The organism is Pseudomonas sp. BNK-7 (assembly GCF_048072025.1).
In the GTDB taxonomy this organism is placed as follows: Bacteria; Pseudomonadota; Gammaproteobacteria; order Pseudomonadales; family Pseudomonadaceae; genus Aquipseudomonas; species Aquipseudomonas danubii.
In genome coordinates this window covers 4724540-4781893 of the sequence record NZ_CP182252.1, presented here as the reverse complement: position 1 = coordinate 4781893, position 57354 = coordinate 4724540, and the positions used below count along the sequence as shown (strand labels likewise).

General features: G+C 63.5%; 47 protein-coding genes (1 of these 47 running past the window's edge). 31 read left to right on the top strand and 16 right to left on the bottom strand.

Annotation, left to right across the window (positions count from 1 at the left end; genetic code table 11):
* Positions 1 to 213: 213 nt before the first annotated feature.
* On the top strand, positions 214 to 1515 hold the full coding sequence (locus tag ACMGF8_RS21660) for an amidase (RefSeq protein ID WP_207165953.1): 1302 nt from the start codon (positions 214 to 216) through the stop codon (positions 1513 to 1515).
* 146 nt (positions 1516 to 1661) lie between these two features.
* Here ACMGF8_RS21660 and ACMGF8_RS21655 read toward each other — a convergent pair whose 3' ends face one another.
* Positions 1662 to 2075, bottom strand: coding sequence for a hypothetical protein (locus ACMGF8_RS21655; protein ID WP_115580158.1), 414 nt, complete (start codon positions 2073 to 2075; stop codon positions 1662 to 1664).
* A 242-nt stretch (positions 2076 to 2317) separates the two neighbouring features.
* Here ACMGF8_RS21655 and ACMGF8_RS21650 point away from each other — a divergent pair, with 242 nt between their 5' ends.
* Positions 2318 to 2587, top strand: a complete 270-nt coding sequence (locus tag ACMGF8_RS21650; protein ID WP_207165952.1) for a hypothetical protein — start codon at positions 2318 to 2320, stop codon at positions 2585 to 2587.
* Positions 2588 to 3770: 1183 nt separating this feature from the next.
* Here the strand turns inward: ACMGF8_RS21650 and ACMGF8_RS21645 are convergent.
* Complete coding sequence (locus ACMGF8_RS21645) at positions 3771 to 4034, bottom strand: short-chain dehydrogenase (RefSeq protein ID WP_115580156.1); 264 nt, start codon at positions 4032 to 4034, stop codon at positions 3771 to 3773.
* A gap of 460 nt (positions 4035 to 4494) precedes the next feature.
* Here ACMGF8_RS21645 and ACMGF8_RS21640 point away from each other — a divergent pair, with 460 nt between their 5' ends.
* From ACMGF8_RS21640 to ACMGF8_RS21590, 11 genes are all read left to right on the top strand, one after another.
* Complete coding sequence (locus tag ACMGF8_RS21640; protein WP_146036413.1) at positions 4495 to 5292, top strand: hypothetical protein; 798 nt, start codon at positions 4495 to 4497, stop codon at positions 5290 to 5292.
* Positions 5293 to 5726: 434 nt separating this feature from the next.
* Complete coding sequence (locus ACMGF8_RS21635) at positions 5727 to 6329, top strand: transposase (RefSeq protein ID WP_019093945.1); 603 nt, start codon at positions 5727 to 5729, stop codon at positions 6327 to 6329.
* A 32-nt stretch (positions 6330 to 6361) separates the two neighbouring features.
* Positions 6362 to 8038: a ShlB/FhaC/HecB family hemolysin secretion/activation protein gene (locus ACMGF8_RS21630; protein ID WP_250330596.1), complete on the top strand. Its 1677-nt coding sequence runs from the start codon at positions 6362 to 6364 to the stop codon at positions 8036 to 8038.
* Between the two features lie 19 nt (positions 8039 to 8057).
* Positions 8058 to 9875 carry a DUF2341 domain-containing protein gene (locus ACMGF8_RS21625; protein ID WP_207165950.1) on the top strand — a complete coding sequence of 606 codons (1818 nt, stop codon included), beginning with the start codon at positions 8058 to 8060 and terminating at the stop codon, positions 9873 to 9875.
* 11 nt (positions 9876 to 9886) lie between these two features.
* The gene (locus ACMGF8_RS21620; RefSeq protein WP_011061113.1) at positions 9887 to 10312 is read left to right on the top strand and encodes an ExbD/TolR family protein; all 426 of its coding nucleotides are present in this window, start codon (positions 9887 to 9889) and stop codon (positions 10310 to 10312) included.
* Positions 10313 to 10315: 3 nt separating this feature from the next.
* Complete coding sequence (locus ACMGF8_RS21615) at positions 10316 to 11032, top strand: energy transducer TonB family protein (protein WP_115580153.1); 717 nt, start codon at positions 10316 to 10318, stop codon at positions 11030 to 11032.
* A 40-nt stretch (positions 11033 to 11072) separates the two neighbouring features.
* Positions 11073 to 12764, top strand: a complete 1692-nt coding sequence (locus ACMGF8_RS21610; RefSeq protein ID WP_102863407.1) for a putative porin — start codon at positions 11073 to 11075, stop codon at positions 12762 to 12764.
* 17 nt (positions 12765 to 12781) lie between these two features.
* The gene (locus ACMGF8_RS21605) at positions 12782 to 13429 is read left to right on the top strand and encodes a DNA repair protein (RefSeq protein WP_207165947.1); all 648 of its coding nucleotides are present in this window, start codon (positions 12782 to 12784) and stop codon (positions 13427 to 13429) included.
* Positions 13430 to 13449: 20 nt separating this feature from the next.
* Positions 13450 to 13935, top strand: coding sequence for a YbjN domain-containing protein (locus tag ACMGF8_RS21600; RefSeq protein WP_102863584.1), 486 nt, complete (start codon positions 13450 to 13452; stop codon positions 13933 to 13935).
* Positions 13932 to 14885 (top strand): peptidylprolyl isomerase, encoded by a 954-nt coding sequence (locus ACMGF8_RS21595; RefSeq protein ID WP_250330595.1) that lies wholly within the window; start codon positions 13932 to 13934, stop codon positions 14883 to 14885. The genes ACMGF8_RS21600 and ACMGF8_RS21595 overlap by 4 nt, the downstream gene beginning before the upstream one ends.
* Positions 14886 to 15056: 171 nt before the next feature.
* Complete coding sequence (locus ACMGF8_RS21590) at positions 15057 to 16034, top strand: LysR family transcriptional regulator (protein ID WP_102863410.1); 978 nt, start codon at positions 15057 to 15059, stop codon at positions 16032 to 16034.
* Between the two features lie 66 nt (positions 16035 to 16100).
* Here ACMGF8_RS21590 and ACMGF8_RS21585 read toward each other — a convergent pair whose 3' ends face one another.
* A complete protein-coding gene (locus tag ACMGF8_RS21585) occupies positions 16101 to 16439 on the bottom strand; it encodes a hypothetical protein (protein WP_250330594.1) in 339 nt (112 codons plus the stop codon).
* Positions 16440 to 16601: 162 nt separating this feature from the next.
* Here ACMGF8_RS21585 and ACMGF8_RS21580 point away from each other — a divergent pair, with 162 nt between their 5' ends.
* Positions 16602 to 17114, top strand: coding sequence for a GNAT family N-acetyltransferase (locus ACMGF8_RS21580; protein WP_102863412.1), 513 nt, complete (start codon positions 16602 to 16604; stop codon positions 17112 to 17114).
* Between the two features lie 133 nt (positions 17115 to 17247).
* Here the strand turns inward: ACMGF8_RS21580 and ACMGF8_RS21575 are convergent, their stop codons facing one another.
* Positions 17248 to 17940 (bottom strand): aspartate/glutamate racemase family protein, encoded by a 693-nt coding sequence (locus ACMGF8_RS21575; protein ID WP_250330593.1) that lies wholly within the window; start codon positions 17938 to 17940, stop codon positions 17248 to 17250.
* A 78-nt stretch (positions 17941 to 18018) separates the two neighbouring features.
* Here ACMGF8_RS21575 and ACMGF8_RS21570 point away from each other — a divergent pair, with 78 nt between their 5' ends.
* Both ACMGF8_RS21570 and ACMGF8_RS21565 read left to right on the top strand, forming a co-directional pair.
* A complete protein-coding gene (locus ACMGF8_RS21570) occupies positions 18019 to 18825 on the top strand; it encodes a helix-turn-helix domain-containing protein (RefSeq protein ID WP_250330592.1) in 807 nt (268 codons plus the stop codon).
* 156 nt (positions 18826 to 18981) lie between these two features.
* Positions 18982 to 19473, top strand: a complete 492-nt coding sequence (locus ACMGF8_RS21565; RefSeq protein ID WP_250330591.1) for a hypothetical protein — start codon at positions 18982 to 18984, stop codon at positions 19471 to 19473.
* 198 nt (positions 19474 to 19671) lie between these two features.
* Here the strand turns inward: ACMGF8_RS21565 and ACMGF8_RS21560 are convergent, their stop codons facing one another.
* Positions 19672 to 19890: a CcoQ/FixQ family Cbb3-type cytochrome c oxidase assembly chaperone gene (locus tag ACMGF8_RS21560; protein WP_102863416.1), complete on the bottom strand. Its 219-nt coding sequence runs from the start codon at positions 19888 to 19890 to the stop codon at positions 19672 to 19674.
* A 58-nt stretch (positions 19891 to 19948) separates the two neighbouring features.
* Positions 19949 to 21376 carry a cytochrome-c oxidase, cbb3-type subunit I gene (ccoN, locus tag ACMGF8_RS21555; protein ID WP_102863417.1) on the bottom strand — a complete coding sequence of 476 codons (1428 nt, stop codon included), beginning with the start codon at positions 21374 to 21376 and terminating at the stop codon, positions 19949 to 19951.
* A gap of 273 nt (positions 21377 to 21649) precedes the next feature.
* Here ccoN and ACMGF8_RS21550 point away from each other — a divergent pair, with 273 nt between their 5' ends.
* From ACMGF8_RS21550 to ACMGF8_RS21540, 3 genes are all read left to right on the top strand, one after another.
* Positions 21650 to 23323 carry a nitrite/sulfite reductase gene (locus ACMGF8_RS21550; protein WP_102863418.1) on the top strand — a complete coding sequence of 558 codons (1674 nt, stop codon included), beginning with the start codon at positions 21650 to 21652 and terminating at the stop codon, positions 23321 to 23323.
* Positions 23320 to 23814 (top strand): DUF934 domain-containing protein, encoded by a 495-nt coding sequence (locus ACMGF8_RS21545; protein WP_102863419.1) that lies wholly within the window; start codon positions 23320 to 23322, stop codon positions 23812 to 23814. Before ACMGF8_RS21550 ends, ACMGF8_RS21545 begins: the two co-directional genes overlap by 4 nt.
* Before the next feature lie 155 nt (positions 23815 to 23969).
* Complete coding sequence (locus ACMGF8_RS21540) at positions 23970 to 24641, top strand: DUF3313 domain-containing protein (RefSeq protein ID WP_416757061.1); 672 nt, start codon at positions 23970 to 23972, stop codon at positions 24639 to 24641.
* A 41-nt stretch (positions 24642 to 24682) separates the two neighbouring features.
* Here ACMGF8_RS21540 and ACMGF8_RS21535 read toward each other — a convergent pair whose 3' ends face one another.
* Together ACMGF8_RS21535 and ACMGF8_RS21530 are read right to left on the bottom strand one after the other, a co-directional pair.
* Entirely contained in the window at positions 24683 to 25663 is a 981-nt protein-coding gene (locus ACMGF8_RS21535; protein ID WP_250330589.1) for a DUF3829 domain-containing protein, read from the bottom strand.
* Positions 25660 to 27282, bottom strand: a complete 1623-nt coding sequence (locus ACMGF8_RS21530; RefSeq protein WP_416757060.1) for a J domain-containing protein — start codon at positions 27280 to 27282, stop codon at positions 25660 to 25662. The genes ACMGF8_RS21535 and ACMGF8_RS21530 overlap by 4 nt, the downstream gene beginning before the upstream one ends.
* 389 nt (positions 27283 to 27671) lie before the next feature.
* Here ACMGF8_RS21530 and ACMGF8_RS21525 point away from each other — a divergent pair, with 389 nt between their 5' ends.
* The 9 genes from ACMGF8_RS21525 (at position 27672) to ACMGF8_RS21485 (ending at position 41983) form a co-directional block, all read left to right on the top strand.
* Entirely contained in the window at positions 27672 to 28115 is a 444-nt protein-coding gene (locus ACMGF8_RS21525) for an SRPBCC family protein (protein WP_102863423.1), read from the top strand.
* 61 nt (positions 28116 to 28176) lie between these two features.
* A complete protein-coding gene (locus ACMGF8_RS21520) occupies positions 28177 to 28860 on the top strand; it encodes a type 1 glutamine amidotransferase domain-containing protein (RefSeq protein WP_102863424.1) in 684 nt (227 codons plus the stop codon).
* A gap of 221 nt (positions 28861 to 29081) precedes the next feature.
* Positions 29082 to 29582, top strand: coding sequence for a thiol peroxidase (gene tpx / locus ACMGF8_RS21515; protein WP_250330587.1), 501 nt, complete (start codon positions 29082 to 29084; stop codon positions 29580 to 29582).
* A 178-nt stretch (positions 29583 to 29760) separates the two neighbouring features.
* Complete coding sequence (locus ACMGF8_RS21510; RefSeq protein WP_115580141.1) at positions 29761 to 31083, top strand: MdtA/MuxA family multidrug efflux RND transporter periplasmic adaptor subunit; 1323 nt, start codon at positions 29761 to 29763, stop codon at positions 31081 to 31083.
* Positions 31080 to 34178 (top strand): MdtB/MuxB family multidrug efflux RND transporter permease subunit, encoded by a 3099-nt coding sequence (locus tag ACMGF8_RS21505; protein WP_102863427.1) that lies wholly within the window; start codon positions 31080 to 31082, stop codon positions 34176 to 34178. Before ACMGF8_RS21510 ends, ACMGF8_RS21505 begins: the two co-directional genes overlap by 4 nt.
* Positions 34179 to 34215: 37 nt before the next feature.
* Complete coding sequence (locus ACMGF8_RS21500; protein ID WP_102863428.1) at positions 34216 to 37323, top strand: efflux RND transporter permease subunit; 3108 nt, start codon at positions 34216 to 34218, stop codon at positions 37321 to 37323.
* Positions 37320 to 38813, top strand: a complete 1494-nt coding sequence (locus ACMGF8_RS21495; RefSeq protein WP_102863429.1) for an efflux transporter outer membrane subunit — start codon at positions 37320 to 37322, stop codon at positions 38811 to 38813. Before ACMGF8_RS21500 ends, ACMGF8_RS21495 begins: the two co-directional genes overlap by 4 nt.
* Positions 38814 to 39034: 221 nt before the next feature.
* A complete protein-coding gene (locus ACMGF8_RS21490; RefSeq protein WP_102863430.1) occupies positions 39035 to 41110 on the top strand; it encodes a putative bifunctional diguanylate cyclase/phosphodiesterase in 2076 nt (691 codons plus the stop codon).
* Positions 41111 to 41236: 126 nt separating this feature from the next.
* Positions 41237 to 41983, top strand: a complete 747-nt coding sequence (locus ACMGF8_RS21485; protein WP_416757059.1) for an SDR family oxidoreductase — start codon at positions 41237 to 41239, stop codon at positions 41981 to 41983.
* Positions 41984 to 42092: 109 nt separating this feature from the next.
* Here the strand turns inward: ACMGF8_RS21485 and ACMGF8_RS21480 are convergent, their stop codons facing one another.
* From ACMGF8_RS21480 to ACMGF8_RS21450, 7 genes are all read right to left on the bottom strand, one after another.
* A complete protein-coding gene (locus ACMGF8_RS21480) occupies positions 42093 to 42647 on the bottom strand; it encodes a hypothetical protein (protein ID WP_102863432.1) in 555 nt (184 codons plus the stop codon).
* Positions 42648 to 42693: 46 nt separating this feature from the next.
* A complete protein-coding gene (locus tag ACMGF8_RS21475) occupies positions 42694 to 43488 on the bottom strand; it encodes a PoNe immunity protein domain-containing protein (protein WP_207165934.1) in 795 nt (264 codons plus the stop codon).
* Between the two features lie 14 nt (positions 43489 to 43502).
* Complete coding sequence (locus ACMGF8_RS21470) at positions 43503 to 44558, bottom strand: hypothetical protein (RefSeq protein ID WP_115580137.1); 1056 nt, start codon at positions 44556 to 44558, stop codon at positions 43503 to 43505.
* A 697-nt stretch (positions 44559 to 45255) separates the two neighbouring features.
* Entirely contained in the window at positions 45256 to 46665 is a 1410-nt protein-coding gene (gene mapR, locus ACMGF8_RS21465) for a GntR family transcriptional regulator MpaR (RefSeq protein ID WP_053151441.1), read from the bottom strand.
* A gap of 155 nt (positions 46666 to 46820) precedes the next feature.
* Complete coding sequence (gene ccoG / locus ACMGF8_RS21460; protein ID WP_102863435.1) at positions 46821 to 48236, bottom strand: cytochrome c oxidase accessory protein CcoG; 1416 nt, start codon at positions 48234 to 48236, stop codon at positions 46821 to 46823.
* 208 nt (positions 48237 to 48444) lie between these two features.
* Positions 48445 to 48678: a DUF3203 family protein gene (locus ACMGF8_RS21455; protein ID WP_102863436.1), complete on the bottom strand. Its 234-nt coding sequence runs from the start codon at positions 48676 to 48678 to the stop codon at positions 48445 to 48447.
* Between the two features lie 172 nt (positions 48679 to 48850).
* Entirely contained in the window at positions 48851 to 49030 is a 180-nt protein-coding gene (locus ACMGF8_RS21450) for a hypothetical protein (protein ID WP_102863437.1), read from the bottom strand.
* A 204-nt stretch (positions 49031 to 49234) separates the two neighbouring features.
* Here ACMGF8_RS21450 and ACMGF8_RS21445 point away from each other — a divergent pair, with 204 nt between their 5' ends.
* The 3 genes from ACMGF8_RS21445 to glgB all read left to right on the top strand — a co-directional run bounded on the left by ACMGF8_RS21445 (position 49235) and on the right by glgB (position 56967).
* Positions 49235 to 51229, top strand: coding sequence for an alpha-1,4-glucan--maltose-1-phosphate maltosyltransferase (locus tag ACMGF8_RS21445; protein ID WP_250330584.1), 1995 nt, complete (start codon positions 49235 to 49237; stop codon positions 51227 to 51229).
* 156 nt (positions 51230 to 51385) lie between these two features.
* A complete protein-coding gene (treS, locus tag ACMGF8_RS21440; RefSeq protein WP_416757058.1) occupies positions 51386 to 54736 on the top strand; it encodes a maltose alpha-D-glucosyltransferase in 3351 nt (1116 codons plus the stop codon).
* Positions 54733 to 56967, top strand: coding sequence for a 1,4-alpha-glucan branching protein GlgB (glgB, locus tag ACMGF8_RS21435; protein ID WP_305949783.1), 2235 nt, complete (start codon positions 54733 to 54735; stop codon positions 56965 to 56967). The genes treS and glgB overlap by 4 nt, the downstream gene beginning before the upstream one ends.
* Positions 56968 to 57024: 57 nt before the next feature.
* Here the strand turns inward: glgB and ACMGF8_RS21430 are convergent, their stop codons facing one another.
* Positions 57025 to 57354 carry the 3' portion of an autotransporter domain-containing protein gene (locus ACMGF8_RS21430; protein WP_416757057.1) on the bottom strand. It continues 648 nt past the right edge of the window, so the window shows 330 of its 978 coding nt (coding positions 649–978); the start codon falls outside the window, past its right edge; its stop codon occupies positions 57025 to 57027.

Below are 57354 nucleotides of genomic sequence, written 5' to 3'. Positions count from 1 at the left end.
CTTCTAGATAGACGGAGAGAGCCAATACTCTATCCCTGGTCGGAGCCTTACCTAAGTGTCTGTGGCCCTGGCAGTTACCCGTCTGGATTCAGCTGTGTCGGCGCTTTGTCGTTTGGGGGCTAATCGCTTTCGGCCAGGAGCGGTCATTGGCGGACTTTGCCCCCCCTCGCCTGAAATTATGCGCTGCCATGATGCTATAGGCATGTAAATGTATTGGAGCAAACACAATTGCCTTTACCGTATTCATTACTACGTCATTCAGCTTCTGAACTTGCCAGATTGATTCAACGGCGCGAGCTCTCCTCCACATCCATTGTGTCCACCTACCTGGCACGTATCGAAGCGCTTAACCCATCACTCAACGCCTTGGTGCAGGTATGTGGCGAGGCTGCGTTGGCACGCGCCTGGGAGGCCGATCGTGCAGTTGCCCAAGGTGAGTATTGGGGAGCGCTGCATGGCGTCCCCTTCACCGTTAAAGATGTTATGGATACTCGCGGTGTGGTGTCAGCAGTCGGCTTGGTCGATCGGGCTCGATACGTACCCGAGCAGGACGCTGTAGTGGTTAGGCGCATGAAAGCTGCCGGCGCGATCTTGCTTGGCAAAAGCAATTGCCCACCCGGGGGCGGCGGGGGCGTCACTGATAACCCCGTATATGGTGCTACGCGTAATCCGCATTCTCTATCCCACAGCCCAGGAGGCAGCAGCGGTGGCGAAGCTGCTGCGATCGCCGCCGGCCTTTCACCATTGGGATTAGGCAGTGATTCCGGCGGTAGCTTGCGTGTGCCTGCGCATTTTTGCGGTATCAGTACGTTGAAACCCACCAGTGGCCGTGTACCCAACACCGGTGTATTCGACCATCTTGGCGGGCTCAGCGACTACCGCAGCCAGATTGGCCCAATGGCCCGACATGTCGAGGATCTGGCTTTGGTGCTGCAATTGATCGCCGGTGAGGACGGTCGGGACGCCGGCGTGATACCGATGCCGCTCTGCGCCATGAGTACTGTCGAACTACGCGGATTGCGAGTGGCTTGGTACGGCGAGGGCGGCATTGCACCTATTGACGACATCACGCAGACGACTCTGCAGTCGGTGGCCGAGATATTGAAGGAGGCAGGTGCCGTGCTCTCTTCGGCGTTCCCGGAGGCATTGGCCAATTCCAGAGCCATTACCGAACGCTATTGGGCCATGAGCAAAGGCTCCGGGGCGGAGTTAGTACAGTTGTTGGCAGACTGGGATCAATTTCGCAGTGCAATGCTGGGGTTCATGGAGGGCTACGACATCATTCTCTGTCCTGTCGACGCCGCACCGGCGCCGTGCGTGGGAGAGGCACGGCCTACCCTGTTCAGTCACACGTTGCCCTACAGTTTGGCAGGTTGGCCCAGCGTGGTAATTCGTGCCGGTACTAGCGATACGGGTTTGCCGGTGGGGGTGCAGATCGTCGCGCGACCTTGGCACGAGCATGTTGCTTTGGCTGCAGCAGTAGCAGTTGAGAAAGCGCTCCCATTCACGCTTTGAATCGCCACCGGTCATTGGCAAAAACCTGAGCCGAAAATGCACGCAGGTTTATTTTTAATACATGAGCCGCTTCATATCACGGCCAAAAGCACCTGAAAAAGATCCATTTGGTTGGCTGCTATCGCTCCACAAAAGCAGCCCATCAGCTAGAAAAATAAGGCGCACTGCGCCTCTTGCGCCCGCAAACGCAGGATCAGGCCCGAGGTGAACTCAATCACCAGATGATGATCCGCAGGGAACTGGTCCGAGAGGTAGAAGGTCTCGGTGGCGGCGCCGGCTTCCACCACGCCTATGGCATGCACGCAGCCCAGGTCGCTCTCGAAGGCGTTCATCTCCCTGGCATCGGCGCAGAAGTAGCTCAGTTGACTGAAGCTGAGAATGATCTGGCGTGCCTCTTCGACGGGCACCCAGTCTTGCTGCAGACGGTTGAAGGTCAGTGTCAGCGAGCCTTTCAGGACGTCGTGTCGGATAGCCTCGGCGTTGTAGAAGTTATGCAGATCGTAGGCGCGTCCCTGCACTTCGACTTCGATATGGCCCAGGAGGAAGTTGTGACAGTGCATAGGGTGGCTTGATCTCTTGATGGAGGGCGGGTGAACGGGCCGGTATGAGATGGCAGTGTTGTTGGCACGGCGACGCGGTTAGCCGAGTCGGAGGGCGGTTTTTTGTGTTGTACTTGCCGGGCGAAGTTGAGCATTTGACAACGGGTTCAAGTCGTTCGCGTCGCTCACCGAGATGGGTTAAAACCCGTCCCTTAACCAAGCGTCAAATGGCAAATTAAAGTCGGTAGCATGGCCGAAAATAAATGAAATTCAATGACGGTGACAGGGTAAAAGTTAAGCCCCACGTGTGGTGGCCGAATGGCGGGGTTGGAGTGGTTTCGTTACCTCCAGAATATGTAAAGGAAGCCTTAGGTGGTGAAGTGGAGTTATCTAGCACTCAACGAACTATGGCTGGAAAAGACAGGATTATTACCAGTGTATGGATTGATTTTGCCGAGCCGGCAATGGATTGCAGTAATGACGGCCCTTACCTCGGTGGCGAGGTTCTCTTGGAATATTTGGAACATGTATAGGGTAGGGTTTAAAAAGTGAGCCTGTCTGAAAGCTATGCTTTTTTGTGCTAGAAAATACTCATGCGAAAAAATAATTAAAGTTGCAGAAGATGTAAAGGTGTTGAAGGACTAAAAATCCAGCAGGTTTGATAAGTTTTTTTGTGATTGAGTGGTTGTGATCGCTCACGAGGGAAAGGCTGAAACTCATCTCAGATTCAAGCGTTAGGTCACATTGTGGGGTTTGGGAATTTATAAAAGTATTTGAGGTCAATGAGGTGGTCAGTTTTACCTTGGGTGGAGGGACTTGAAGTGAAATGGCGAATAAAGTAACTCAAGAGTCCTATATTTTGCCGAGTGGCATATTGTTTGTGGGTGCTGGTCATTCGAGTTTTCATCGATGCATCGTTTTTAGTGCGCAATTAATGCATGTTTTTAATAGAATTAGTTGAGGAGGGTTGTTAGAGGTTTCTGCGGTTATATTGGCCAGGGATACTGAGGTGTCTAATATTTTAGGAAGGTGGTACGTGCTGTTTCTAATCAACTTCTGACTGTATGAAGTGTGTGCATAGCGATAGCTTTCCAGCTGATTCAGCTTTGTTGAGAGGTACATGATAAATATCCAAGAGTAGTTGTTCGCAGTATTTTGCTTGGCGATTTGGCATCTCAAGAAAAGTCCAGTAAACGAGCATTTCTTCCGAAAAGTCCTTTGTCTTCCAGTGTGCCAGCAGTCTCCTGGCTATCTGCCCCTTTCCGACATACAGCGCTCTCATGTGGAAAGTATTGTGAATATCACAATAATCATCCTTATGCCATAGCACGTAAATGCCAAACGCATCCTTAGTTATCCATTCGTTGAGAAGGTGTAGATCGCTTATTGTTTTGTCAGTATACCAGCCGATATTGGAGTGGCATACATCATGTAGGCGCCAAATGAAAAGTGTCTCCGCCTCAATGGATGCATCAAAATAGGGTGGTGCTTCCAAACATTCGCAAGAACAACTTGAGTAGCAGGGCATTAATTGAATCCTGAAGATTGAACTAGCAGAGGGTGCTGGTTTCTGTGCTCTGTCGTGGTTTGAAGTATAAACATTAGAATGGTAATTCTGGCACCTATTAATCTGTCTAGCATATAGTCTAATTGCCTGTACTTGGCCGAATGTGTTTGAAACGCTCCGCGCCGCCCAGCAGCGCGGAGCACAACGCGTCAGGCTTGAAGGCGCCAGCCCATCACTCCCAACAGGTCGCAACTGTCACGCAGCAGAATCGCCGCTGCGTTGGAGATATGTCGCAGATCGGTGTCGTCAGCGTTCTTCAGTTCTGCGCGGGAGAGGCTTTCCAGCAGTTGAGTCACGGCCAGTAAACGTGCGGTGCCGTTGGCATGCAGCACGTCCAATGGTGCGGTCTTGTCGATAAACAGGCAGGGAATCAGGCAGTCGATGCCGGTGATGGGGATGTATTGCTGAGTCATGGGAACCTCCGCTTGTGGGTAAGGGAGCTGTCCTGTCGTCGCCAGTCGAATAGGTGGCAGCTATACGCGGGTTGGCGAGCCGACTCATCCCACAATAATCGGCAGATCCGAGGATCTCCCGCGTACAGCCGCCATGAAAGATCGCCGTGAACATAAAGGGTCCTCGGCAAAGCTTGCAAGCGGAAGTGCCTGTGGGTGAGTTGCCAGGTCGCCAAACCCGGTCGCCATTAGGGCGAGTGGGGACTATGGATGTTGGGTCTTGGGGGGACAAGTCAGACGCGTCTGCAAGTTTTGTAGGATCGCAGAGGTGAACTTGGCGACCTGTGAGCCGGCCAATTTTGCTCGGGGGTTGGGGTACATATCCGTTGCTGCACTCGAGGTCTTGTAGCGCTCCGTTTGACCCGGCTTTTGCATCTGCGTAAAGATTCGCGTCCCCCTCCCACGGCACAGGCACTGGATCTTGAATCACAAACAACTACTGGGTTATCTGCCGCGTGATCTTGTTGATCCAGTGGTGCATGACGTTGCGCGGCTCACGGCGTGGGCGATGCTGGGCGCGAAAAGAAGTGCGCCTGAGGCACTCGCGGCAGGGGTGCTCGCTCCGCTGCTGTTGCGCTGGAATTGTGTGTTGGACGCGCCGGGGGATGAGGTCAGCGAGCATTACAAGGATCTGGTGCGCCTGACCCTGGCCGTGGTGCTGCACCGTCATGGGTTTCAGGATGACGGTTTGACCAAGGCTGCGCTGCAGGCGATCGATCGGCTCAACGACAAGGTGGTTTTGAGCGACACTTTTTATCGCCATCGCGAGGCGATTAAGGCCCTGGTTGTTTCGCCGCCGACAGCGCTGAGTCGGCGTCCCGCCACCGGCAAGAACCAGACCTTCTGGAGGGCGGGTGATGCTGCTTCGGTGCAGATCGGCGAGTGGTTCTACGCGATTTACGTGCAGAGCATCGTCGGTAATCACGAGGCGCCCATTGTCGAGATTTATGATTTCGCCTCGCGCCAGCGGCCCGGGCCAGAAGACATCCGTGAGTGTCAGGCCAAGGGGCAGCGTTATAACGACGGCGTGGAGCGTATCTCGCTGTATGCGGCTTACGGGCTGCGGGATCTGCCAGATCGGGCGAATCAGTTTCAGGTCATTGCCAGTGGCGTGCCGGCTCCTCGTGTCGATCATTTGCAGCCGGCGATCGGTCTGTACGCGGTCAGCGACCACTTCAGGTTGTTGAAGGACATCCAGGCGGTGTTTGGCCACGCCTGAGGTTTCGCTCTTTGTGGTGTCGCTCCGAGGTCTGTCAGGGCTAGCGCTCTGAAGCTCTGGCGCCCTTAGAACGGCTGCGACCGCTTCGTCGGGGTGCCGCCCAGCTCGTTCGCAGCCTGCGGCAGCGGCTACAAAAAACACCTCGACATTCCCCCTCTAGCCGCTGCCGAGCCTTCGGCGAGGCTGCGCCAAGGTCCGCAGGACCTTGCTTGGCACTCTCCCGCCGTACCTCTAGCACCCTTGAAATCCCCGCGTCCCCGCAGGCTGTTTGCCGCCTTGTCGGCAGGGCAGCGCTGGTTTGTGAATGAAGCTTTTATGACAAAAGTTCGGTAGCACATGGCCACGCACGTCTTGGGTATGTAACGCGCTTGAGGGGGCCGCCAGGCCACTTTTTTAAGCCGAGGCGGGACGCCGGGAGTGAGGCTATGGGGACTATGGAACGCTACTCGAAAGTGGGCATGCAGGAGCTGGATCAACGGCTGTCGAAGATCGTCGAGGCGGCGCGCAAGAAGCCGGTGTCGGTCTATCGCTACGGGGCGCCGTGGGTCTGGATCGTGTCCCAGGATGACTGGCAGGGCGCCTTGAAGGAGGTGGCCAGCTATATCCCGCCGGGGCATTCGCTGGTGCTGCTGCGTCCGCAGATCGATGAGTTGCTGGATCAGCACCGCGATCTGCTCCAGGGCCTCAATGCCGAGCCCGGCATGCTCATCGCGCCGCGTACGGTGATGCACATTCTGTTGCTGCAGTTGCTGTATTCGGTGCCCAGCGAGCAGCAGCTGTATGAACAGCTCAGTTACAACCTGTTGTTCCGTTGGTTCGTCGGTCTTGATCTGAACCAGAAGGTCTGGAGCTTCAGTGTCCTGAGTCGCGACATCGCCACGCTGTTGAACAATCCGCGGGCGGTGCAGTTGATCCAGAAAATCATCGGTGAAGTGTTTTGCGGCGCGCTGCTGCAAATGCCCGAGTTCTCGCTGAATTTTGCGCTGTTGCACACCTGGCTGGCGCGCCACGAAAACACCTCGATCAGCAGCAATTGAAGCGGCCAAACGCTGTGCAGACGGCGACGGCAATGCGCGTGCGCGCGCCAATTTTCAGTTTTTTAGGGGGCGGTGTGGAGCATCTGGGCAAATCAGGGCGACCCGGCAGTGGCGGGCGCTGGTGGCCGTTGTGTGGCTGGTTGACGCTGGCGGCACTGGCGCCGGCGGTGCAGGCCGAGGAGGGCGAGGCGGTCCCGGTCGAGGCCACGGCTGCGGCGCGGTTGGTGGACGTCAATGAATACTTCGTGCGCGGCAATACCGTGCTCGATGCCCGGGCCATCGAGGAGGCGGTGTACCCGTTCCTCGGGCCGCAGAAGGCCCTGGCCGATATCGAAGGCGCTCGGGATGCGCTGCAGAAGGTCTATCAGGAACGCGGCTACCAGTCGGTGTTCGTCGAGCTGCCGGAGCAGAAGGTCGAGGACGGCATCGTCTACCTGCAGGTCAGTGAAACCAAGGTCGGCCGGGTGCGGGTGGTGGGGGCCAAGCATTACTCGCCGGTGGAGATCCGCGATCAGGTGCCGGCGCTGCAAGAAGGCCAGGTGCCGGATTTTGCCACGGTGCAAAGCCAGCTAGCCGGGCTCAACCGCGGCGCCGGGCGCCAGGTCATGCCGTTGGTGCGCGAAGGCCAGCGCCCGGGGACCATGGACGTGGACCTGCAAGTGGAAGACCAGAACCCCTGGCACGCCAGCGTCGGCCTGAACAACGACTACAGCGCCGACACCGAAAAGCTGCGCACGGTGGTCAATGTCGGCTACGACAACCTCTGGCAACTGGGCCACAGCATTTCCCTGACCTATTTCACCGCGCCCCAGGACACCGACAACGCCAAGGTCTGGTCCGGTTCCTACAGCGCGCCTTTGAGCGAGCGCTGGGCCCTGCAGTTTTCCGGTTACCAGTCCGACAGCAACATCGCCACCATCGGCGGCAGCAACGTGCTGGGCAAGGGCCATTCCTACGGGGTGTCGGCGATCTACAGCTTGCCCGCGGCCGGCAACTGGGCCAACTCGCTGTCGGTGGGGGTGGACTTCAAGGACTTCGAGGAAGAGATGCGCTTTGGCCGCAGCAGCGACCAGATTCCGCTCAAGTACGCCCCAGTGACCTTTGGCTACAACGGCTACCGCTACAGCGAAAAATCCCAGCTGGGCCTGGGCCTGAACCTGATCGTCGGCACCCGGCGCTTCTTCGGCTACGGCAGCGACGCCGAGGAGTTCCACTACAAGCGCGACGAGGCCAGCGCCAGTTTCTCGGTGCTCAAGGGCGACCTGAATTTCACCTACACCTTCGCTAACGACTGGCAGTCGGCGTCCAAGACCGCCTTCCAGCTGGCCTCCGGGCCTTTGGTGTCCAACGAGCAGTATTCCGCCGGTGGCGCCACCTCGGTGCGCGGCTACCTGGCCGCCGAGCGTACCGGGGATGAGGGCTACCTGTTCTCCCAGGAACTGCGCACGCCGTCCCTGGCCAAGTTCCTCGGCAGCTACGTGCAGGAGTGGCGTTTCTATGCCTTTGCCGAAGGCGCGCACCTGTCCCTGCACGAGCCGCTGCCCGAGCAGGAGGACCAATACAGCCTGGCCAGCGTTGGCCTCGGCACCCGCGCCAGTTTGAGCAAGTGGCTGTCCGGCAGCCTCGACTGGGGCTACCCGCTCAAAGACGGCCCCAACACCCAGAAATACGACCCGCGCCTGCACTTCAGTGTGCAAGCGACGTTCTGACTTTACGGAGACCCTTCCCATGCAACGCTTATTCCTGAGCCTGTTGATCTGCCTGGGCTTCGTGCTCCCGGCCACGGCCCATGCCTGGTGGCAGGACGACTGGCATTACCGCAAGCAGATCAGCGTGGACACCACGCCCCAGGGCGCGGCCATCAACGAGGCCCTGGGCCGCACCGCGCTGCTGGTGCGCCTGCACACCGGCAACTTCACCTTCGACGGGGTCAAGGAAGACGGCGCCGACCTGCGCTTTGTCGCCGCCGATGACAAGACCCTGCTCAACCACCAGATCGAAAGCTTCGACCCGCTGATGGGCATGGCGCTGATCTGGGTCGATGTGCCCAAGGTCGAAGGCGGCCAGCGCCAGGACATCTGGATGTACTACGGCAACCAGAAGGCCCCGAGCACCGCCAATGGTCAGCTGACCTTCGACCCCAGCTACACCGCCATCTACCACTTCGACGGCAGCAACGGCACCCCGGCCAAAGACACCTCCGCCTACGGCAACACCGCGCAGAACGCCACCGGCGCGGCGATTGACGGGGTCATCGGCCGCGCCTTGCAGTTCAGCGGCCAGCCGCTGTTGCTGCCGGCCAGCCCGTCGCTGCAGCACAACGCCGGCGGCGCCTTCACCTTCAGCGCCTGGGTGCGCCTGGATCAGGCCAGCGGTGAGCAACTGCTGCTGGCCCGCCGCGAAGGCGCCGGCAGCCTGCTGATCGGCATCAACCAGGGCCTGCCCTTCGTCGAAGTGGACGGCCAGCGCGCCGCCTCCACCCAGCCGCTGAACCCGGGGCAGTGGCAGCACCTGGCCCTGAGCGGCGAGGGCAGCCGCCTGGCGCTGTACGTCAACGGCCGCGAAACCGCGAGCCTGGCCCAGGCCATTCCGACCTTCAATTCGCCGTTGGCCATCGGTGCCGACCTGCCGCCCGCCGCTGGCGCCGAGGCCAGCCATTTCCTGCCGTTCACCGGGGCCCTGGACGAGCTGCGCCTGTCCAAGGTGGCGCGTCCGGCGGCGCTGATCCTGGCTGATGCCAGCGCCCAGGGCGCCGAGTCGAAGCTGGTGGCTTATGGCGTCGATGAAGAACAGTCGGGTTTTGGTTTCGGCAGCCTGGGCTTCCTGCTCAAGGCGGTGCCGGTGGATGCCTGGGTGATCATCCTGGTGCTGGTGGGGATGATGATCCAGTCCTGGGTGATCATGCTGCGCAAGAACCGCATGGTCGGCCGGGTCAGCGCCGCCAATGCGCTGTTCCGCGAGCAGTTCGCCAAGGTCGGCACGCGTCTGGAGATGTTCGCCGACGACCAGGTCCTGGCCAGCCGCCTGGAGCATTCCTCGCTGTGGCGCCTGTACCTGGTGGCGGTGAAAGAGATCCGCACCCGCCGCGAGCAGGGCGCCGACACCTCCTCGGTGTCGGCGGCCACCATCGAGGCCATCCGCTGCTCCATGGACGGGGTGCGCACCCGGGAAAACCAGCAGCTGAGTTCCAAGCTCTCGACCCTGTCCAACGCCATTGCCGGCGGCCCCTACATCGGCCTGTTGGGCACGGTGCTGGGGATCATGGTGGTGTTCCTCGGCACCGCCATGGCCGGTGACGTCAACATCAACGCCATCGCCCCGGGCATGGCCGCGGCCTTGCTGGCCACCGCCATGGGCCTGTTCGTCGCGATCCCGGCGCTGTTTGGCTACAACCGCCTGATCACCCGCAACAAGGAAGTCGGCGCCGACATGCGGGTGTTCGTCGACGAGTTCATCACCCGGCTGGCGGAGCTGCATGGCGAGAGCCAGCACAGCGAGAACGCCCACTGGCGGGTCAGTCACAGCAACGCGTCGGTTCCGGCCTGAGGAGAACTGCCATGGCTTCCGTGAACGCTTCCCATGACGACGAAGACGATGCCGCCGTCGACAGCATCAACATCACGCCCCTGGTGGACGTGCTGATGGTGGTGCTGGTGATGTTCATCCTCACCGCCACCGCCCAGGTTTCGGGCATCCAGATCCACCTGCCCAAGGCCAGCGCCTCGGTGTCGCTGTCCGAGGCCAAGACCAAGGCCATTTCGGTGAACGACGGCGGCCAGGTGTTCCTCGACGCCTACCCGGTGACCCTGGGCGAGCTGGAAGAGCGCCTGCGCATCGAGAAGGCGCAGAACCCGGACTTCCCGATCATCGTCCGTGGCGATGCCACGGTGCAGTACCAGAAGGTCATCGAAGTCCTCGACCTGCTGCGCCGCCTGGAGTTGTCCCAGGTCGGCCTGGTCACCGGCAAACCGAGCCAGGGCTGAGCCATGACCGCACAACAACCCATCGAACTGCCTCCGGTGCAGAACAAACCGCGAGCCGTGCGCCTGCTGAAGTGGGGCGCCGGATTGCTGCTGGGGGCCGTGGCCGCCTGGTTTTTGTGGCAGTGGGCCAATGACATGGCCGGGGTGCGTCGGGAAGCACCGAAGGTGCCGACCATCATCCCGCTGCCGCCTCCGCCACCACCCCCACCGCCGCCTCCGGAGAAACCCAAGGAGCCGGAGCCGGTGGAGGAAAAGATCCCGGAACCCGAACCTACGCCCACCCCCGAGGAGGTCAAGCCCGAGGAAGAAGCACCGCCCTCGCCGGCGGACGATCTGGCCAACCCGATGCAGATCGACGGCGATGCCCAGGCCGGCAACGACGGCTTCAACGTCGGCGCCGGCAAGGGCGGCGGCATGGCCGGCGCCGGTGGTGGCGGGCTGGGCACCGGCACCTACAAGCAGTACCTGGCGGCGACCTTCCAGCGCGCGCTGCGCGAGGACCCGGAGCTGCGCAAGAAGGCCTATGCGCTGCAGGTGGACCTGTGGCTCGGCGCCGACGGCCAAGTGACCCGCGCCGAACTGGCCGGCTCCAGCGGCAATCCCGAGACCGACCAGCAGGTGCTGGCGGCGCTGCGGGCCACGCCGCGCCTGAAAGAGCGCATGCCGGCCTCCCTGACCTTGCCGGTGCGCCTGTCCCTCAAGGGCCGGCGTCCGGAATGAGCGAACCCCTATTTGCAGTTTCTACAGGAGTTGTGTGCAGATGATTTCCACCGTGAATCGATTGACCCTGGCGCTCGGCATGGTCGCCCTGACCCTGGCCGGACAGGCCGCGGCTGCCGCCGCGCCTTCGGAGAACGCCACGATCAACCTGATCCGTCTGTTGGTGCAGCAGGGGGTATTGAAGCAGGAGCAGGCCGACGGGCTGATTGCCCAGGCCGAGAAAGAGGCCCAGCAGGCCCGCGCCGCCACCGCTGTGGCCGCTACCGGCCCCGCTGCGGCGCCCGGTGATGTGCGGGTGCAATATGTGCCGGCCATCGTCCGCGAGCAGATCCGCGATCAGGTCAAGGCCGAGGTCATGGCCACCGCCAAGCAGGAAAACTGGGCCCAGCCCAACACCTTCCCGGACTGGGTCTCGCGCATCAGCTTTGACGGTGACATCCGCCTGCGCCAGGAGTCGCGGTTCTTTGCCGACAACAACAGCAACGAGCTCGTCGACTACGCCAAGCTCAACGACAACGGCCCCTACGACGTCAACAAGGACACCAACAGCAAGCTGCCGCCGCTGCTCAACAGCCGCGAGGACCGCGACAACCTGTTCCGCCTGCGGGCGCGCCTGGGCATGAAGGCGGTGATCTCGCCGGAATGGACCGCCGGCATCCGCATCGGCACCGGCTCGGACAACAACCCGGTGTCCACCACCCAGACCCTGGGCGGCGGCTTCGGCAAGAAGGACATCTGGCTCGACCAGGGCTACCTGACCTGGAAGGCCACCCAGGACCTGACCCTGACTGGCGGGCGGATCGCCAACCCGTTCTATTCCACCGACATGCTGTATTCCAACGACCTGAACTTCGACGGCGTGGCGGCGATCTTCAACCACAAGCTGGGCAGCGACTGGGGCCTGTTCGGCACCCTCGGCGCCTTCCCGGTGGAGTACACCAACGACACCGCCACCAGCAACGGCTTCGACAAGAACGAGAGCGACACCAAGTGGCTGTTCGGCGGGCAGATTGGCGCCAACTGGAAGATCAACCGCAGCAACAGCCTCAAGGGCGCCTTGGCCTACTACCGCTTCGACGACATCGAAGGCCAGCGCTCCAGCCCATGCGCGCCTTGGGCCGGGGCCCCGGGCTGCGACACTGACGGCTCGCGGGTGGCCTTCATGCAGAAGGGCAACAGCGTGTTCCTGCTGCGCGACATCACCCCCAACCCGGCCACCCCGGGCCTGACCCCGCAGCCGCAGTTCGTCGGCCTGGCCTCCAAGTTCGACGTGCTCGACCTGAACCTGGCCTGGGACACCGAGCTGCCGGACGACCTGCGCCTGCGCAGCCAGACCAACTTCATCCGCAACCTGGCCTACGACAAGGGCGAGATGCTCAAGCGCAGCGAGGGCGAGATCGTCAATAACATCAACCGCAACGGCCAGTTCGAAAGTGGCGGCAATGCGCTGCTGGTGCAGTTCACCCTGGGCAACGCCCTGGAGATGAAGAAGTCCGGCGATTGGAACCTGCTGGCTGGCTACAAGTACATCCAGCCCGACGCCTTGCCCGACGGCTTCAACGATTCCTCGTTCCATCTGGGCGGCACCAACGCCAAGGGCTATTTCGTCGGCGGCAACTACGGCATCGACAAGAACATCTACGCCACGGCCCGCTACATGAGCGCCTCGGAAGTCTACGGGCCGCGCTATGAAGTCGACGTCATGCAGCTTGAACTCAATACGCGCTTCTAAGCATCAGGAGGAAGGTTATGAACAGCCGAGCGAGGGCAGGGGCGGTCAGCCTGTTAGTGGCCTGGGGCGTGCTGGCCAGCGCCAGCGCTAGCGCCGAAGGCATGGAGGAGCGCCTGCGCACCCAGTTGCGCAGCACCACCCAGCAGTTGCAGGCCTTGCAAAGCGAGCAGGCCCAGGCCGCGGCGGCGCGGATCGCCGCCGAGAACGCGGCCAAGCAAGCCCAGGCCGAGGTCAAGCAACTGAGCGCCGAGCTGGCCAAGACCCGCGGCGTGGCCGAGCAACTGGCCGGCCAGCAGCAGAACCTGCAAAGCCAGGCCCAAGCCCAGGCGGCGGCCAGCAGCGAGCAGTTGGGCAAGTTCAAGAAAGCCTACGAGGACTTGCTGGTGTTGGCCCGGGGCAAGGAAGCCGAGCGGGCGAAATTGCAGGCGCAATTGAGCGAACGTGACACACAAGTGCAGCAATGCGCGGTCAAGAATCAACAGATGTACGGCATCGCCAAACAGATCCTGGCGGCCTACGAAAAGATCGATGTGGCTGAGCTGGTGAAAATCCGCCAGCCCTTCGCCGGCAGCGCCCGGGTCAAGTTCGAGGAACTGGCCCAGGGTTTTGGCGACGAGCTTTACCAGACCCAGTTCGACGCCCCGCAGGCGGCGAGCACCCACTGATCACCAGGGAAGAGATGACCATGACTTTGATTACCAGCGTCACCACCGACAGCCTCACCGACCTGCTGCAAGGCGCCGGCTACCGGGTCAACCAGACCGAACAGAACGGCATCGTGCAACTGCTCAGCGCCAGCCAGGGCATCGGCTACGCCGTGCGTTTCGGCAACCCGGGCAGCGAGGCCGGGCACTATGTGGACTTCACCTACAGTTGCGCCCTGCGGGTGCAGGGCGAATTGCCGGCGGGGCTGGCGGAGCTGTGGAACGCCTCGCGGCGCTTTGCCCGGCTGTCGCTGCAGGGCGAGTTCCTGGTGATGGAGATGGACGTGGTGGTGGCCGGGGTCGGCGAGACTCACCTGCGCAGCCAGCTGGAGCTCTGGGACCGGCTGTTGCAGGAGTTCATCGTCTACCTGCGCGAATACAGCCAGCAGGCGGCCCAGTTGCAGGCCCAGGCCGAGCAGCCCCAGGCGCCACAAAGCCAACCCCAGGAAGAGGTGGCCAGCCTGTGAAAAAGCCGACCCTGGTGGTCGGTGCCGGGGCACTGACCCTGCTCGGCCTGGCGCTGGGGCTGGCCCTGCGCCCGGGTAACGACCCGGTGGCGGCGCAGCAGCCGGCACCGGCCGTGTTGCAGCAATCGGCGAGCACGCCGGCGGTGGCGCGCCTGGGCAACCAGCAGGTGGCGGCCGAGGAACTCAAGGCGCTGTTCGCCAGCCTGCCCGAGGAGTCCCGGGGGCAATTGCGCGGCAACCGCCCGGCCCTGGAAGCCTGGATACGTTCGCGCTTGGCGGAAAAGGCCGTGCTGGAACAGGCCGATGCCCAGGGCTGGCGCCAGCGCCCGGAGGTGGAGCAGCAGACCCGCGCCGCCACCGAGCAGATCGTGTTTCGCGACTACCTGCAGTCGGTCAGCCAGGTGCCGGCGGACTACCCCAGCGCCGCCGAACTGCAGCAGGCCTATGACAGCGGCAAGTCGGCGTGGCTGACCCCGCCGCTGTACCGGGTCAGCCAGATCTTCCTCGCCGTCGCCGACCCGCAGGCTGTCGATCAGGTACGGCGCCAGGCCCAGGAGCTGAGCCGCAAGGCCCAGGCCGCGCCGGGGGAGTTTGCCGCCTTGGCGGCGCAGTATTCCCAGGACTCGGGCAGCGCCCAGCGCGGCGGCGACGCGGGGCTGCAACCCTTGCAGCAACTGGTGCCGGAAGTGCGCAGCGCGGTGGCCCGGCTCAAGGTCGGTGGCGTTTCGGAGGTGGTGCAGAGCGCGGCGGGTTTCCATGTGCTTAAGCTCACCGAACAGCAGCCGGCGCGAACCGCCAGCCTGGATGAGCTGCGCGAGCGCCTGACCCAGGCTCTGCGCGCCCAGCGCCAGGAGCAGATCGCCAAGGCCTATTTGGAAGGCATGCTCAACACCGCGACCCTGAGCATTGACGGCGCCGTACTGAATCAGGTCCTGGAGGACACGTTGTAGGCGCCGGCTTGCCAGCGAAGGTGACCTCACGGGCCTCTTCGCCGGCAAGCCGTCTCCTACGGGGCAACACGCAGGCCCGGCAACCGTAGGCGCTGGCTTGCCAGCGAAGGCGGTCTCACGGTCCCCGCCGCCCGCCAAGGAAGCAACACTCAACAAGACAGGGAGTCACCAATGTCATTTCTCGAACCCGCTCCACACCAGGGTGTCGCACCCTACGTTGCGCCCCAGGAACCCCGGGAAGCCTGGCTGGCCCTGGCCGCCGGGGTCGATCCTGAGGTCGCCCAGTATTTCCTGGTCAGTGCCCGCTGCGGTTGCTTCATGCAGGCAGCCCGCAGCCTGAACATCAAGGCCACGCTGTTGCGCAAGCAACTGGCCTTGCTGGAAGAGCACCTGCGCCGTTCACTGTTCTGCTATCAGGGGAGTGCCTTGAGCCTGAGCCGCGAGGGCCTGCAACTGCAGGCACAACTGATTGCCCTGGCCCACCAGCGGCGGCTGCCGGTGATCGAGCAGCCGTTGATTCGGGTTGCCGTGGCGCAAACCCTTCTCCACGACATTCTCGGTCGCGACCTGATCGCCTTGCTGCGGCGCAATGCCAGCGCCCGCCTGGAGATCATTTCCATCGACAGCGACCTGTCCCTGCAAGCCCTGAGCGCCGATCTGGTGCTGTGGCTGGCGGCCGAAGACTCACCGCTGCCGGGGCCCAGTTTCGCCACCCGCGAGCCGCTGCCCCTGGCGCGCATCGACTACCTGCCACATATCGCCAAGCGCTACTCCCGGGTGGCGGCCCGTCCCGACAGCCTCGACGACCTGGCCGACTACATGCTGGTGCAGTGGCAGCACGACTCTCAGGTAGAGCCGTTCCGGCCCTGGAACAGCCTGGTGGAACAACGCCTGGCAGGGGTGGTGCACGTCCATGTCTATGAACTGATGCTGGAGATGATCCGCTGCAGCGCCTGCATCGGCTTGCTGCCTCAGTACATCAGCCATTTCGACCGCGGCCTGACTGCCTTGCCGGGGTTGTTCAGCGAGCCCATGCAGCGCCGGGCCTGGCTGGCGGTGAATGCCCAGGTGCAGCATGAGGAACAGGTGCAGCAACTGGTGGAGCTGATCCTCAACACCTTCAGCGAGCGTGAGGATTGGTTTGCTTGAGGCGCGCCGCCCCGTAGGGGTGGCCCGGTCCGAACGCTTGGCGCTGTCCGGACCGGGCACTCAGGCTCATGCCTTGGTGTCAGGGATCATCAGATCCTCCCAGTCGTCTTGTACTTCGGCGGTGCTGGTCTTCTTGTCGGGGAAGTGGGCGATGTTCCACTGGGTGTCGGTACTGAACTCGTCGCCGAGCAGGTCTTTGGCGATAGCGTTGGCTTTGATGGCCTCCTGCCGGTTTACCGGCACGTCACCCTCAAGGTCCTCGCCCTCTGGGTTGATCCATACCCCTGGCGCCGGGTTGACACCAGGATCGCCCCGGTAGGCGTCTTGCAGTTGTTTGCGTGCTTCTACGATCGCCGCCGCTTCAGCCCGGGGAGTGCCACGAGCTACAAGCAGGGCTTGTTCCATGGCGTCGCTTTGCCGAGGATCTGTGTCGCCAGCACAGTCAGTCGCCCGAGCTGTAGGGCAATGGTTTCTGAGGCCTGTGCCGCTCTGCGCTTGAGTGCCTCGCCAGAGTCGCATTCATGCCCTTACACTCGATGGCCATTTCCACTTCAAGGAAGACCGGCCATGCCTAACGCCAATCCCACTATCGTTATCGAGCGTTGCAACGAATCCCATATCGACGGCCTGACCGCGCTGTACAGCGAACCCAGCGTGGCGGCCCAGACCCTGCAACTGCCTTATCAGTCCCGCGAGTTGTGGCGCAAGCGTGTAACGCAGGGGCAGGACAACGAGGGGCTGGTTGCCTTGGTGGCGCTGCACCAGGGCATGGTGATCGGCAATTGCAGCCTGATGCAGGTGAGGCGTGTGCGCCGGGCCCACTGCGCCGAGGTTGGCATGGGGGTTGCCCCCTCCTGGCAGCGCCAGGGCGTCGGCAGCCGTCTGCTGGCGGCGGTGCTGGAGGTGGCGGATAACTGGATGAACCTGCGCCGGGTCGAACTCACGGTGTATGCCGATAACCAGCCGGCCATTGGCCTGTACCAGAAGTTCGGCTTTGAAACCGAAGGCCAGCTGCGGGACTACGCCATCCGTGGCGGACAATACGTCGACGTGCTGAGCATGGCCCGGCTGCGTCGTTGAGGCCGGGCTTGTGTAGCCGCTGCCGCAGGCTGCGAACGGCTTGGGCGGCATTCCGATGCAGGAGACGCAGGGATCTTGAGGCCGCCCAAGATTGACAGGCGATCGCCAAGCAAGGCCCTGCGGGCCTTGAGGTTCACTCCAGCAAAGCAAAATCCACCGCCGCCCGGGCATGTAATTCGGTGGTGTCGAGCAGGGGTAGGGGGCTGTGCTCGGGCTTGAGCAGCAGGCCGATTTCCGTGCAGCCGAGGATGATGGCCTGGGCACCACGGGCCCTGAGTGATTCGATCACTTGCTGGTACACCCGGCGCGACGCGTCGCTGATGATCCCCACGCACAATTCCTCGTAGATGATCCGGTGCACCGCCTGGCGCTCCTGCGCATCGGGCACCAGCACATTCAGTCCTTGTTGGCTCAGGCGGCTCTTGAGGAACTCCTGTTCCATGGTGAAGGCGGTGCCCAGCAGCCCGACGTTCAGGGTGCCGGCCGCCAGCGCGGCCTGGGCCGTTGGGTCGGCGATATGCAGGAAGGGCACGGCCGTGGCCGCCTGAATCTGCTCGGCCACCTTGTGCATGGTGTTGGTACAGAGCACCAGGCACTCGGCGCCGCCGGCCTGCAATCGCTGGGCGGCGTCTATCAGAATCCGCGCCGCTTCATCCCAGCGCCCGGCGTGCTGGGCCTGTTCGACAGGCCCGAAGTCGACGCTGTACATTAGCAACCGCGCCGAGCGCAGCGGCCCCAATTGATCGCGAACCTGCTGATTGATCAGGCGGTAGTATTCGGCGCTGGACTCCCAGCTCATGCCGCCGATCAGGCCGATGGTGCGCATGGGCAACTCCTCTGTGGTGTGGGTGAGTGAGCTTCAGTTTCGTCTCGCCTGAGCTGGCGATCTATCAGGAAATTTCACATGCCCGAGGTCCTCGAACACCGCCTGCTGGGCGGTCGGCTGCTTCTGCAACTGTTGCCCGCAGCCGCCTACAGCGCGCGCGATCCGGCGCAGTGGCAGACCCTGGGTGTGACCCTGGAACGCCAGCGCGGGGTGCATGCCATCGATTCCGATCGGCGCGAGGATTTCGACACCTGGCCCGGCACCCTGGCCTTGACGCCCAAGGGCGTTGAGGTGTTCTCCGAATCTGCCCGTGGCGGCGAATACCTGCTGGCGCGCTGGCAGGAGCAGACGCCGCTGATCCCCGGCGAGCGCCGCCTGCAGCGTTCGGGGCATGCCCAGGCCCTGGCCCTGGGGCGTGAAGCCCGGCGCCTGCTGTTGGCGCCTGTCATCGATGAGTTGGCCCTGGAGCACTGTGCCCTGGCCTTTGTCGGTCTGTCCCAGTCCCGCCACATTGCCACGGCGCCGTTACCACGGCTGGGGCAGGTGCTGGAGCAGATGGCCGACCAGTACGCCCAGCCCTTGTCCCTGGCGCAATTGGCACTCACTTACGGTCACAACGAACTGCGACTGCTGCGGGACTTTCACCGCGCCGTCGGCATGACGCCCCATGCCTGGATCACCGAGGTGCGGCTGCAGGCAGCCCGGCGCTTGCTGGAGCGCACGGACCTGCCCCTGGCGGCCATTGCCCACGACAGCGGCTTTGCCCACCAATCGCACCTGGGCAGCGCCTTGCGCAAAAGCCTCGGCCTGACCCCGCGCCAGTACCGGCTGCGTTTTCACTCCTGTCTCCCTGTACCTGTCCGGTCTCCCAGCCGCGGGCAGTAAACGGTCCGCAGCGACATGGCGGGGCAAGGTCGGAGCCAGCGGCTAGAGGAATGGGTTGGCCCTGGGGTAAACACCCCAACGCCGGGGACCGGCATCTGCCATGATCAAGACCGGCGACCTGCAGTTCCCAAAGGTCGATGCCAGGGACACACCGCAATGGACGATATCCAGCAACTGGGCGAGATGCTCCGCCACTACGCCGCCAGCGAAGCCCACAAGAAGCAGCTGTTCGACAGCCAGTCGGTGGTTTGGGCCCGGCGTATTCATGAGCTGTTCGGGCACATTGAACAGTGGCTGGCACCGGTGCTGCTGCCGGATCTGCTGGAGCTGCACCGTGAGCCTTATGTGGCCTTCAGCCCGGCATTGCCGGTGGAGAGTTCCACCTTTAACAGCGAGAAGCTGACCATTGTCATCGCTGGCAAACCCGTGGAGTTCGTCCCGGATGTGATGGGCCCTAATGGGCAGATTTCCCTGGCGGTGATCGGCCTGACGGCGGCGCGCCTGGGCAGTGTTTCCCTGGTGGGCGAGGCCAGCGGCGCCTGGCAATGGCGCAAGACCAACGGCCTCAAGGACCCCGACACCTTCGTTTTCGACGGCAACTTCCTGGCGGCCCAATTGCAGAGCCTGATCCCCCGCGAGCGCGCCTGATGTAGGCGCTGGCTTGCCGGCGAAAGCGAGCGCCGGCCATGTGCAGGTCTTGCGGGCCCCTTCGCCGGCAGGCCGGCTCTTATGGGGCAACACGCAGCACCGGCAACTGTAGGCGCTGGCTTGCCAGCGAAAGCGGCCTCTGGCCATGTACAAGGCTTGCGGGCCTCTTTGCCGGCAAGCCGGCTCCTACGGAGTGCGTTACATGTCCAGGTTGATCCACCCCGGCTTGGGCTCTTCCGGCGCCACGGCATTGATCTTCTTGCCGGTGGCCACTTCCACGCGATGCGCTACGTCGGGGTCGTCGGCAAAGGGAATCAGGCTGGCGTCATCCAGGCTCTTGGCGCTCTGGTGGCGCAGGCAGTACTCGATGCTGAGGTAGAGAAACGCCACCCCCAGCAGATTGAACAGAATATCCATCGCCATCCGGCTCCCTAAAAAAGCCGCCGGTCACTGGGACCGGCGGGCAATAACTGGCTCAGGCGATCTGTGCGTCGCTCAGGGCCAGTTCTTCATCGGCCACGCGTACCGTGCGCCAGGTGTTGTAGGCCATCAGCAGCATGCCACTGAGGAAGAACACGCCACCGGCAAAGCGCACCACGAACCCCGGATGGCTGGCCACCAGGGCCTCGACGAAGGAGTAGGTGAGGGTGCCGTCTTCGTTGACCGCGCGCCACATCAGGCCCTGGGTGATGCCGTTGACCCACATCGAAGCGATGTAGAGCACGGTGCCGATGGTGGCCAGCCAGAAGTGCAGGTTGATCAGCGGCACGCTGTACATCTGCTCGCGGCCGAAGACCTTGGGCACCATGTGGTAGATCGCACCGAAGGTGATCATGGCCACCCAGCCCAGGGCCCCGGCGTGCACGTGGCCGATGGTCCAGTCGGTGTAGTGGGACAGGGCGTTGACGGTCTTGATCGCCATCATCGGGCCTTCGAAGGTCGACATGCCGTAGAACGCCAGGGACAGCACCAGAAAGCGCAGGATCGGGTCGGTGCGCAGCTTATGCCAGGCGCCCGAGAGGGTCATCATGCCGTTGATCATGCCGCCCCAGCTGGGGGCCAGGAGGATCAGCGACATGGCCATGCCCAGGGACTGCGCCCAGTCTGGCAGGGCGGTGTAGTGCAAGTGGTGCGGGCCGGCCCAGATGTACAGGGTGATCAGCGCCCAGAAGTGCACGATGGACAGACGATAGGAGTACACCGGGCGTCCCACTTGCTTGGGCACGAAGTAGTACATCATCCCGAGAAAGCCGGTGGTCAGGAAGAAGCCCACGGCGTTGTGCCCGTACCACCACTGGACCATGGCGTCGGTGGCCCCGGAATACACCGGGTAGGACTTGAACCAGTCCACCGGGATCGACAGGTGGTTGACCACATGAAGCATGGCGATCACCAGGATGAAGGCACCGAAGAACCAGTTGCCGACATAAATGTGCTGGCTCTTGCGCCTTACCACGGTGGTGAAGAAGACGATGGCATAGGCCACCCAGACCACCGCCATCCACACCGCGCCGGCGAATTCGATCTCGGCGTATTCCTTGGTGGTGGTGTAGCCCAGGGGCAGGGTGATCAGCATGATCACGATCACCGACTGCCAGCCCCAGAAGGTGAAGGCGGCCAGGGTGTCGGAGTACAGCCGCACCTGGCAGGTACGCTGTACGGCGTAATAGCTGGCGGCGAACTGGGCGCTGCCGGCAAAGCCGAAGATCACCAGGCTGGTGTGCAGCGGCCGCAGGCGGCCGAAGGTGCTCCAGGGCAGATCGAGGTTCATCTCCGGCCACACCAGTTGCGAGGCGATCCACACCCCCATGGCCATGCCGATCACGCCCCATACCACGGTTGCGACGACGAATTGGCGAACCACCTTGTAGTTGTAGGCCTGTCCGATTGTTGCTGAGTTCATGGTCAATGCTTCCACGGTTGCAAAGTCTTGCCAGGCCACCCGGTCTGGCACGGGGTGCACTGTAGGAATCAGCGGGGAAACAAAACAGGCTCAGAAAAACTGCATTAATACGGATCAGATTTATCTCATGTCCACGGCACTATGGTGGCGGCTGATATGGTTTTTTAGTTTTTACCTGAATCTGTAACGTTCTGCGCCGTACGCGCATAGTCGCCCCCTCACAATACGCGCCGTTTCGAGCACGACCAGCACCGATGAGGATGAGGTAGGCACATGTATCAGTACGACGACTATGACCGGGCCCTGGTCTTTGAGCGGGTGGCGCAGTTTCGTGATCAGGTCGAGCGCTTCATGGGCGGCCAACTGAGCGAGGAGGAGTTCCTGCCCCTGCGCCTGCAGAACGGCCTGTATATGCAGAAGCACGCCTACATGCTGCGGGTGGCGATTCCCTACGGCACCCTGAGCGCCCGGCAGATGCGCACCCTGGCCAGCATCGCCCGGGACTTCGACCGCGGCTACGGTCACTTCACCACTCGGCAGAACCTGCAGTTCAACTGGATCGAGCTGGCCCAGGTGCCGGACATCCTGCAGCGCCTGGCCGAGGTGGAGATGCACGCCATCCAGACCTCCGGCAACTGCGTGCGCAACATCACCACCGAGGCCTTTGCCGGGGTCGCCGCCGATGAGTACCTGGACCCACGCCCCCTGGCGGAGATCCTGCGCCAGTGGTCCACCATCAACCCGGAATTCCTGTTCCTGCCGCGCAAGTTCAAGATCGCCATCTGCTCGGCCAGGCAGGACCGCGCGGCGATCATGATGCATGACATCGGCCTGTATCTTTATCGTGCCCGCAGCGGCGAAATGCTTTTGCGCGTGATCGTCGGCGGGGGCCTGGGGCGCACGCCGATCCTTGGCCTGCAGATTCGTGACGGGCTGCCCTGGCAGCACCTGCTGTCCTACGTCGAGGCGGTGCTGCGGGTCTACAACCGCTATGGCCGGCGTGACAACAAGTACAAGGCGCGGATCAAGATCCTGGTCAAGGCCCTGGGCATCGAGGCCTTCGCCAAGGAAGTGGAGGAGGAGTGGCAGCACCTCAAGGATGGTCCGGCGCAGCTCACCGACGAGGAGTACCAACGGGTCGCCAGTGCCTTTGTGCCGCCGATCTACGAGCGCCTGGCGGACACCGATCTGGATTACGGCAGCCACCTGGCCGAGTCCCCGGCCTTCGCCCGCTGGGTGGCGCGCAATGTGCACCCGCACAAGGTGCCGGGTTACACCTGCGTGGTGCTGTCCACCAAACCGGGGCCAAGCTCGCCGCCGGGGGACGTCACCGGTCAGCAGATGGAGGCGGTGGCCGACTGGTCCGAGCGTTTCGGCTTCGGCGAGATTCGTATTGCCCATGAACAGAACATCGTCCTGCCGGATGTGCCCAAGTCGCAGCTGTTCGAGCTTTGGCAGTGTGCCTCTGAGCATGGCCTGGGCACCGCCAACGCGGGCTTGCTGACCGACATCATCGCCTGCCCGGGCGGCGACTTCTGTGCCCTGGCCAACGCCCGGTCGCTGCCGATTACCCTGGCCATCCAGCAGCGCTTCGAGGACCTGGACTACCTCCACGACCTGGGGGATATCAGCCTGAACATCTCCGGCTGCATGAACGCTTGCGGCCACCACCACATCGGCAATATCGGCATTCTCGGGGTCGACAAGAACGGCAGCGAGTGGTTCCAGGTCACCCTGGGTGGCGCCAAGGGCCGTGACAGCGCCCTGGGCAAGGTGATCGGGCCGTCCTTCAGCGCCGAGGAAATCCCCGAAGTGATCGAGCGCATCATCGCCACCTTCGTGCGCTACCGGGAAAGCGACGAACCCTTCGTCGAGACCCTGCAGCGCATCGGCCTGGAGCCGTTCAAGGAGCGGGTCTATCCCAAGGCCCTGGAGGCGCTGGCATGAACAATCTGCTGCGGCTGTGCGAGGGCGAAGCCCAATTGGTCGAGGACGATGCCTGGAGCCTGGTGCGCGGGGTTGACGATACGCTGCCCGACGGGCCGCTGATCCTGCCCCTGGCCCTGTGGCTGATGCGTCGCATCGAGCATCACCCGGCCCGGGACGGCGTGTGGATCGGCCCGGATGACGAAGTGGAAAGCCTCAAGCCCTGGCTCAAGCTGATCCCGCTGATTGCCGTGGACTTCCCCAGCTTTCGTGATGGCCGGGGCTACAGCCAGGCCTACCTGCTGCGTACCCGCCTGGGCTGGATGGGCGAGTTGCGGGCCATTGGCGACGTGCTGCGCGATCAACTGAGCCATATGCGCCAGTGCGGCTTCGACAGCTTTGCCGTGCGCGAAGACAAATGCGCCCAGGACGCCCTCAAGGGGCTGGTGGGCATGAGCGTGCTCTATGGCCGCTCAGTGATCGAACCCCGGCCGCTGTTCCGCCGCAGGTAACCGCCGGCGTGCCAGCAACGGGACCCCGAAGATGATGTTTGTCGGGGTCCCTGGTGGCCTTTCATCCTGAAAACACCCTGCTCGGCAACCATCCTTTGGCTATACCTGTAACTCCCCTGGCCAGTTCCTGGCTGTTTCACCTACAGGAGTTACCCATGAAACTTGCATTGATGATCGGCACGGCGTGCCTTGCCTCTTTGGCCATGGTCGGCTGCTCCAGCAACGTGACCCAGCCCGACGAATACTCCGGGTTTCTCCAGGATTACAGCCGACTCAAGGAGGCCAAGTCGCCCTCCGGGGTGGAGGTGATGCGCTGGATCGATCCCAAGCTGGATGTAGGCCGGTACCGGTCGATCTACATCGAACCCACCCAGTTCTATCCGCAGCCACAAGCCACGGCGAAGATTCCCCAGAGCACCCTCGACGGTATCAATCAGTACTACGACCAGGCCCTCAGGCGTGAGGCGGCGCGCAGCCTGCCCCTGGCTCAAGGCCCCGGGTCGGGGGTGCTGGTGGTGCGGGCGGCAATCACGGCGGTCAGCAGTAAAACCGAAGGCCTGAAGCCTTATGAAATCATTCCTGTGGCCCTGGTGGCAGCGGCGGTCAGCACCGCCAGCGGAATTCGCGACCAGCAAACCACGCTGGGCACCGAGGCCGTGTTTCTCGATGGCAGCAGCGGCAAGGTCATTGCCCAGGTGGTGCGCAAGGGCACTGGCAAGCCCCTGGAAAACGACACGCAAGTGATGAAGGCCGATGACGTGAAGAACGTCATCGACGGTTGGGCGGCTGACTTCCACCAGTCTTTCGTCAAGTTCAAGGGGCGTTAGGGCCTGACTGTCCGGCGGCGGCCAACAGGGCCGCTGCCGCTTCAATAGTCCACTTGGGCCTGCTTGTTGTAGTAGCTGAGCAGCGAGTCGTAGGCCCGCATGATGGCGTGATAGTCCTCGCTCAGATGCTGTGGCTCAGCCTGTTTCTGCCAGTCCTGATGCAGGGCGAGCAAGGCTTGCTGATAACGCTGCGCCGGTCGCGTGATCTGGCTCCACAGGTAATAGGCCGGTTGCGTGCGGCTGCTCTGTGGTCGGTTGCGCAAGGGCTGCCCGGCATCCCAGGTCCGTTGCAGGTCCTGGCTGGCCTGTGCCAGTTGCGCCGGGGTCAGGGTTTTCTCGCGCATGCCCTGGCTGATCTGCTCCACTGTGAGCCGCGCCTGGATCATGTAGTCCAGCAGGTGCCAGTGGATGTCCTGCCCCAGGCGTTGCTCAAGCAGCCGCTGTTGCTCGCGTCGGGCGCCGATGTCTGCGCTCGCCAGGGCAGCGCGCAGGTCGGCGGAGGCTTGCAGGTAGTGGTCGAACTTGGGCTTGAGCAGGGCAACAGTGGCCGCGTCTTCCTCGGCCGGCATGTAAGCACCGGGTACGGCGCTGGAATGAGCGCGACGGGCCAGGTTGGCCTGGTGCAGTGCGTCGATGTAGCGCTCGGCCAGGTCGATCAGCGGGGCGTCGGGTTGCAGGTGGCGTAGCCGATAGAGCATGCGCGGTTCGCAGTCGCGGGCGGGCAGGGTATCCATGTCGGTCTTCGCGCCGTCTGCGAAGTCCTTGGCATTGTTCAGCAGGTCGGTGAACGCCGCGCGCCAGGCCGCTTGAGTGCCGTAGGTGTAGTAGCCCAGGCGCCAAGGCACATCGTATTGGTTGACGCAGTCGATCAGCGGCGCCCTGGCCGCGGCCTGGGCGCTGGCGGGGCTGTCCAGGCCGGCCAGCCACAGTTCGAAGCGGGCGATCGGCGCTCCGGCAGCCAGGAGCGCAAACAGGCCGAAAATCAGCGTGCAACCGAAAAGCAACAAGGGGCGTTGGCTCATGGCCGCTCCTCCTTGGGGTACCACTGCTCCTGGGTGGCCGGTGCTGCACACTCGGGGGTATCGGCCGGCATGCGCGCGCACAGCCGTTCGGTCCAGGGCTGCAGGCCCTGATAACGCCCGGCGGTGTGGCGCCCGTCGAACCACTTGAGGGTGGCGATTACGGCCACCAGCAGCACCAGTGCGGTGCTCAGCAGCAGGCGACGCGGCCAGGGATTGATGCGTTGCCAGGCGTTCAGCGGGTCGATCTGGCGCTGACGGGCCAGGGCCACCAGCAGCAGGACCCCGAGATAAGTGATAGTGGCCACCGGGTGGACCACCACGCCCAGCAGTGCGCCCAGCAGCGCCGCGGGCAGCAGGTCGCGGATCAGCTGCACGTCGTGATAGGGCGTCTGGTGCCGAGGCAGGTGTTGGCTGAGGCGCTCGTCCCACTGGAACAGGCGTTGGCTCAGGGGGCGCCAAAGTCGCTGCAGCCCTTCGCCCGCGGCGCAGAAGCACAGAGCCCAGACCAGCGTGACGCCGATAATCTCCCAGGGGCTGCTGTCTTGCCCGGCGTAATCGGCCATTGCGCCGGTGAGGCAGGCCAGAACCACCCCCAGGAGCATCGGCCAGCTGTTGATCGCGTGTTCCCAGTCCCGCCAGAAGTAGGGATTGCTGGCGGGCATGCCGGCGGCGACTTGCGGGTAGTCTGCCGCCAGGCTTGCAGCCAGCTTGTGACAGGCCTGCCAGTCCAGGTTGCCCAGGTGTCGGGCCCAGGCGCGGCGCTGACTGAAGCTCAGGGGCGCGAGCAACAAGCGTGCCGCACGGTGTTCCGGGGTGCTCGGCGGTTCGCTCGCCAGTTGTTGCTGGTGGGCCAGGTACAGCGGTGCCTGATGGCGTTTCAACAGCCGCGGCCAGAGCTGTTCCGGGCAGTTGTCTGCACTATTGGTGTGCCAGCCTTGGCCGGCGCAGACCGCCTGGAACACCGCCACCGACCAATAAGGGCTGTTGGCCAGTGTCTGTGCCAGCCATTGGTTGAACCATTGTCGGTGCTGCAGGTGCAGCAGCCAGGCGTGGGCTGAACGCTGGGCGTAGGCCTCCAGGAACGCCGCTTCATCCTTGGCCTCCAGGGCTGCGGCCAGTGGCTCTTGTACTCGCTGATAGAGCTGCTGCTGCAACTCCTGCACCAGATACTCCGGCAGATCCAGGCGTTGCCAGGCACTCATCCAGCGCAGACGCTCGAACCCCCAGTGCAACACCGCGTCGGCTTGCGCCGGGTGTTCGACGCAATAGCGCAGCAGGGCCAGTTCGAACTCATAGGCGCACGCCTGCTCCTGGGCCTGCTGATAGCGCTGGTCGAGCTGATCGACAGGCAGCTCCTTGAGCAACATGGCCACCCGCTGCACCGGTGACAGCGCCAGCGTTACCGGCTCGTTGCCGGCCCAGGTCTCGAGCGTTTCCAGGGGCTCGTTCTGTTGCTCCCAATCCTTATGGGCCAGCGCCTCTTCATAGGCGTCGCGCAAGCGTTGGAAAGCTTGCGGGTCTTCATCCGGACGGGTCTGTTTCAGCAGCTTGGCGTAGTGGCGCTTGATGGTCCGGGTATCAGCGGTGACCGGCAGGCCGAGTAGGGTCCAGCAACTCATTGGGCGATAGAACTCCATGCAACCCTTGGCAACATCCAGACATGACTGGAGGAAATGGCGCACCCTACCGGTTTCCCGGGTAAAAGTCCCTCGACTCGAATCCGTCTAAGCAACAGCGGCAGGCGTCTGGCGATTCAGCCCAGGTGGCTGGGGCGCGCGGCTTCTGCTGTGCCGCGCTCTGTTGCGTCGGGCGGGCGTGGGGCAGGTCCGAGCGGATGGCCGTCAGTGGAAAATGGCTGTTAAAGTGATTTGTGATTATTTCCATGCTTTGTGCATGGTTTAGTTAATGTTGTTTCTAGGTTATAAAATTACAATAAAAACAATTGTTTATGATGTTTATGTGATGTTGATTGTAATTATTTCGTTGGCTGAGCAAGGAGCTATTAACTATGCCTGTAGTGGAACGCACGACTTTTCTGCCGGGCCGCAGCCCGGCCCAGGTGTTGGATTTCTGCCTCGAAGGGACCAACTTTCCCAAGATATTTCCCGAGCGCGTGACCCCCTTGGGGGGCATCGACATCAATGACCTGCGCATCAGTGTCGGACGCCAGTTCAGCTTCCTGCACTGGATGTTCGGTGTCATACCGGCGAAATGGACGGTGGTTATACGTGAGGTCAGCGATCGGCATTTTGTCGACGAGATGCTCAAGGGGCCACTGCGCGCCTTTCGTCACGAACATCGGGTCGAGGCCGCCGAAGGGGGCACCCTGTACACCGACCGCGTGACTTATCGGGCCATCGGTGGCGCACCTTTGGAACGCTTGGTGGTCAACGCCTACATGGCGCGGATTTTCGATGCCCGGCACCGCAACATGTTGCGCTTGCTGGGGTGACGGCGCCGCGATGCCGTGTTTGCCCATTTCTATTCCAAGTTCAAGTTCAAGGAGCATGCCCATGAGCAAGAAGATACTGGTGGTCCTGACCAGCGTGGCCAAATACCCCAACCTGAACCGTGCCACTGGTCTGTGGCTGGGGGAGGCGGTGCATTTTGTGAAGAAGGTGCAAGCGGCCGGGTTCGAGGTGGATTACGTCAGTCCCAAGGGCGGCTACGTACCCATCGACCCCCACAGTCTGGCCATGGCCGACGACACCGACTGGCAGTGGTACCAGGACAGCGCCTTCATGAGCCGCCTGGGAGCGACCTTGCAACCGTCGCAGGTCCAGGCCCGGGACTATGTGGCCATCTATTACGCCGGTGGTCATGGCGTGCTCTGGGATTTTCCCGACAACCCCGAGTTGCAGGCCCTGAGTCGCGACATCTACGAGCAGGGCGGCTACGTCAGCTCGGTCTGCCATGGCGCGGTGGGCCTGCTGAACATCAGGCTCAGCGATGGCTCGTTGCTGATCGCCGGCAAACAGGTCAGCGGTTTCTCCAATGAAGAAGAGCGGCTCGCCGAGCTGGACTCGTACGTGCCGTACCTGACCGAGACCGAACTGCTCAAGCGCGGCGCCCTGTACCAGAAGGCCGCCGAGCCCTGGGCGCCGTTTGCCGTGCAAGACCAGCGGGTGATCAGCGGGCAGAACCCGGCCTCCGGAGGCCCCGTGGCGGACCTGCTGCTGGCGCACCTGCACGCTTGAGCACCGCCTTGCAGGAACCGGCTTGCCGGCCAAGAGGCCCGCGAGCCGGACCTAAGCTTGGAAACCGCCTTCGCCTGCACGCCGCCCCCTGCAGTCGGCCAGGTTGCTGGACAATTTATCCGTGGGGCAATAGGTGCTCGCGCCGTTTCATGCTTAACTTCGGCCTCTCAAGAATTTCTCATTGCTGTTCCATCATCACTGTTCAATAAAGGACTCCGTTCATGGCTCAAGTCACTCTCAAAGGCAACCCGGTTCAGGTCAACGGCCAGCTGCCGCAAGTGGGTTCCAAAGCCCCTGCGTTCTCCCTGGTAGGCGCCGGTCTGGCCGATGTCTCCCTGAGCAGCCTCGCCGGCAAGCGCAAGGTGCTGAACATCTTCCCAAGCGTCGACACCCCAACCTGCGCCACCTCGGTACGCAAGTTCAACGCCCAGGCCAACGATCTGGCCAACACCGTGGTGCTGTGCATCTCCGCTGACCTGCCGTTCGCCCAGGCCCGTTTCTGTGGCGCCGAAGGCCTGGAAAACGTGCAGAACCTGTCGACCCTGCGCGGCCGCGAGTTCATCGAGAACTACGGCGTGGCCATCGCCGACGGCCCGCTGGCCGGCCTGACCGCCCGCGCCGTGGTGGTGCTGGATGAAAACGACACCGTGCTGCACAGCGAACTGGTCAAGGAAATCGCCGAAGAGCCGAACTACGACGCTGCCCTGGCCGTGCTCAAGTAACAGGTTTTACAATTATTCACGGCCTGGCTCTGTCCAGGCCGTTTTTATTTGTGCTTCAGTGGCTTAGCGCCGCACCTTGAAACGTCAGTCAAAGGTAAATTGCCGGTAAAGGCGCTTTGCTAAAACCGCTCTAGTGCTTATCTTTCAGCCTTCCCCAAAGAAGACTCCCACGCGCCCAATGGTTGATCACTCCATGCAATCCTCTGCTCCCCGCAACTCTCGTCGCTGGCTGTTCGGCCTGTTTGTCCTGCTGCTGGTGATCGGCCTGTGCTGGAAATTCTGGCCCGCCGGCAGCGCCCCCAAAGAGGGTGCACAGGCGAAGGCCGCGGCCGGGCATACCGGACGCAGCGGCAGCCTGCGCCCCGGCTTCGGCGGTGCCAGCGGGCCGATCCCGGTGCGGGTGGCGCCGGTGACTCAGGGCGACTTCCCGCTGTACTACAAGGCCCTGGGCACGGTGACGGCACTCAACACCATCAATGTGCGCAGCCGGGTGGCGGGGGAGTTGGTCAAGGTCAACTTCGAGGAAGGGCAGATGGTCAAGGCCGGCGACTTGCTGGCGCAGATCGATCCGCGTCCTTATCAGAATGCCTTGCTCCAGGCCGAGGGCACCCTGCTGCAGAACCAGGCCCAGCTGAAGAACGCCCAGGTCGACCTTGAGCGTTATCGCGGCCTGTATGCCCAGGACAGCATCGCCAAACAGACCCTGGACACCGCTGCGGCGCTGGTGGGCCAGTACCAGGGCACGGTCAAGACCAATCAGGCGGCGGTCAACGACGCCAAGCTCAACCTTGAATTCACCAATATCCGCGCGCCGATTGCCGGGCGCGTGGGCCTGCGTCAGCTGGACGTAGGCAACCTGGTGTCGGCCAATGACACCACGGCACTGGTGATCATCACCCAGACCCAGCCCATCAGCGTGGCCTTCACCCTGCCGGAGAACAGCCTGGACACCGTGCTCAAGCGCTACCACAGCGGCGCCAAGCTGCCGGTGGAAGCGTGGGACCGGGGCGATGTGAAGCTGCAGGCCAGCGGCATGCTGCAGAGCCTGGACAACCAGATCGACACCACCACCGGCACCCTGAAGTTCAAGGCGCGCTTCGATAACCGCGACCAGGGCCTGTTTCCCAATCAGTTCGTCAATGTGCGGCTGCTGGCCGACACCCTGAAGAATGTGGTGCTGGCACCTTCGGCCGCGATCCAGTTCGGCACCAACGGCACCTTCGTCTACGCCCTGGATGGTGATAACAAGGTGAAGATCCGCCAACTGCAGGTGAGCGACAGCAACGGCGACCTGACGGTGATCAAGGACGGCCTCAAGGCCGGCGACCGGGTGGTGATGGAAGGCACCGACCGCCTCAAGGACGGCAGCGAGGTGGAAGTGGTCAACGACAGCAGTGAAGTGCCCACCAGCCCCACCGAACACCTGCAGGGCAAGCCCGCCGCTGCGCCGGCCGCGGATGGCAAGCCGGTTGATGGCAAGGCGCAAAAGGTCGGCGCATGAATTTCTCGCGACTGTTCATCCTGCGTCCGGTAGCCACCACCCTGAGCATGCTGGCCATTGTCCTGGCCGGCCTGATCGCCTATCGCCTGTTGCCGGTCTCGGCCTTGCCCCAGGTGGACTACCCGACCATCCGGGTCATGACCCTGTACCCCGGGGCCAGCCCGGACGTGATGACCAGCGCGGTCACCGCGCCCCTGGAGCGCCAGTTCGGGCAGATGCCCGGCCTGACCCAGATGGCCTCCACCAGCTCCGGTGGCGCCTCGGTGCTGACCCTGCGTTTCAGCCTCGACATCAATATGGACGTGGCCGAGCAACAGGTGCAGGCGGCCATCAACGCCGCCACCAACCTGCTGCCCAAGGACCTGCCGGCGCCGCCGGTGTACAACAAGGTCAACCCGGCGGACACCCCGGTGCTGACCCTGGCCATCACCTCCAAGACCATGCTGCTGCCCAAGCTCAATGACTTGGTGGACACCCGCATGGCGCAGAAGATCGCCCAGATCAGCGGCGTCGGCATGGTCAGCATTGCCGGCGGCCAGCGCCAGGCGGTGCGGATCAAGGTCAACCCCGAGGCCCTGGCGGCCAACGGCCTGAACCTGGCGGACGTGCGCACCTTGATTGCCGCGTCCAACGTCAATCAGCCCAAGGGCAACTTCGACGGCCCGACCCGGGTCTCGATGCTCGATGCCAACGACCAGCTGACCTCGCCCAAGGATTACGCCGAGCTGATCCTGGCCTACAAAAATGGTGCACCGCTGCGCCTGAAGGATGTCGCCGAGATCGTCGACGGCGCCGAGAACGAGCGCCTGGCGGCCTGGGCCAACGAAAACCAGGCAGTGCTGCTCAATATCCAGCGCCAGCCCGGGGCCAACGTGATCGAGGTGGTGGACCGGATCAAGGCGCTGCTGCCGAGCATTACCGACAACCTGCCGGCGGGCCTGGACGTCACGGTGCTCACCGACCGCACCCAGACCATCCGCGCCTCGGTCAAGGATGTGCAGCACGAGCTGTTCATCGCCATCGCCCTGGTGGTGATGGTGACCTTCCTCTTTCTGCGTCGGGCCAGCGCCACCCTCATTCCTTCGATTGCCGTGCCGCTGTCGCTGATCGGCACCTTCGGGGTGATGTACCTGGCCGGTTTTTCGGTGAACAACCTGACCCTGATGGCCCTGACCATCGCCACCGGTTTCGTGGTGGACGATGCCATCGTCATGCTGGAGAACATCTCGCGCTTTATCGAGGAGGGCGACAGCCCGATGCAGGCGGCGCTCAAGGGCGCCAAGCAGATCGGCTTCACCCTGATCTCCCTGACCCTGTCGCTGATCGCGGTGCTGATCCCGCTGCTGTTCATGGCGGATGTGGTGGGCCGGCTGTTCCGCGAGTTCGCCATCACCCTGGCGGTGGCGATCCTGATTTCCCTGGTGGTGTCCCTGACCCTGACGCCGATGATGTGCGCGCGGTTGCTCAAGCGTGAGCCCAAGCCTGAGGAGCAGGGGCGCTTCTACCGCGCCAGCGGCGCCTGGATCGACTGGTTGATCGAAAGCTACGGGCGCAAGCTGCAATGGGTGCTCAAGCACCAGTTCCTGACCCTGATGGTGGCCGTCGGCACCCTGGGCCTGACCGTGTTCCTGTACCTGGTGGTGCCCAAGGGCTTCTTCCCGGTGCAGGACACCGGGGTCATCCAGGGCATTTCCGAGGCGCCGCAGTCGGTGTCCTTCGCCGCCATGAGCCAACGCCAGCAAGACCTGGCGAAGATCATCCTGCAGGACCCGGCCGTGGAAAGCCTGTCGTCCTACATCGGCGTCGACGGCGACAACGCGACCCTCAACAGTGGCCGTCTGCTGATCAACCTCAAGCCCCACAACCAGCGTGACCTGAGCGCGGCCCAGGTGATTGCACGGATTCAGCCCGAGGTCGACAAACTGCTGGGCATCCGCCTGTTCATGCAGCCGGTGCAGGATCTGACCATCGAGGACCGGGTCAGTCGTACCCAGTATCAGTTCAGCCTGTCTTCGCCGGACGCCGAGCTGCTGGCCCTGTGGAGCGGGCGCCTGAGCGAAGCCCTGGCCCAGCGCCCGGAACTCACCGACGTGGCCAGCGACCTGCAGGACAAGGGCCTGCAGGTGTACCTGGTGATCGACCGCGATGCGGCGTCCCGGGTCGGGGTTTCGGTGGCCAACATCACCGACGCCCTGTATGACGCCTTCGGCCAGCGGCAGATTTCCACCATCTACACCCAGGCCAGCCAGTACCGGGTGGTGCTCCAGGCCCAGGCTGGCGAGCGCATCGGACCCCAGGCCCTGGAGCAGATCCACGTCAAGACCACCGACGGCGGGCAGGTGCGGCTGTCGAGCCTGGCCCATGTCGAGGAGCGCCAGGCGCAACTGGCCATCGCCCATATCGGCCAGTTCCCGGCGGTGATGATGTCCTTCAACCTGGCGCCCGGTGTGGCCCTGGGGGAGGCGGTTAACGTCATCGAGCAGGTGCAGCAGGACATTGGCATGCCAGTGGGGGTGCAGACCCGCTTCCAGGGCGCCGCCGAGGCCTTCCAGGCGTCGCTGTCGAGCACCTTGCTGCTGATCCTGGCGGCGGTGGTGACCATGTACATCGTCCTGGGGGTGCTCTACGAGAGCTACATCCACCCCATCACCATTCTCTCCACCCTGCCTTCGGCGGCAGTGGGGGCCTTGCTGGCGCTGATCCTCAGCGGCAATGACCTGGGCATGATCGCGATCATCGGCATCATCCTGCTGATCGGCATCGTCAAGAAGAACGCGATCATGATGATCGACTTCGCCCTCGACGCCGAACGCCACCAGGGCATGGCCCCGGAGCAGGCGATCTACCAGGCGGCGCTGCTGCGGTTCCGGCCGATCCTGATGACCACCCTGGCGGCGCTGTTCGGCGCCGTGCCGCTGATGCTGGCCACGGGTTCAGGTGCCGAGCTGCGCCAGCCCCTGGGCCTGGTGATGGTCGGCGGCCTGCTGGTGAGCCAGGTGCTGACCCTGTTCACCACGCCGGTGATCTACCTGTACTTCGACCGCCTGGGTCGGCGCTTCGGCAAAGGTGAAGACGCCCAAGAGGTGGAGGCATGAAGGGCCGCAGCCAGCCTCCAGCCCGGGGCGTTCAGCCATGAACCTGTCCGGACCTTTCATCAAACGCCCGGTGGCGACCATGCTGTTGTCGTTGGCGATCATGCTGCTGGGCGGGGTCAGCTTCGGCCTGCTGCCGGTGTCGCCGCTGCCGCAGATGGATTTCCCGGTGATCGTGGTCCAGGCCAGCCTGCCCGGAGCCAGCCCCGAGGTCATGGCGTCCACCGTGGCCACGCCGCTTGAGCGCTCGTTCGGCGCGATTGCCGGGGTCAACACCATGAGCAGCCGCTCCAGCCAGGGCTCGACCCGGGTGATCCTGCAGTTCGACCTGGACCGCGACATCAACGGTGCGGCCCGGGAAGTGCAGGCGGCCATCAACGCCTCGCGCAACCTGCTGCCCAGCGGCATGCGCAGCATGCCCACCTACAAGAAGGTCAACCCGTCCCAGGCGCCGATCATGGTGCTGTCGCTGACCTCCGATGTGCTGGAGAAGGGCCAGCTCTACGACCTGGCATCGACCATCCTGTCCCAGAGCCTGTCCCAGGTGCAGGGCGTGGGCGAAGTGCAGATCGGCGGCAGCTCCTTGCCGGCGGTGCGCATCGAGCTGGAGCCGCAACTGCTCAACCAGTATGGCGTGGCCCTGGACGACGTGCGCAACGCCATTGCCAACGCCAACCAGCGTCGGCCCAAGGGCTCGGTGGAGGATGACCAGCGGCTGTGGCAGATCCAGGCCAACGATCAGCTGGAAAAGGCTCGCGACTACGAGCCGCTGATCATCCACTACAAGGACGGTGCGGCCCTGCGTCTGAAAGACGTGGCCAAGGTCAGCGACGGCGTGGAAGACCGCTACAACAGCGGTTTCTTCAACGACGATGCGGCGGTGCTGCTGGTGATCAACCGTCAGGCCGGGGCCAACATCATCGAGACGGTGAACGAGATCAAGGCCCAGCTGCCGGCGTTGCAGGCGGTGCTGCCGGCCAGCGTCAAGCTCAACCTGGCCATGGACCGCTCGCCGGTGATCAAGGCCACCCTGCACGAGGCGGAGATGACCCTGTTGATCGCCGTGGCCCTGGTGATCCTGGTGGTGTTCCTGTTCCTTGGCAATTTCCGCGCGTCGGTGATCCCGACCCTGGCGGTGCCGGTGTCCCTGGTGGGCACGTTCGCCATCATGTACCTGTACGGTTTTTCGCTGAACAACCTGTCGCTGATGGCGCTGATCCTCGCCACCGGGCTGGTGGTGGACGACGCCATCGTGGTCCTGGAGAACATTTCCCGGCACATCGACGAAGGTATCGCGCCGATGAAGGCGGCATACCTGGGGGCCAAGGAGGTGGGCTTCACCCTGCTGTCGATGAACGTGTCGCTGGTGGCGGTGTTCCTGTCGATCCTGTTCATGGGCGGGATCATCGAGAGCCTGTTTCGTGAGTTCTCCATCACCCTGGCAGCGGCCATCGTGGTGTCCCTGGTGGTGTCCCTGACCCTGACCCCGATGCTCTGCGCGCGCTGGCTCAAGCCCCACACCCCGGGCCAGGAAAACGCCTTGCAACGCTGGAGCCGGCGCAGCAACGAGTGGATGGTGGGCAAGTACGCCACCAGCCTGGACTGGGTGCTGCGGCACAAGCGCCTGACCCTGCTCAGCCTGCTGGTCACCATCGGCGTCAACGTGGCCCTGTACGTGGTGGTGCCCAAGACCTTCATGCCGCAGCAGGACACCGGCCAGTTGATCGGCTTCGTGCGCGGCGACGACGGCCTGTCCTTCAGCGTGATGCAGCCGAAGATGGAGATCTTCCGCCGCGCGGTGCTCAAGGACGCCGCGGTGGAAAGCGTGGCCGGCTTTATCGGCGGCAGCAACGGCACCAACAACGCCTTCATGCTGGTGCGCCTCAAGCCGATCAAGGAGCGCGACATCTCGGCGCAGAAGGTCATCGAGCGTTTGCGCAAGGAAATGCCCAAGGTGCCCGGCGCGCAACTGATGCTGATGGCCGACCAGGACCTGCAGTTCGGCGGCGGCCGCGAGCAGACCACCTCGCAGTACTCCTACATCCTGCAAAGCGGCGATCTGGGCGAGCTGCGCCAGTGGTACCCGAAAGTGGTGACCGCGCTGCGCGCCTTGCCTGAGCTGACCGCCATCGACGCCCGCGAAGGCCACGGCGCCCAGCAAGTGACTCTGATCGTCGACCGTGACCAGGCCAAGCGCCTGGGGGTGGACATGGACATGGTCACCGCCGTGCTCAACAACGCCTACAGCCAGCGGCAGATCTCCACCATCTACGACAGCCTCAACCAGTATCAGGTGGTGATGGAGGTCAACCCGAAATACGCCCGGGACCCGATTACCCTGAATCAGGTGCAGGTGATCACCAGCGAGGGCGCGCGGATTCCCTTGTCGACCATCGCCCATTATGAAAACAGCCTGGAAGACGACCGGGTCAGCCACGAAGGGCAGTTCGCCTCGGAAAGCATTTCCTTCGACATGGCCGAAGGCGTGACGGTGGAGCAGGGCACCGCGGCCATCGAGCGGGCGATTGCCAAGCTGGGCATGCCCGAGGACGTGATCGTCAAGATGGCCGGCACCGCCGACGCCTTCGCCGCCACCCAGAAGAGCCAGCCGTTCATGATTCTCGGGGCATTGCTGGCGGTGTACCTGGTGCTTGGGGTGCTCTATGAAAGCTACATTCACCCGCTGACCATCCTCTCCACGCTGCCGTCGGCCGGGGTCGGCGCCTTGCTCTCGATCTACGTGCTGGGCGGCGAGTTCAGCCTGATTTCGCTGCTGGGGCTGTTCCTGCTGATCGGGGTGGTGAAGAAGAACGCGATCCTGATGATCGACCTGGCGCTGCAACTGGAGCGCCACCAGGGCCTGGACCCGCTGCAATCGATCCGCAGCGCCTGCCTGCAACGCCTGCGGCCGATTCTGATGACCACCCTGGCGGCGATCCTGGGTGCCTTGCCCCTGTTGCTGGGCAACGCCGAAGGCTCGGAAATGCGCCAGCCCCTGGGCCTGACCATCATTGGCGGCCTGGTCTTCAGTCAGATCCTGACCCTTTACACCACCCCGGTGGTCTACCTCTACCTCGATCGCCTGCGCCACAAGTTCAACCACTGGCGTGGGGTCCGTACCGATGCTGCTCTGGAAACGCCGCTATGACCGACCAATCGTCCCGTCCTGTTTCTCCGCTGTCCGCCCAGCGCCTGGCCATGGCCCGGGGTTCGCGGGCCTTGAGCCTGGGCCTGTGCGTGGCGCTGCTCAGTGCCTGCGCCATCGGTCCCGACTATCAGCGGCCCCAGGTGGCCGAACCGGTGCAGTACAAGGAGGCCCAGGGCTGGCGTCAGGCCAACCCCAGCGATGCCCTGGCCCGTGGCGCCTGGTGGGAGCTGTACGGTGACACGCAGCTCAATGGCCTGATCGAGAAGCTCAACAACTCCAACCAGAGCGTCGCCCAATCGGAAGCGCAATACCGTCAGGCCCAGGCCCTGGTGCGCAGCTCCCGGGGAGCGTTCTTTCCCAGTGTCGACTTGAGCGCCGGCAAGACCCGGGCCAGCCAGGGCACCGGCAGCAGCAACTCGGGGCTGAGCAGTTCCAGCAGCGGCATTCGAGACACCTACAACACCCAATTGGGGGTGAGCTGGGAGGCGGACATCTGGGGCAAGCTGCGCCGCGGCCTGGAGGCCAACCAAGCCAGTGCCGAGGCGAGCTTCGCCGATCTGGCGGCCATGCGCCTGAGCCAGCAGTCGGAGCTGGTGCAGAACTACCTGCAACTGCGGGTGATCGATGAGCAGAAGCGCTTGCTGGAAGCCACGGTGGCGGCTTACCAGCGCTCCCTGACCATGACGCAGAACCAGTATCAGGCCGGGGTATCCGGCAAGGATGCGGTGGCCCAGGCCCAGACCCAGCTCAAAAGCACCCAGGCCGACCTGATCGACCTGATCTGGCAGCGGGCGCAGTTCGAGAACGCCATCGCGGTGTTGATCGGCGTGCCGCCGGCGCAGTTCAATCTGGCAGAAACCCCGCAGATTCCGGCGCTGCCCCAGGTGCCCCTGGCGCTGCCCTCGCAGTTGCTGGAGCGGCGTCCGGACATCGCCTCGGCGGAGCGTTCGGTGATCGCGGCCAACGCCAATATCGGCGTGGCCAAGGCCGCCTATTACCCGGACCTCACCCTGAGCCTGGCCGGAGGCTACAGCAGCAGTACCTACGCCGACTGGATCAGCGTGCCGAACCGGTTCTGGTCGGTGGGGCCGAAACTGGCCATGACCCTGTTCGACGGTGGCCAGCGCTCAGCGGAAGTGGATCGCACTGAAGCCGCCTACGACCAGACTGTGGCCAAGTACCGACAGACTGTGCTCGACGGTTTCCGCGAGGTGGAGAACTACATGATCCAGCTCAAGGTTCTGGAAGACGAAGCCCAGGTGCGCCAGCAGGCCCTGGATTCGGCGCGTGAGGCCCTGCGCCTGACCGAGAACCAGTACAAGGCCGGATTGATCGCCTACCTGGACGTGGTCACCAGCCAAGCCACTGCCCTGAGCAACGAACGCAGCGTCCTCAGCCTGCTGCAGAGCCGGTTGATTGCCAGCGTGCAATTGATCGCCGCGCTGGGGGGGGGCTGGGATGGTCAGGTGCAGGGCGAAGGGCAGAAATAGGCCGCCGCCAGGGCTTTGCGCAGGGGCAGATGCATGCCCCCTGCGACATGGGCAAAGCCTTTGGCCACAAGGGCTGTAGGGGTATTAAGGGCCGGTGCCAGACGTTCTGTCTGGCTACTGGCTTTTTGCTCACTTTGTAGATGCGTTCTTCTACGCAATCAGTACAATCTGCGCTTTTTCCCGCCGAGCAAACTGTCGGCACAACGACCAAGAGATGCCCCATGCTCATCGGTAGTTACTCCCCCGCACTGGTCGTGATTTCCATTTTCGTGGCGATCCTCGCTTCCTATACCGCCCTTGATCTCACCGGTCGCATTGCCACCACCAAAGGCCGTGCAGCCTATCTATGGATGTGCGGCGGAGCCCTGGCCATGGGCGTTGGTGTGTGGTCGATGCACTTTATCGGCATGCTCGCGTTCTCGCTGCCCATCGACCTGGGCTACGACATCGTGCTGACCGCCTTGTCGTTGCTGATTTCCATCCTGTCCTGTGGTTTTGCCCTGTGGCTGGTGAGCCAGCCGCGCCTGCCGCTGGGGCAATTGCTGTTCGGTGCCTTGATCATGGGCACCGGCATCAGCGGCATGCACTACACCGGCATGGCGGCCATGCGCATGCAGCCGGGTATCGACTACGACCCGAGCCTGTTCAGCGCCTCGTTGCTGATTGCCTTTGGTGCTTCGCTGGCGGCGCTGTGGATCGCCTTTCACCTGCGCCAGAACACGCCCCATGTGCGTCTTGCCCGTACCGGCGCGGCGATTGTGATGGGCTTTGCCATTGTCGGTATGCACTACACCGGCATGGCCGCGGCGCGTTTCGCCGATGGCAGCTTCTGCGGTGCGCTGGGCAATGGCTTGAGCGGCAACGGCCTGGACAATCTGGTGCTGATCACCACCCTGGCGGTGCTGATCATTGCCTTGCTGACTTCGGTGCTGGATGCGCGGCTGGAAGCCCGCACCGCGGTGCTGGCGCAGTCCTTGACCGAGGCCAACAAAGAGCTGACCCAGCTGGCCCTGCACGACACCCTGACCGGGCTGCCCAATCGCATCCTGCTGGCGGACCGCATCGATCAGGCCATGCACCGGGTCACCGCCCATGGTGGCTGCTTTGCGCTGATGTTCATCGATCTGGACGGCTTCAAGCCGGTCAATGACGCCTTCGGTCACCACATGGGCGACCAGTTGCTGCGAGAAGTGGCCCAGCGCCTGCGCGAGGACCTGCGCACTGAGGACACCCTGGCGCGGATCGGTGGCGACGAGTTCGTGCTGCTGGTACAGCTCGGCGAGCCGGAAGATGCCCTGCGGCTGGCGGCACGCCAGGTGGGCCTGGTGTCCCGTTCGTTCCGCGTGGCCGACCACGATTTGCAGATTTCCGCCAGCATCGGCATCGCGGTGTATCCGGGCAATGGCCTGACCGCCCAGGAACTGTTGATGAACGCCGACGCGGCCATGTATCACGCCAAGGCCACCGGCAAGAACGGCTACAGTTTTTTCGACGCATCGATGAACACCAATGCCCGGCGTCAACTGCAGTTGCTTCAGGACCTGCGCAATGCCCTGGAACATCAGCAGTTCCGCCTGTATTACCAACCCAAGTTCGATGCCAGCAATGGTCGTCCGGTGGGGGCCGAGGCCCTGTTGCGCTGGGAACATCCGCAGCACGGCCTGCTGCTGCCGGACAAGTTCATCGAACTGGCGGAGAAGAGCGGGCTGATCATCGCCATCGGCGACTGGGTGCTGCAGGAAGCCTGCCGACAGATGCGCGAGTGGTATGTCCTGGGTTATACCCACTGGCGGATCGCGGTGAACCTCTCGGCCCTGCAGTTCTGTCACGTGGGGCTGGTCAAGAGCGTGCAGGAGGCCTTGCAGCGCTACCAGTTGCCGGCCAATAACCTGACCCTGGAGATCACCGAGACCACGGCGATGAACGACGCCGACGTCAGCATGATCGTCCTGCAGCAGTTGGCGGACATGGGGGTGGACCTGTCCATCGACGACTTCGGCACCGGCTATTCGAGCCTGATGTACCTCAAGCGCCTGCCGGCCAACGAGCTGAAGATCGACCGTGGCTTTGTCCGCGACCTGGAGCACGACAGCGACGACGCCGCCATCGTCTCGGCGATTGTCGCCCTGGGGCAGGCCCTTGGCCTGCGCATCGTCGCCGAGGGGGTTGAAACCGGGGTGCAGCAGACCTTCCTCACCCAACTGGGCTGCGATTCGTTGCAGGGCTATTACCTGGGCCAGCCATTGCCGCCCGAAGGCTTCATGCAGGGCATTCAGCTGGCTGAACACAAGTCCTGAGCGAATCCCTGGCTGCAGTTCCTGCGACCTTTGGATGAGGGCTGATTGATGTCACTGCGGTTTTCATCGCTGCCGGTGCAGTGTTTAATGACGGGCGTTGAAACGATCAGTCAGGGAGTCGGCAGCATGGACAAAGTCATCGTCATCACCGGTGGCGGGCGGGGAATCGGCGCAGCCACGGCGTTGCTGGCTGCTCAGCAGGGTTTCAAGGTGTGCATCAACTATCAGGCCGATGAACAGTCGGCTCAGCAGGTTCTGGAGCAGGTCCGCGCTCTGGGCGCCCAGGCCATTGCGGTGCGGGCCGATGTCAGCATCGAGGACGAGGTCATTGGCCTGTTTCACCGGGTCGACAACGAACTGGGCCGGGTCACTGCACTGGTCAACAACGCTGGCACCGTGGGGCACAAGTCCCGTCTCGACGAAATGTCCGAATTCCGTATCCAGAAGATCATGAAGACCAATGTCATGGGGCCGATCCTCTGCGCCAAGCACGCGGTGCTGCGCATGTCGCCGCGCCATGGCGGGCAGGGTGGCAGCATCGTCAACGTGTCGTCGGTGGCCGCGCGCCTGGGGTCTCCGGGCGAGTACGTCGACTACGCCGCCTCCAAGGGCGCGCTGGACACCTTAACCATCGGCCTGTCCAAGGAAGTGGCGGGTGAGGGTATACGCGTCAATGCGGTGCGCCCGGGTTACATCTACACCGATTTTCATGCCCTGAGCGGCGATGCCGACCGGGTCAGCAAACTGGAAACGGCGATTCCCATGGGCCGTGGCGGACGTCCCGACGAAGTGGCCGAAGCCATTCTCTGGCTGCTGTCGGACAAGGCTTCCTACGCCACCGGCACCTTCGTCGACCTGGGCGGCGGCCGCTGAGTCCCGACCGCGCTTCCCTGCAGGAGCCAGCTGGCCGGCGAAGAGGCCCTTGAGCCTTGTGCCGACCTTGCAGGGTTCGTCGCTGGCAAGCCAGTTCCTGCGGGTTCCTTCAGTTGGCGCGGCGGCGGCCGGGGCCGATCAGCAACGCCAGCAACAGCCCCAGCACGTTGATGGCAAAGCCCATCAACAACGGCGCCAGGTACCCCAGGGTTTCCCCCGGACGGGTGCAGCTGTAGCCATATCCGTAGCCTTGTTCATGGGCCCAGACGTCCGGTGTGGCGCCCAGGTCCACGGGGGCCGAAGGCTCGGGCTGCTCCTCGGAGAACCCCAGGTTCGAATGGCTCGCGCTGCGCCTTTCCAGCTGTTCGATGGCCTGCAACTGGGCCTCGTTGCAGCGGCTCTGCGCCCAACTGCCCACCACCACCAGGGTCGACAACAACAGCAGCAGAGGCACCGGGTAGTAGCGCCGGGTGCGCAGCAGGGGCGCCACCAGCAGCCCGGCGAAGAAACCGGCCAGCAGCAGATTGATCCAGTACCAGGGGGCGCCTTCCAAGCTTGGCGGTACCAGGAACGACAGCAGCAGTGGCAGGACAACGCGGGCGAACAGCAGGCACAAGGCCGCCGCAAGCAGAGTGATCAGCAGGGTCTTGATCCAGGATTTCATGGGCAGTGCATCACCTTTTTTAAGCAGGGGAGGTCAACGGGGCGTATCAGTCCGGTATCACCCCTTGGGAAATTGGCGGGGTAAAGCGTCGGGCGTATTCGAGCATCTCCCGGGGGAAGATCATGTGTTTGACCGCGCTGTCGTCCAGACCGAACAGGTAGGCCACGGCAGCGGCTTCAAAGGCCCAGTAGCCGAAGTAGGAACCCTCGTCGCCTTGCAGGTGGGAGTCGTGCCAGGGAGCCTGTTCGAACGCCTCGTACCACTGGTTGCAGTACTCCACCAGCAGTTCCCGAGGCTCGTCCGGGTCTTCGCTGTAGATCGCCCAGATCAGGGGCGAGTAGAGGCTGTGGTACCACTCATCGAGCTCGGCGCGATCCGGCAGGTAGGGCTTGAGCAGGTCCTCGATCAGGGTGTCCTGGCCGCCAAAGCCGGCGCGGTCCTGCAGCAGCACCAGACGCGGTAGCAGGTCGCTGCGTTGCAGGAGGATGCACAGGCTGATCACCTGGACATATTCCTCGTACTCGTCGGGGTAGTCTTCGATGTTCAGTGGCGCGATATCCGGCCGTTCTTCATAAACCTCCAGCTTGCGCTGGTAGTCCTCGTAGCCTTCGATCACCCCGTCCAGCTCCCGGGCCAGTTGCTCCATGGGGGCACCGCCGGTGTAGCCCAGGATCAAATGGTGCAGGCGCGCGCTTCGCACCGTGGAGGCCTTGAGGGAGGCTTCCTGCTCGGGGCTGTCGGCCATCATCGAATGGGTCTGCCAATGGGCCTCTTCGCCGGCCAGGCTTTCGAGGAAGTCGTGGTACTGCTTGTGGCTGAGAAACACTTGTCTGCGGTTCATGTCGGTGCCTTGTCTCAGTACACGGGAATCAGGGTGAAGGGCGCCTTGCGCTGCGAGGTTTCCAGCAGCAGGGTCGCCAGGTCGACTTCGGCGGGCTCCAGGTCGAGCTCTTCCAGCTCTTCTTCCAGTTGCTGCGCATCGGCCGCCAGGGCCTTGATCGGCTGGCGCAGGTAGGGGCGCGGGTCTTCGCCGTAGTAGATCTTCACCGGGCCCTCAGGGATGCCTTCCAGGCGGGCAAAACCCTCTTCGTCGAGGCTGCCCTCGGCTTGCGAGCCGTCACTGAACACCGCTCGGTAAGCGGCGCCGGACACCGGTTCCAGGTTGGGGTAGTGCAGGTTCAGCTCCAGCCAGTGACCTTCGCCGGTGAGGTGTTCCAGGCCCTGGTTGATATCCTGGGCAAGGCTCGCGGCGTCCTGGCTTGCCGGCTGCGGCGCGGGGGTGAGGGTGGTTGCGCGCGGCTCCAGGGAAGACTGCGGCTTGGGCACCAGGGCCGGGCCGCGGCTGTGGGCGGCGGCCGAGTTGTTGCGCTGCTCGGCGATCCACGGGGCGATGCGCTCTTGCACCGAGGCCATGAGGAATTCGGTGTGTTCGCAGGCTTCGTTGAGGTTGTGCAGCACCAGGCGCTGCTGCTGGGGCGTCAGGCCGTTGAAGGTGCTGGAGGCGCTCACGCCGCGGATGATCTCGGGCAGTTCTTCGGCCAGGCGCATTGGGTCCAGGCACTTTTCCAGCAGCTGTTCGGGGCTGGTTTTCAGGCGGCAGGCCATCAGGGCGTAGCGGATCATGTCGAAGAGCTTTTCGGCGTGGCGCTGGGGCGCGCGGTTGATCAGGCGCAGGAGGATCTTCAGGCCTTGTCCCGGGCCGGGGATCCAGCCGATCAGGGCCAGGGCCAGGTCGAAGAAGGCGTCTTCCTCGTCCTTGGGGTTGTTGATGGCGTCCAGTTCGAAGATCGCCTGGATGCAGTCGTAGGCGTTGAGTTCCTGGGTCAGCAGGGGCAGGCGGCCGCGTTCGATGGCCTTGAGCAGTTCGGCCTTGGCCTCTGGGTAGTCGTCGTAATACAGGTCTTCGACCATGACGTGTTCCTTTCCCTGGAAAATTGGAGTGCGGATGCTGAAGGAAACGAGGGGGTGGGGCAAGGGAGTTTTGGTTCTTTACAGGGGCTGGAATGCCGACCCAGACAAACGACCATCGTGTCTAAAGGGGCAGGCAGATCAAAAGCCTAAGCAAGACGGCGGCCTACCGGCCTGGTTTCATTTGTCCTTTACAGGGCGACGTTGCGCTTGGCAGGGCCGAAGGTCCTGCGGACCTTTTCGCAGCTTCGCAGGCTCAGCAGCGGCTACAGAACAACATAGGACCCTGTAGCCGCTGCCGCAGGCTGCGAACGGCTCCGCAGGAGACGCAGGGATCTTGAGGCTGCCCAAGATCGGCGGGCGATCGTCAGGCAAGGTCCTGCGGACCTTTGCGCAGCTTCGCCGTGGCTCAGCAGCGGCTACAGAACAACATAGGACCCTGTAGCCGCTGCCGCAGGCTGCGAACGGCTCCGTAGGAGACGCGGGGATCTTGAGGCTGCCCAAGATCGGCGGCGATCGTCAGGCAAGGTCCTGCGGACCTTTTCGCAGCTTCGCCGTGGCTCAGCAGCGGCTACAGAACAACATAGGACCCTGTAGCCGCTGCCGCAGGCTGCGAACGGCCGACGCAGCAGGCGCTAAACCTGCCACCCCGATGCACCTGATACACCCCATCGCCCGACTCCCCGTGCGCCTGCACCACTCAAAAGGAGCGGATGATCCGCCCCAGGGTTTCCATGGCCTGTTCCGCCGCTTCGTTCCAGGGGCTGCCGTAGTTCAGGCGGATGCAGTTGCGAAAGCGCTGGGTCGGGGAAAAGATCGGCCCGGGGGCGATGCTGATGCCCTGGGCCAGGGCCATCTGGAACAGTTTCAACGAGTCCATCTGCGGTGGCAGTTCCAGCCACAGGAAGTAGCCGCCCGCCGGCTGGCTGACCCGGGTCTGCGCCGGGAAGTAGCGGGCGATCGCCGCCAGCATGGCGCTCTGCTGTTCTTCCAGGGCGTAGCGCAGTTTGCGCAGGTGGCGGTCGTAGCCGCCGTGCTGCAGGTAGTCGGCAATCGCTGCCTGGGCCGGCATCGAGGCGCACAGCGAGGTCATGAGTTTCAGCCGTTCGATTTTCTGCGCGTAACGCCCGGCGGCCACCCAGCCGATGCGGTAGCCGGGGGCCAGGCTCTTGGCGAAGGAGCCGCAGTGCATCACCAGGCCTTCGGTGTCGAAGGCCTTGGCCGGTTTTGGCGCTTGCTGGCCGTAGTACAGCTCGGCGTAGACGTCGTCTTCGATCAGTGGCACTTGATGCTGGCGCAGCAGTTCCACCAATTCCTGCTTCTTGGCCTCGGGCATGCTCGCGCCCATGGGGTTCTGGAAGTTGGTCATGCACCAGCAGGCCTTGATCGGGTGCCGCTCCAGGGTCTGGGCCAGGACCCCAAGGTCGATGCCGTCTCGCGGGTGCACGGGTATTTCCACCGCCTTGAGCTTGAGCCGTTCCAGCACTTGCAGGCTGGCATAGAAGGCCGGGGCCTCGATGGCCACCAGGTCGCCGGGCTCGGTCACGGCCTGCAGGCACAGGTTCAGGGCCTCCAGGGCGCCGTTGGTGATCAGCAGTTCCTCCATGGGCAGCATCAGCCCGGCCACCATGTAGCGCAGGGCGATCTGGCGGCGCAGTTGCGGGTTGCCCGGGGACATGTCGGTGACCACCACCCGCGGGTCCATCTCGCGGCTGGCGCTGGCCAGGGAGCGGGACAGGCGTTGCAAGGGGAACAGGGTCGGGCTGGGGAAAGCCGAGCCGAAGGGCACGGTGCTCGGGTCCTTGATCGAGTCGAGCACCGAGAACACCAGTTCGCTGACATCGACTTCGGTGGATTCGTTGACTTCGCTGCTGATCACCGGCTCGGAGAACGGGCTCGGTGCGTGAGCATTGACGAAGTAGCCGGAGCGCGGGCGGGCACGGATCAGGCCGCGACGCTCCAGCAGGTAATAGGCCTGGAACACCGTTGACGGGCTGACCCCGTAGGTCTGGCTGGCGTAGCGCACCGAAGGCACGCGCTGGCCAGGGCCCAGTACCCCGGAGCGGATCAGTTCGGCGATGTCGTCGGCGAATTTTTCGTAGCGTTTCATCTGCGGTGCAAGATCCAGTCTGGTCATCGGGTCTAGGTGTTCAGATTCGCAAGGGAAGGCTCGACGGCCAGGGTGGGGCCCATGGCGGCGTCGAGTACAGGGTTCCCGTGGCCGAGGGACGGCAGCAGGCTCCCTGGCCACGGCATTCTAGAGGCTCAGCGGTTCATCGGCGCAACAAAACGGCTTTTGGCGATGGCGTAAACGCTTGGCTCATCGCTGTCGGCGACCTTGAAGCTGATGGCCTGGGAGCTGCTTTGTGGGCGGTCCTGGGTCATCGCCACCGAGACCGGCAGGTCGGTGATTTCGCCCGGGGCCAGGCTCAGTTCGGTCTTGCCCTGCAGTTCGAAGCCGTCGCCATCCACCAGGGCCAGGCGGTAGTTCTGGCGCTCCTGGGTCTTGTTGATGATCTTCAGGCTGTAGATGTTCTCGATCTGCCCCAGGGCGTTTTCGCGGAACAGGCCACGGTCCTTGCTCACGTCCAGGGACACCATCGGCCGTTGCACCAGGGCCAGGGCCAGGGCGCCGATCATCACCAGCAGCACCGCGCTGTAGCCCACCAGGCGCGGCCGCAGCAGGTGAGTCTTGCCCCCTTGCAGTTGGTGTTCCGAGGTGTAGGCGATCAGGCCCCGGGCGTAGCCCATCTTGTCCATGATCGAGTCGCAGGCGTCGATGCAGGCGGCGCAGCCGATGCATTCCATCTGCAGGCCGTCGCGAATGTCGATGCCGGTAGGGCAGACCTGCACGCACACCTGGCAGTCGATGCAGTCGCCCAGGCCGACGTCGGCGGGCTTGACGTCACGCTTGCGCGGGCCGCGGCTTTCACCGCGTACCGGGTTGTAGGAGATGGTCAGGGTGTCCTTGTCGAACATCACGCTCTGGAAGCGCGCATAAGGGCACATGTGCATGCACACCGCCTCGCGCAGCCAGCCGGCGTTGATGTAGGTGGCCGCGGCGAAGAACAGCACCCAGAACAGACTCAGGCCACCGATCTGCAGGGTCAGCAGTTCCTGGGCCAGAGGGCGGATCGGGGTGAAGTAGCCAACGAAGGTCAGGCCGGTGAGCAGGCTGATGCCCAGCCACAAGGTGTGCTTCATGGCCCGGCGGGCCAGCTTGTTCAGGCCCCAGGGTGCAGCTTGCAGCTTGATGCGCTGGTTGCGTTCACCTTCAGTGACCTTCTCGCACCACATGAACAGCCAGGTCCACGAACTTTGCGGGCAGGTGTAGCCGCACCAGACCCGGCCGGCGAACACCGTGATGGCGAACAGGCCGAAGGCGCAGATGATCAGCAGCGCCGAGAGGAGGATGAAGTCCTGAGGCCAGAAGGTCGCGCCGAAGATGTGGAACTTGCTTTCGGCCAGGTCCCAGAGCACCGCCTGGCGGCCGCCCCAGTTCAACCAGACCGTGCCGAAGAACAGCAGGAACAGGAAACCTGCGCCGGTCATGCGCAGGGTACGGAACAAACCGGTGAAGCTGCGGGTGTAAACGTGTTTGTCGGTGGTCTTCGACTTCATCTGTTTAGGGGGTGAAGGTTCGAAGGTCTCTACTAATCGGACGGGGATTCTTTCGCTCATGGTCGTTCGCTCATCAGCCTCCATCAGGCCGCGCAACTATGACCACGGATCTGTTTGCATAACAGACTCAGGTATTTGATAAAAAACCGTATCAGATGAGCCTTTACGGTGCCCCTGCGACAACTTGCTGCACCCCCTCAAGAGCCACCAGGGAAGGCCGCAGGGGCCTCTGGCACAGGCCTTCGCGGCGAGCCCTGATCCAGATCAGTCAAATCACCGAATCACCGTCGGTGGCCTTCAGATGGCGCCGACCGTCGGTGGCGCCTGCTACGGTCAAAGCATCGGCTTCTGCTTCGGTGATGTAGAGGCGTTCTCCCGCCAGCTCCACCGCCGACATGGATTTGGCAGCGTCGGTGATGACGGTCAGGGCGCTGGCGGGAAGGCGTTGGTGGAGGGTGTCGGTGTCGATGTAGCAGGTCTGGTTTTCGATGCGCAGGCTCATGATGCGTACCTCTTGGCAATGGGCGTACAGATTGGGCTGCAGGGCCTGGCCAGGGTTCGGTCGCGGCGATCAACGGTGGTCGTTGCAGGCCGGCGGGTGCAGGAGCCGGCTGCCGGCGAACAGGTCCGTCAAGAGGGCGGGCGTTTTGGCCGGCAAGCTGGCTGCTGTGGTGTCAGCGGGTCGACGCTCCATGCGTGACCACCACCGGCGGCATGGTATTGGGAGGATCGCCCTTGGGCGGTGGGGTGGTCTCTGGTGGTTCCTGCTCGGGAACCGGTTGCGGCTCGCTGGGGGGCAGGGTCGGTTGGTCGATGTTCGGATCGGGAGTTTCTGCCGGGATCGGGATATTCATCGCTGTGGCCTCCTTTGTGCTTGTCGATGCACGGGCTCTCTGGGTGGACCCTGGGAGCAGGGAATTGATTCCCGTCGATTTGGCCAGCGATCGCGGTGAACTTTCGCCGATGCCGGTGGCTCGGAAACAAGGTGCATTGATTCATCGGGGCGCTGGGCGCCCTGCGACCAGAGCGTCCATGGCGCGTTAAAGGGGTGATGCTCAATGACTGCAGAAAAACCGACTGAACAGCAATACCAGGCGCAGTTGCCCTTGTCTCAGGCCTTGTTGCTGCCGCGCATTGCCATCGAGAACACCCGCCCGGTCCTCGACGGCGGGCAGTTCGCGGTCAAGGCGGTGGCCGGCCAACAGGTCGAGGTGACGTGCAAGGTGTTCGCCGACGGCCACGACAAACTGGCCGTGCGGGTGCGCTGGCGCGAGGAGCAGCAGGACGCCTGGAGCAGCCAGGCCCTTGAGGACCAGGGCAACGATGGCTGGCTGGGGCGCTTTCCCGTGCCCACCGTGGGCCGCTATCGTTTTTGTATCGAAGCCTGGATCGATCAGTTCGCCAGCTTCTGTTACGAACTGGAGAAAAAACACCGGGCCGGGGTGCCGGTGAGCCTGGAGTTGCAAGAGGGGCGGGCTTCGGTGCAGCAAGCCGCCGAGCGTAGCGAAGGGCCGTTGCGCGAGCGGTTGCTGGCGCTGCAACAAGAGCTTGCCGGCTTGCTGGAGACCGAGCAGGTCGCCCTGTTTCTCAAGGATTCCAGTGCCCGGCTGATGGCCGAGGCCGACCACCGGCCCTACCTGAGCCTGAGCCCCGAATACCCCCTGGATGTGGAGCGGGTACAGGCGCAGTTCGCCAGTTGGTACGAGCTGTTTCCCCGCTCGATCACCGAGCATCCGTCTCGCCATGGCACGTTCAACGACGTCCACTCGCGACTGTCGATGATCCATGACATGGGCTTCGACGTGCTGTATTTCCCGCCCATCCATCCCATTGGCCGCAGCCACCGCAAGGGGCGCAACAACGCGTTGACGGCGGCCCCGGACGACCCCGGCAGTCCCTACGCGATTGGCAGCGAGGAGGGCGGCCACGAGGCGATCCATCCGCAGTTGGGCAGCCTGGATGACTTCCGTCGTCTGGTCGCCGCCGCTGCCGACCACGGCCTGGAGATCGCCCTGGATTTCGCCATCCAGTGTTCCCAGGACCATCCCTGGCTCAAGCAGCACCCGGGCTGGTTCAACTGGCGCCCGGACGGCACCATCAAGTACGCTGAGAACCCACCGAAGAAGTATCAGGACATCGTCAACCTCGACTTCTATGCCGCTGATGCCATACCCAGCCTGTGGCTGGAGCTGCGGGACCTCGTCATCGGCTGGGTCGAGGAGGGGGTCAAGACCTTTCGCGTGGACAACCCCCACACCAAGCCGCTGCCGTTCTGGCAATGGCTGATCGGCGACGTGCGCCGCCAGTACCCGGAGGTGATCTTCCTCGCCGAGGCCTTTACCACCCCGGCGATGATGGCGCGCCTGGGCAAGGTCGGTTACACCCAGAGCTACACCTACTTCACCTGGCGCAACACCAAGAGCGAGCTGGCCAGCTACTTCAGCGAGCTCAATCAGTCGCCGTGGCGCGAGTGCTTCCGGCCGAACTTCTTCGTCAACACCCCGGACATCAATCCGGCGTTTCTGCATGACTCGGGGCGCCCGGGGTTTCTGATCCGCGCGGTGCTGGCCAGCATGGGCTCGGGACTGTGGGGCATGTACTCCGGGTTTGAGCTGTGTGAATCGGCTCCGGTGCCGGGCAAGGAGGAGTACCTGGATTCGGAGAAGTACGAGATCCGGCCCCGGGATTTCAACGCCGCCGGCAACATCATTGCCGAGATCGCCCAGCTCAACCGCATCCGCCGGCAGAACCCGGCGCTGCACAGTCACCTGGGGCTCAAGCTGTACAACGCCTGGAACGATCAGATCCTGTACTTCGGCAAGCGCAACGCCGAGGGCGACAACTTCGTCCTGGTGGCGGTCAGCCTCGATCCCTTCAATGCCCAGGAGGCCCATTTCGAACTGCCGCTGTGGGAGCTGGGGCTGGCCGACGATGCCGCCACCCAGGGGGAGGACCTGATGAACGGCCATCGCTGGACCTGGTACGGCAAGACCCAATTCATGCGCCTGGAACCGGCGCAGCCCTTCGGCATCTGGCGCATCACCCCCACGTAGACGGCGGCTTGCCGCGTTTTTCCTCATAGGCGCCGGCTTGCCGGCGAATCGGCCCGCGAGCCTTGTGCAGGCCGGGCGACGCCTTCGCTGGCCAGCCAACCCCAACCAAGGGCGTGCTGTGTGGCGGCTGCGAATTCATTTTTTCAGGAGACCGACATGGCCAAGAAACCCCGCTCAGCGACCTTTATCAAGGACCCGCTCTGGTACAAGGACGCGGTGATCTACCAGGTGCATGTGAAGTCCTATTTCGATTCCAATAACGACGGGATCGGCGACTTTCCCGGGTTGATCGCCAAGCTCGACTACATCAAGGAACTGGGGGTCAACACCCTCTGGCTATTGCCGTTCTACCCCTCGCCACGCCGTGATGACGGCTACGACATCGCCGAGTACCGCGGGGTCAGCCCCGACTACGGCACCCTGGCCGACGTCCGGCGCTTTATCGCCGAGGCCCACAAGCGCGAGCTGCGGGTGATCACCGAGCTGGTGATCAATCACACCTCGGACCAGCACCCCTGGTTCCAGCGGGCGCGCAAGGCCAAACCGGGCTCGGCGGCGCGCAATTTCTATGTGTGGTCCGACGACGAGCAGAAATACGCCGGCACGCGGATCATCTTCCTGGATACCGAAACGTCCAACTGGACCTGGGACCCGGTGGCCGGGCAGTACTTCTGGCACCGCTTCTATTCCCACCAGCCGGACCTCAATTTCGACAATCCCCAGGTGATGAAGGCGGTGCTCTCGGTGATGCGCTACTGGCTGGACATGGGCATCGACGGCCTGCGCCTGGACGCCATTCCCTACCTGATCGAGCGCGATGGCACCCACAACGAGAACCTGCCCGAGACCCACGAGGTGCTCAAGCAGATCCGCGCCGAGATCGACGCCCACTACCCGGACCGCATGCTCCTGGCCGAGGCCAACCAGTGGCCGGAGGACACCCAGCTGTACTTTGGCCAATCAACCAATGGCGACGACGGCGACGAATGCCACATGGCGTTCCACTTTCCACTCATGCCGCGCATGTACATGGCCCTGGCCCAGGAAGACCGCTTCCCCATTACCGATATCCTGCGCCAGACCCCGGAGATTCCGGCCCACTGCCAGTGGGCGATCTTTCTGCGCAACCACGATGAGCTGACCCTGGAAATGGTCACCGACAAGGAGCGCGACTACCTGTGGAACTACTACGCCGCCGACCGCCGGGCGCGGATCAACCTGGGGATTCGCCGGCGCCTGGCACCGCTGATGGAGCGCGACCGGCGGCGCATCGAACTGCTCAACAGCCTGCTGCTGTCGATGCCCGGCACCCCGACCCTGTATTACGGCGACGAGATCGGCATGGGCGACAACATCTACCTGGGGGACCGCGACGGCGTGCGCACGCCGATGCAGTGGTCCATCGACCGCAATGGCGGCTTTTCCCGCGCCGACCCGGCGAGCCTGGTGCTGCCGCCGATCATGGACCCGCTGTATGGCTACCAGTCGGTCAACGTCGAGACCCAGTCCGGCGATCCCCACTCGTTGCTCAACTGGACCCGGCGCATGCTGGCGGTGCGCAAGCAGTCCAAGGCCTTTGGCCGGGGCACGCTGAAGATGCTGTCGCCGAGCAACCGGCGGATTCTGGCCTATACCCGGGAATACACGGGGCCTGACGGCAAGCAGGAAATCATCCTCTGCGTGGCCAACGTCTCGCGCAGTGCCCAGGCGGCGGAACTGGACCTGTCGGCCTTCGCCGGCATGGTGCCGGTGGAGATGCTCGGCGGAAATGCCTTTCCCCCTATCGGCCAGATGCATTTCCTCCTGACCCTGGCGCCTTACGGTTTCTACTGGTTCGTTCTGGCGGCAGAAAACCAGATGCCCAGCTGGCATGTGGAACCGGCCCAGAGCCTGCCGGACTTCACCACCCTGGTGCTGAAAAAACGCCTCGAAGAATTGCTTGAAGCGCCATCGCGCACCACGCTGGAGCACAGCGTCTTGCCCCACTGGCTGCCCAAGCGCCGCTGGTTCGCTGGCAAGGACAGCGCCATCGAGCAGGCACAGATCGCCTACGGTGTAGGTTTTGGCGATCCCCAGCATCCCGTGCTGCTCAGCGAGATCGAGGTCACCAGCGATGGGCAGCGCCAGCGCTATCAACTGCCCTTCGGCCTGCTCGGGGAAGAGCCGCTCGGCAGCGCCTTGCCTCAGCAACTGGCCATGGCCCGGGTGCGGCGCGGACGCCAGGTCGGGCTGATCACCGATGCTTTCGCCCTGGACAGTTTCGTGCGCAACGTGCTGCTGGCCCTGCAGGCGCAGACCCGGCTGGACAGCGCTGCCGGGCAGATCCGCTTCGACGGTACCGGGTTACTGGCCGAGTCGGGGCTCAGCGCTGACTCCGAGGTGCGCTACCTCTCGGCGCAACAGTCCAACAGCTCGGTGGTGGTGGGGGGCAGTCTGGTGCTCAAGCTGATTCGCAGGGTGGAAGCAGGCATTCACCCGGAACTGGAAATGGGCGCCTTCCTCACTGCCGCCGGATTCCGCCATATCTCGCCCTTGCTGGGCTCGGTGGTGCGCCGCGATGAGCAGGGCGAGGATCATCTGCTGATGATCGCCCAGGGCTACCTGAGCAATCAGGGGGATGCCTGGGAATGGACCCAGAACAACCTGGAGCGGGCCATCCGCGATGAGTGGGCGCAGGCCATGTCCGAGCAGGAACAACACTACAACGCCCTGGGGGAGCTTGAGGATTTCGCCGGCCTGCTGGGGCAGCGTCTGGGAGAAATGCACCTGTTGCTGGCGGCCCCCGACAGCCCCCCGGACTTTGCACCGCAAGTGAGCACCCTCAAGGACACTCAGGCCTGGAATCGTCAGGTGGCGGCACAAGTGGAACGGGGGTTGCAGTTGCTCCAGCAGCGTCAGGGCGAGCTGAGTCCCGGCGACCAGAAACGGGTGAGCCGATTGTTGCAGCACAAGACGAAAATCCTCGGTCACATCCAGCAACTGGCCAGGCAGTTGGTGGGTGGGCTGCGGATCCGGGTGCATGGTGACCTGCATCTGGGGCAGGTGCTGGTGGTCAAGGGCGATGCCTACCTGATCGACTTCGAGGGTGAGCCGGCGCGGCCTCTGGCAGAGCGTCGGGGCAAGCACAGCCCATACAAGGATGTCAGCGGGGTGTTGCGCTCCTTCGACTACGCTGCCGCCATGGCCCTGGAGACGCCAGCGGTGGAGGGCGCGCAGATGGCCGAGCAGGCCCGGCAACGGGTGGTCCGTCGTTATCTGCAGGAGGCGCGGCAAGCCTTTGTCCAGGCGTATCGGCTGGCGACGGCTAGTCTTGCCCATGAGTGGCAGGACCCGGCGGCTGCGGATGCCGCACTGGCCCTGTTCAGTCTGGAGAAGGCCGCCTATGAGCTGGTCTATGAAGCGGAAAACCGGCCCACCTGGCTGCCTGTGCCCTTGCACGGCCTGGTGGGGCTGTTGCGTGAACTGGAACCCTTTTCCGATCTTGAGCGTGATGGAGAGCAGTCATGAGTGTCTCGAACAAGGAACAGGGAAAGAACCAACCGGCATTGCTCCCGTCAGCCGAGGTCATCGATGCCCTGGTGCGGGCCGAGCATCCTGATCCGTTCGCTGTGCTCGGGCCCCACGGAGACGGTGCCGGCGGGCAATTCATCCGGGCCTATCTGCCCGGCGCCCTGAGCGTGCAGGTGCTGGACCGGGAGCAGCAGCAAGTGCTCGGCAGCCTCCACGCCGCCGAAGTGCCCGGGCTGTTTGCCGGGCATTTCAGCCAGAGCCGGCCCTATCTGCTGCGGGTGCAGTGGGCCGGTGGCGAGCAGGTCAGTGAAGACCCCTACAGCTTCGGCCCGTTGCTGGGGGAGATGGATCTGTATCTGTTCGCCGAAGGCAATCATCGTGACCTCGGCTCCTGCCTGGGGGCGCAACCGACCACCGTGGACGGCGTCCAGGGCGTGCGCTTTGCGGTCTGGGCGCCCAACGCCCGGCGGGTCTCGGTGGTGGGGGACTTCAATATCTGGGACGGGCGGCGCCACCCCATGCGCCTGCGGCATCCCTCCGGGGTCTGGGAACTGTTCGTTCCGCGCCTGCAACCTGGAGAGGCCTACAAGTACGAGATTCTCGGGCCCCAGGGCATCCTGCCGCTCAAGGCCGACCCCATGGCCCTGGCCACCCAGTTGCCGCCGGACACCGCGTCCAGGGTCGCCGAGCCCTTGCAATTCCACTGGCAGGACCAGGCATGGATGCAGGCCAGGGGCGAACATCAGCGAACCGATGCGCCCTTGTCCATCTACGAGTTGCACGCCGGCTCCTGGCAGTGCGAAGTGGATGACCTGGGGGAGGTGGCCCGCCAGTACCGCTGGGCCGAGCTGGCCGAACGCCTGATCCCCTACGTCAAGGACCTGGGCTTCACCCATATCGAGCTGATGCCGATCATGGAACACCCCTTCGGCGGCTCCTGGGGGTATCAACCGCTGTCACAGTTCGCCCCCAGTGCCCGCTATGGCTCGCCCCAGGATTTCGCCGCTTTTGTCGACGCCTGCCACCAGGCGGATATCGGCGTGATCCTCGACTGGGTGCCGGCGCACTTTCCCACCGATACCCATGGCTTGGCCCAGTTCGACGGCACTGCGCTCTATGAGTACGGCAACCCCCTGGAAGGCTTTCACCAGGACTGGGACACCCTGATCTACAACCTCGGGCGCACAGAAGTGCACGGTTTCATGCTGGCCTCGGCGCTGCACTGGCTCAAGCATTTCCATGTCGACGGTCTACGGGTGGATGCGGTGGCCTCGATGCTCTATCGCGACTATTCGCGCAAGGCCGGTGAATGGGTGCCGAACCGCCACGGCGGCCGCGAGAACCTGGAAGCCATCGACTTTCTGCGCCACCTCAACGATGTGGTGGCCCTGGAAGCGCCGGGCGCCCTGGTGATCGCCGAGGAGTCCACCGCCTGGCCCGGGGTCAGCCAGCGCACCGACCAGGGCGGCCTGGGCTTTGCCTACAAATGGAACATGGGCTGGATGCACGACTCCCTGCATTACATCCAGCAGGACCCGGTGTACCGCGCCCATCACCACAACGAACTGAGCTTCGGCCTGGTGTACGCCTGGTCCGAGCGTTTCATCCTGCCGATCTCCCATGATGAGGTGGTGCACGGCAAGCATTCGCTGATCGACAAGATGCCGGGCGATCGTTGGCAGAAGTTCGCCAACCTGCGGGCGTACCTGAGCTTCATGTGGGCCCATCCGGGCAAGAAACTGCTGTTCATGGGCTGCGAGTTCGGCCAGTGGCGTGAGTGGAACCACGACCAGCAACTGGATTGGTACCTGCTGCAGTACCCGGAGCACCGGGGCGTGCAGCAATTGGTGGGCGACCTCAACCGGCTGTATCGCCAGTACCCGGCGTTGCATGACCAGGACGACGTGCCCCAGGGTTTCCAGTGGCTGATCGGCGACGATGCGATCAACAGCGTCTATGCCTGGTTGCGCTGGAGCAAAACCGGCGAGCCCTTGCTGGTGGTGGCCAACTTCACCCCGGTACCGCGCCAGGCCTACCGCGTCGGCGTGCCAATGGCGGGACGCTGGAGCGAGCTGCTCAACAGCGATTCGCAACTCTATGCCGGTTCCAACTATGGCAATGGCGGCGAAGCCTTCAGTGAAGAACAGGGCAGCCATGGCCAGGCCCTGTCCCTGGTGCTCAACCTGCCGCCCCTGGCGGTGTTGATCCTGCGCCCCGACAGCCTTTAGCCGCGGGTGGCCGGTAATGGTCAACATCAGGCCATTACCGGCACCTTCCTGGGCGCATCACCAACGCATGCGCACGCCCAGGCTGCCGATCAGGCCGTTGAGGTCGTTGTCATCCACATCGCTGCTGTAGTCGGCACTGACGTACAGGCTCACGGCGGGGGTGACCCTGGCCACCAGACCCAGGCCAACCTCTACGGTGGAGGATTTGCGGCTGCTGCTGATCTTGTCCACCTGGTCCAGGCTCAGGGTCTCGCCGCTGTAGACCGTATGCCAGAGGTTGGTGCGCACATAGGGTTCCAGGGGCAGGCCATGGACGTCATAGCGCCCTTGCAGGCGCGCGCCGACCCGGCCGCTCCAGGCGTTGAGGTCGTTACTGCTATTGCCACC

Coding starts and splice junctions, on each gene's coding strand:
- ACMGF8_RS21655 (WP_115580158.1), bottom strand. CDS start 2,075: ATGCACTGTCACAACTTCCTCCTGGGCCATATCGAAGTCGAAGTGCAG.
- ACMGF8_RS21650 (WP_207165952.1), top strand. CDS start 2,318: ATGAAATTCAATGACGGTGACAGGGTAAAAGTTAAGCCCCACGTGTGG.
- ACMGF8_RS21645 (WP_115580156.1), bottom strand. CDS start 4,034: ATGACTCAGCAATACATCCCCATCACCGGCATCGACTGCCTGATTCCC.
- ACMGF8_RS21635 (WP_019093945.1), top strand. CDS start 5,727: ATGGAACGCTACTCGAAAGTGGGCATGCAGGAGCTGGATCAACGGCTG.
- ACMGF8_RS21630 (WP_250330596.1), top strand. CDS start 6,362: ATGCGCGTGCGCGCGCCAATTTTCAGTTTTTTAGGGGGCGGTGTGGAG.
- ACMGF8_RS21625 (WP_207165950.1), top strand. CDS start 8,058: ATGCAACGCTTATTCCTGAGCCTGTTGATCTGCCTGGGCTTCGTGCTC.
- ACMGF8_RS21620 (WP_011061113.1), top strand. CDS start 9,887: ATGGCTTCCGTGAACGCTTCCCATGACGACGAAGACGATGCCGCCGTC.
- ACMGF8_RS21615 (WP_115580153.1), top strand. CDS start 10,316: ATGACCGCACAACAACCCATCGAACTGCCTCCGGTGCAGAACAAACCG.
- ACMGF8_RS21610 (WP_102863407.1), top strand. CDS start 11,073: ATGATTTCCACCGTGAATCGATTGACCCTGGCGCTCGGCATGGTCGCC.
- ACMGF8_RS21605 (WP_207165947.1), top strand. CDS start 12,782: ATGAACAGCCGAGCGAGGGCAGGGGCGGTCAGCCTGTTAGTGGCCTGG.
- ACMGF8_RS21600 (WP_102863584.1), top strand. CDS start 13,450: ATGACTTTGATTACCAGCGTCACCACCGACAGCCTCACCGACCTGCTG.
- ACMGF8_RS21590 (WP_102863410.1), top strand. CDS start 15,057: ATGTCATTTCTCGAACCCGCTCCACACCAGGGTGTCGCACCCTACGTT.
- ACMGF8_RS21585 (WP_250330594.1), bottom strand. CDS start 16,439: ATGGAACAAGCCCTGCTTGTAGCTCGTGGCACTCCCCGGGCTGAAGCG.
- ACMGF8_RS21580 (WP_102863412.1), top strand. CDS start 16,602: ATGCCTAACGCCAATCCCACTATCGTTATCGAGCGTTGCAACGAATCC.
- ACMGF8_RS21575 (WP_250330593.1), bottom strand. CDS start 17,940: ATGCGCACCATCGGCCTGATCGGCGGCATGAGCTGGGAGTCCAGCGCC.
- ACMGF8_RS21570 (WP_250330592.1), top strand. CDS start 18,019: ATGCCCGAGGTCCTCGAACACCGCCTGCTGGGCGGTCGGCTGCTTCTG.
- ACMGF8_RS21565 (WP_250330591.1), top strand. CDS start 18,982: ATGGACGATATCCAGCAACTGGGCGAGATGCTCCGCCACTACGCCGCC.
- ACMGF8_RS21560 (WP_102863416.1), bottom strand. CDS start 19,890: ATGGATATTCTGTTCAATCTGCTGGGGGTGGCGTTTCTCTACCTCAGC.
- ccoN (WP_102863417.1), bottom strand. CDS start 21,376: ATGAACTCAGCAACAATCGGACAGGCCTACAACTACAAGGTGGTTCGC.
- ACMGF8_RS21550 (WP_102863418.1), top strand. CDS start 21,650: ATGTATCAGTACGACGACTATGACCGGGCCCTGGTCTTTGAGCGGGTG.
- ACMGF8_RS21545 (WP_102863419.1), top strand. CDS start 23,320: ATGAACAATCTGCTGCGGCTGTGCGAGGGCGAAGCCCAATTGGTCGAG.
- ACMGF8_RS21540 (WP_416757061.1), top strand. CDS start 23,970: ATGAAACTTGCATTGATGATCGGCACGGCGTGCCTTGCCTCTTTGGCC.
- ACMGF8_RS21535 (WP_250330589.1), bottom strand. CDS start 25,663: ATGAGCCAACGCCCCTTGTTGCTTTTCGGTTGCACGCTGATTTTCGGC.
- ACMGF8_RS21530 (WP_416757060.1), bottom strand. CDS start 27,282: ATGAGTTGCTGGACCCTACTCGGCCTGCCGGTCACCGCTGATACCCGG.
- ACMGF8_RS21525 (WP_102863423.1), top strand. CDS start 27,672: ATGCCTGTAGTGGAACGCACGACTTTTCTGCCGGGCCGCAGCCCGGCC.
- ACMGF8_RS21520 (WP_102863424.1), top strand. CDS start 28,177: ATGAGCAAGAAGATACTGGTGGTCCTGACCAGCGTGGCCAAATACCCC.
- tpx (WP_250330587.1), top strand. CDS start 29,082: ATGGCTCAAGTCACTCTCAAAGGCAACCCGGTTCAGGTCAACGGCCAG.
- ACMGF8_RS21510 (WP_115580141.1), top strand. CDS start 29,761: ATGGTTGATCACTCCATGCAATCCTCTGCTCCCCGCAACTCTCGTCGC.
- ACMGF8_RS21505 (WP_102863427.1), top strand. CDS start 31,080: ATGAATTTCTCGCGACTGTTCATCCTGCGTCCGGTAGCCACCACCCTG.
- ACMGF8_RS21500 (WP_102863428.1), top strand. CDS start 34,216: ATGAACCTGTCCGGACCTTTCATCAAACGCCCGGTGGCGACCATGCTG.
- ACMGF8_RS21495 (WP_102863429.1), top strand. CDS start 37,320: ATGACCGACCAATCGTCCCGTCCTGTTTCTCCGCTGTCCGCCCAGCGC.
- ACMGF8_RS21490 (WP_102863430.1), top strand. CDS start 39,035: ATGCTCATCGGTAGTTACTCCCCCGCACTGGTCGTGATTTCCATTTTC.
- ACMGF8_RS21485 (WP_416757059.1), top strand. CDS start 41,237: ATGGACAAAGTCATCGTCATCACCGGTGGCGGGCGGGGAATCGGCGCA.
- ACMGF8_RS21480 (WP_102863432.1), bottom strand. CDS start 42,647: ATGAAATCCTGGATCAAGACCCTGCTGATCACTCTGCTTGCGGCGGCC.
- ACMGF8_RS21475 (WP_207165934.1), bottom strand. CDS start 43,488: ATGAACCGCAGACAAGTGTTTCTCAGCCACAAGCAGTACCACGACTTC.
- ACMGF8_RS21470 (WP_115580137.1), bottom strand. CDS start 44,558: ATGGTCGAAGACCTGTATTACGACGACTACCCAGAGGCCAAGGCCGAA.
- mapR (WP_053151441.1), bottom strand. CDS start 46,665: ATGAAACGCTACGAAAAATTCGCCGACGACATCGCCGAACTGATCCGC.
- ccoG (WP_102863435.1), bottom strand. CDS start 48,236: ATGAGCGAAAGAATCCCCGTCCGATTAGTAGAGACCTTCGAACCTTCA.
- ACMGF8_RS21455 (WP_102863436.1), bottom strand. CDS start 48,678: ATGAGCCTGCGCATCGAAAACCAGACCTGCTACATCGACACCGACACC.
- ACMGF8_RS21450 (WP_102863437.1), bottom strand. CDS start 49,030: ATGAATATCCCGATCCCGGCAGAAACTCCCGATCCGAACATCGACCAA.
- ACMGF8_RS21445 (WP_250330584.1), top strand. CDS start 49,235: ATGACTGCAGAAAAACCGACTGAACAGCAATACCAGGCGCAGTTGCCC.
- treS (WP_416757058.1), top strand. CDS start 51,386: ATGGCCAAGAAACCCCGCTCAGCGACCTTTATCAAGGACCCGCTCTGG.
- glgB (WP_305949783.1), top strand. CDS start 54,733: ATGAGTGTCTCGAACAAGGAACAGGGAAAGAACCAACCGGCATTGCTC.